Source organism: Streptomyces lancefieldiae (genome assembly GCF_031845825.1).
Taxonomy (GTDB): domain Bacteria; phylum Actinomycetota; class Actinomycetes; order Streptomycetales; family Streptomycetaceae; genus Streptomyces; species Streptomyces lancefieldiae.
The window spans coordinates 1-56497 of sequence record NZ_JAVRFH010000039.1 but is presented as its reverse complement, the minus strand read 5'-3'; the positions used below and the strand labels follow the sequence as shown (position 1 = coordinate 56497).

Annotated in this window: 51 protein-coding genes, 2 pseudogenes and 1 riboswitch (1 of these 54 cut by a window edge); of the genes and pseudogenes, 12 read left to right on the top strand and 41 right to left on the bottom strand. The window is 72.0% G+C overall.

What is annotated here, in order from left to right:
* Positions 1-624 carry the 5' portion of a response regulator transcription factor gene (locus tag RM812_RS29770; protein ID WP_311579067.1) on the bottom strand. Its footprint begins 129 nt before the window's first position, so only the first 624 of its 753 coding nucleotides appear in the window; its start codon is at positions 622-624; its stop codon lies off the left edge, out of view.
* A 112-nt stretch (positions 625-736) separates the two neighbouring features.
* On the opposite strand from RM812_RS29770, the gene RM812_RS29765 reads away from it, so the two are divergent.
* The 4 genes from RM812_RS29765 (at position 737) to RM812_RS29750 (ending at position 4617) form a co-directional block, all read left to right on the top strand.
* On the top strand, positions 737-1444 hold the full coding sequence (locus RM812_RS29765) for a hypothetical protein (RefSeq protein ID WP_311579064.1): 708 nt from the start codon (positions 737-739) through the stop codon (positions 1442-1444).
* Positions 1445-1508: 64 nt separating this feature from the next.
* Positions 1509-2603: an efflux RND transporter periplasmic adaptor subunit gene (locus RM812_RS29760; protein ID WP_311579061.1), complete on the top strand. Its 1095-nt coding sequence runs from the start codon at positions 1509-1511 to the stop codon at positions 2601-2603.
* Positions 2600-3325 carry an ABC transporter ATP-binding protein gene (locus tag RM812_RS29755; protein ID WP_311579058.1) on the top strand — a complete coding sequence of 242 codons (726 nt, stop codon included), beginning with the start codon at positions 2600-2602 and terminating at the stop codon, positions 3323-3325. Before RM812_RS29760 ends, RM812_RS29755 begins: the two co-directional genes overlap by 4 nt.
* A gap of 167 nt (positions 3326-3492) precedes the next feature.
* On the top strand, positions 3493-4617 hold the full coding sequence (locus tag RM812_RS29750; RefSeq protein WP_311579055.1) for an ABC transporter permease: 1125 nt from the start codon (positions 3493-3495) through the stop codon (positions 4615-4617).
* 16 nt (positions 4618-4633) lie between these two features.
* On the opposite strand, the gene RM812_RS29745 is transcribed toward RM812_RS29750, so the two are convergent.
* From RM812_RS29745 to RM812_RS29730, 4 genes are all read right to left on the bottom strand, one after another.
* Positions 4634-5086 carry a VOC family protein gene (locus RM812_RS29745; RefSeq protein ID WP_311579052.1) on the bottom strand — a complete coding sequence of 151 codons (453 nt, stop codon included), beginning with the start codon at positions 5084-5086 and terminating at the stop codon, positions 4634-4636.
* A 330-nt stretch (positions 5087-5416) separates the two neighbouring features.
* Complete coding sequence (locus RM812_RS29740) at positions 5417-5935, bottom strand: SRPBCC family protein (RefSeq protein WP_311579048.1); 519 nt, start codon at positions 5933-5935, stop codon at positions 5417-5419.
* A gap of 32 nt (positions 5936-5967) precedes the next feature.
* Positions 5968-6915 (bottom strand): MBL fold metallo-hydrolase, encoded by a 948-nt coding sequence (locus RM812_RS29735; RefSeq protein ID WP_311579045.1) that lies wholly within the window; start codon positions 6913-6915, stop codon positions 5968-5970.
* 240 nt (positions 6916-7155) lie between these two features.
* Positions 7156-7560, bottom strand: a complete 405-nt coding sequence (locus RM812_RS29730) for a carboxymuconolactone decarboxylase family protein (protein WP_311579043.1) — start codon at positions 7558-7560, stop codon at positions 7156-7158.
* Between the two features lie 153 nt (positions 7561-7713).
* Here RM812_RS29730 and RM812_RS29725 point away from each other — a divergent pair, with 153 nt between their 5' ends.
* On the top strand, positions 7714-8085 hold the full coding sequence (locus tag RM812_RS29725; RefSeq protein WP_311579040.1) for a MerR family transcriptional regulator: 372 nt from the start codon (positions 7714-7716) through the stop codon (positions 8083-8085).
* 126 nt (positions 8086-8211) lie between these two features.
* Here the strand turns inward: RM812_RS29725 and RM812_RS29720 are convergent, their stop codons facing one another.
* Positions 8212-8925, bottom strand: coding sequence for an SDR family NAD(P)-dependent oxidoreductase (locus tag RM812_RS29720; RefSeq protein WP_311579037.1), 714 nt, complete (start codon positions 8923-8925; stop codon positions 8212-8214).
* A 98-nt stretch (positions 8926-9023) separates the two neighbouring features.
* Positions 9024-9878, bottom strand: coding sequence for an NAD(P)H-binding protein (locus tag RM812_RS29715; protein WP_311579034.1), 855 nt, complete (start codon positions 9876-9878; stop codon positions 9024-9026).
* Between the two features lie 160 nt (positions 9879-10038).
* Between RM812_RS29715 and RM812_RS29710 the strand changes: the two genes are divergently transcribed.
* Complete coding sequence (locus tag RM812_RS29710) at positions 10039-10641, top strand: TetR/AcrR family transcriptional regulator (RefSeq protein WP_311579031.1); 603 nt, start codon at positions 10039-10041, stop codon at positions 10639-10641.
* A gap of 214 nt (positions 10642-10855) precedes the next feature.
* Here RM812_RS29710 and RM812_RS29705 read toward each other — a convergent pair whose 3' ends face one another.
* From RM812_RS29705 to RM812_RS29695, 3 genes are all read right to left on the bottom strand, one after another.
* Entirely contained in the window at positions 10856-12016 is a 1161-nt protein-coding gene (locus RM812_RS29705) for an FAD-dependent oxidoreductase (protein WP_311579029.1), read from the bottom strand.
* A 169-nt stretch (positions 12017-12185) separates the two neighbouring features.
* Complete coding sequence (locus tag RM812_RS29700; protein ID WP_311579156.1) at positions 12186-12851, bottom strand: maleylpyruvate isomerase family mycothiol-dependent enzyme; 666 nt, start codon at positions 12849-12851, stop codon at positions 12186-12188.
* 222 nt (positions 12852-13073) lie between these two features.
* Entirely contained in the window at positions 13074-13871 is a 798-nt protein-coding gene (locus RM812_RS29695) for an HD domain-containing protein (protein WP_311579026.1), read from the bottom strand.
* 383 nt (positions 13872-14254) lie between these two features.
* Between RM812_RS29695 and RM812_RS29690 the strand changes: the two genes are divergently transcribed.
* Positions 14255-14890, top strand: coding sequence for a phosphatase PAP2 family protein (locus tag RM812_RS29690; protein ID WP_311579024.1), 636 nt, complete (start codon positions 14255-14257; stop codon positions 14888-14890).
* A gap of 68 nt (positions 14891-14958) precedes the next feature.
* Here RM812_RS29690 and RM812_RS29685 read toward each other — a convergent pair whose 3' ends face one another.
* From RM812_RS29685 to RM812_RS29585, 21 genes and pseudogenes are all read right to left on the bottom strand, one after another.
* On the bottom strand, positions 14959-16302 hold the full coding sequence (locus tag RM812_RS29685) for a glutamate-1-semialdehyde 2,1-aminomutase (protein WP_311579022.1): 1344 nt from the start codon (positions 16300-16302) through the stop codon (positions 14959-14961).
* 8 nt (positions 16303-16310) lie between these two features.
* A complete protein-coding gene (gene rfbC, locus RM812_RS29680; protein ID WP_311579020.1) occupies positions 16311-16862 on the bottom strand; it encodes a dTDP-4-dehydrorhamnose 3,5-epimerase in 552 nt (183 codons plus the stop codon).
* The gene (locus tag RM812_RS29675) at positions 16859-18085 is read right to left on the bottom strand and encodes a polysaccharide pyruvyl transferase family protein (RefSeq protein ID WP_311579018.1); all 1227 of its coding nucleotides are present in this window, start codon (positions 18083-18085) and stop codon (positions 16859-16861) included. Before RM812_RS29675 ends, rfbC begins: the two co-directional genes overlap by 4 nt.
* Complete coding sequence (locus RM812_RS29670; protein ID WP_311579016.1) at positions 18082-19029, bottom strand: glycosyltransferase family 2 protein; 948 nt, start codon at positions 19027-19029, stop codon at positions 18082-18084. The genes RM812_RS29675 and RM812_RS29670 overlap by 4 nt, the downstream gene beginning before the upstream one ends.
* Positions 19026-20333 (bottom strand): MATE family efflux transporter, encoded by a 1308-nt coding sequence (locus RM812_RS29665; protein ID WP_394816535.1) that lies wholly within the window; start codon positions 20331-20333, stop codon positions 19026-19028. Before RM812_RS29665 ends, RM812_RS29670 begins: the two co-directional genes overlap by 4 nt.
* Complete coding sequence (locus RM812_RS29660; protein ID WP_311579012.1) at positions 20330-21628, bottom strand: DUF4910 domain-containing protein; 1299 nt, start codon at positions 21626-21628, stop codon at positions 20330-20332. The genes RM812_RS29665 and RM812_RS29660 overlap by 4 nt, the downstream gene beginning before the upstream one ends.
* On the bottom strand, positions 21625-22659 hold the full coding sequence (locus RM812_RS29655; RefSeq protein WP_311579010.1) for an NAD-dependent epimerase/dehydratase family protein: 1035 nt from the start codon (positions 22657-22659) through the stop codon (positions 21625-21627). The genes RM812_RS29660 and RM812_RS29655 overlap by 4 nt, the downstream gene beginning before the upstream one ends.
* 3 nt (positions 22660-22662) lie before the next feature.
* On the bottom strand, positions 22663-23310 hold the full coding sequence (locus RM812_RS29650; protein ID WP_311579008.1) for a PIG-L deacetylase family protein: 648 nt from the start codon (positions 23308-23310) through the stop codon (positions 22663-22665).
* On the bottom strand, positions 23307-24101 hold the full coding sequence (locus RM812_RS29645; RefSeq protein ID WP_311579006.1) for a glycosyltransferase family protein: 795 nt from the start codon (positions 24099-24101) through the stop codon (positions 23307-23309). The genes RM812_RS29650 and RM812_RS29645 overlap by 4 nt, the downstream gene beginning before the upstream one ends.
* The gene (locus tag RM812_RS29640; protein ID WP_311579003.1) at positions 24098-25348 is read right to left on the bottom strand and encodes a class I SAM-dependent methyltransferase; all 1251 of its coding nucleotides are present in this window, start codon (positions 25346-25348) and stop codon (positions 24098-24100) included. The genes RM812_RS29645 and RM812_RS29640 overlap by 4 nt, the downstream gene beginning before the upstream one ends.
* On the bottom strand, positions 25345-26622 hold the full coding sequence (locus RM812_RS29635; RefSeq protein ID WP_311579001.1) for a glycosyltransferase: 1278 nt from the start codon (positions 26620-26622) through the stop codon (positions 25345-25347). Before RM812_RS29635 ends, RM812_RS29640 begins: the two co-directional genes overlap by 4 nt.
* 7 nt (positions 26623-26629) lie before the next feature.
* Positions 26630-27929, bottom strand: a pseudogene (locus tag RM812_RS29630) (O-antigen ligase domain-containing protein).
* 1 nt (position 27930) lies between these two features.
* Positions 27931-29487: a right-handed parallel beta-helix repeat-containing protein gene (locus RM812_RS29625; protein ID WP_311578999.1), complete on the bottom strand. Its 1557-nt coding sequence runs from the start codon at positions 29485-29487 to the stop codon at positions 27931-27933.
* 8 nt (positions 29488-29495) lie between these two features.
* Entirely contained in the window at positions 29496-31475 is a 1980-nt protein-coding gene (locus RM812_RS29620) for a heparinase II/III family protein (protein WP_311578997.1), read from the bottom strand.
* Complete coding sequence (locus RM812_RS29615) at positions 31472-33688, bottom strand: bi-domain-containing oxidoreductase (protein WP_311578994.1); 2217 nt, start codon at positions 33686-33688, stop codon at positions 31472-31474. The genes RM812_RS29620 and RM812_RS29615 overlap by 4 nt, the downstream gene beginning before the upstream one ends.
* A gap of 14 nt (positions 33689-33702) precedes the next feature.
* Positions 33703-35637: an asparagine synthase (glutamine-hydrolyzing) gene (gene asnB, locus RM812_RS29610; protein ID WP_311578991.1), complete on the bottom strand. Its 1935-nt coding sequence runs from the start codon at positions 35635-35637 to the stop codon at positions 33703-33705.
* A 3-nt stretch (positions 35638-35640) separates the two neighbouring features.
* On the bottom strand, positions 35641-37200 hold the full coding sequence (locus RM812_RS29605) for a Wzz/FepE/Etk N-terminal domain-containing protein (protein ID WP_311578988.1): 1560 nt from the start codon (positions 37198-37200) through the stop codon (positions 35641-35643).
* Entirely contained in the window at positions 37197-38564 is a 1368-nt protein-coding gene (locus RM812_RS29600) for a Wzz/FepE/Etk N-terminal domain-containing protein (RefSeq protein WP_311578986.1), read from the bottom strand. The genes RM812_RS29605 and RM812_RS29600 overlap by 4 nt, the downstream gene beginning before the upstream one ends.
* Positions 38561-39841, bottom strand: coding sequence for a glycosyltransferase family 4 protein (locus tag RM812_RS29595; RefSeq protein ID WP_311578984.1), 1281 nt, complete (start codon positions 39839-39841; stop codon positions 38561-38563). Before RM812_RS29595 ends, RM812_RS29600 begins: the two co-directional genes overlap by 4 nt.
* Entirely contained in the window at positions 39831-41156 is a 1326-nt protein-coding gene (locus RM812_RS29590; protein ID WP_311578982.1) for a nucleotide sugar dehydrogenase, read from the bottom strand. Before RM812_RS29590 ends, RM812_RS29595 begins: the two co-directional genes overlap by 11 nt.
* A gap of 82 nt (positions 41157-41238) precedes the next feature.
* Entirely contained in the window at positions 41239-42717 is a 1479-nt protein-coding gene (locus tag RM812_RS29585) for a sugar transferase (RefSeq protein WP_311578981.1), read from the bottom strand.
* 463 nt (positions 42718-43180) lie between these two features.
* Between RM812_RS29585 and RM812_RS29580 the strand changes: the two are divergent.
* Positions 43181-43812: pseudogene (locus RM812_RS29580) on the top strand (ATP-binding protein); the annotation flags it as partial.
* 27 nt (positions 43813-43839) lie between these two features.
* Here the strand turns inward: RM812_RS29580 and RM812_RS29575 are convergent.
* Together RM812_RS29575 and RM812_RS29570 are read right to left on the bottom strand one after the other, a co-directional pair.
* Complete coding sequence (locus RM812_RS29575) at positions 43840-44037, bottom strand: DUF397 domain-containing protein (RefSeq protein WP_311579153.1); 198 nt, start codon at positions 44035-44037, stop codon at positions 43840-43842.
* Positions 44034-44900, bottom strand: coding sequence for a helix-turn-helix domain-containing protein (locus RM812_RS29570; protein ID WP_311578979.1), 867 nt, complete (start codon positions 44898-44900; stop codon positions 44034-44036). Before RM812_RS29570 ends, RM812_RS29575 begins: the two co-directional genes overlap by 4 nt.
* A 145-nt stretch (positions 44901-45045) precedes the next feature.
* Between RM812_RS29570 and RM812_RS29565 the strand changes: the two genes are divergently transcribed.
* From RM812_RS29565 to RM812_RS29550, 4 genes are all read left to right on the top strand, one after another.
* On the top strand, positions 45046-45540 hold the full coding sequence (locus tag RM812_RS29565; RefSeq protein WP_311578977.1) for an ATP-binding protein: 495 nt from the start codon (positions 45046-45048) through the stop codon (positions 45538-45540).
* Positions 45541-45909: 369 nt separating this feature from the next.
* Positions 45910-47373, top strand: coding sequence for a sugar porter family MFS transporter (locus tag RM812_RS29560; RefSeq protein ID WP_311578974.1), 1464 nt, complete (start codon positions 45910-45912; stop codon positions 47371-47373).
* Between the two features lie 22 nt (positions 47374-47395).
* Entirely contained in the window at positions 47396-48829 is a 1434-nt protein-coding gene (zwf, locus tag RM812_RS29555) for a glucose-6-phosphate dehydrogenase (protein WP_311578973.1), read from the top strand.
* Between the two features lie 18 nt (positions 48830-48847).
* On the top strand, positions 48848-49969 hold the full coding sequence (locus RM812_RS29550; protein WP_311578971.1) for an FUSC family protein: 1122 nt from the start codon (positions 48848-48850) through the stop codon (positions 49967-49969).
* Between the two features lie 33 nt (positions 49970-50002).
* On the opposite strand, the gene RM812_RS29545 is transcribed toward RM812_RS29550, so the two are convergent.
* The 8 genes from RM812_RS29545 to RM812_RS29510 form a co-directional block, all read right to left on the bottom strand.
* On the bottom strand, positions 50003-50449 hold the full coding sequence (locus RM812_RS29545) for a DoxX family protein (RefSeq protein WP_311578969.1): 447 nt from the start codon (positions 50447-50449) through the stop codon (positions 50003-50005).
* A gap of 328 nt (positions 50450-50777) precedes the next feature.
* Positions 50778-51212, bottom strand: a complete 435-nt coding sequence (locus RM812_RS29540) for a hypothetical protein (RefSeq protein ID WP_311578967.1) — start codon at positions 51210-51212, stop codon at positions 50778-50780.
* A gap of 204 nt (positions 51213-51416) precedes the next feature.
* Positions 51417-52256, bottom strand: a complete 840-nt coding sequence (locus tag RM812_RS29535; RefSeq protein ID WP_311578965.1) for an energy-coupling factor ABC transporter ATP-binding protein — start codon at positions 52254-52256, stop codon at positions 51417-51419.
* Entirely contained in the window at positions 52253-53002 is a 750-nt protein-coding gene (gene cbiQ / locus RM812_RS29530) for a cobalt ECF transporter T component CbiQ (RefSeq protein WP_311578962.1), read from the bottom strand. Before cbiQ ends, RM812_RS29535 begins: the two co-directional genes overlap by 4 nt.
* Entirely contained in the window at positions 53003-53341 is a 339-nt protein-coding gene (locus RM812_RS29525; protein WP_311578960.1) for an energy-coupling factor ABC transporter substrate-binding protein, read from the bottom strand.
* Positions 53338-54030 carry an energy-coupling factor ABC transporter permease gene (locus RM812_RS29520; RefSeq protein WP_311578958.1) on the bottom strand — a complete coding sequence of 231 codons (693 nt, stop codon included), beginning with the start codon at positions 54028-54030 and terminating at the stop codon, positions 53338-53340. The genes RM812_RS29525 and RM812_RS29520 overlap by 4 nt, the downstream gene beginning before the upstream one ends.
* 30 nt (positions 54031-54060) lie before the next feature.
* Positions 54061-54245: riboswitch (cobalamin riboswitch) on the bottom strand.
* 50 nt (positions 54246-54295) lie between these two features.
* On the bottom strand, positions 54296-54874 hold the full coding sequence (locus tag RM812_RS29515) for a potassium channel family protein (protein ID WP_394816534.1): 579 nt from the start codon (positions 54872-54874) through the stop codon (positions 54296-54298).
* A complete protein-coding gene (locus RM812_RS29510; protein ID WP_311578956.1) occupies positions 54871-56268 on the bottom strand; it encodes a chloride channel protein in 1398 nt (465 codons plus the stop codon). Before RM812_RS29510 ends, RM812_RS29515 begins: the two co-directional genes overlap by 4 nt.
* Positions 56269-56497: the final 229 nt, after the last annotated feature.

Here is a 56497-nt window from a genome sequence, read left to right as displayed (position 1 = left end):
CATGACGTGGACATCGACCGTCCTGAGGGTGATGAAGGGGTCGGAGCCGTGCAGACGCTCAAGGATCTGGGTCCGGGACAGCACCTGACCCGCGTGCTCGACGAGCATGTCGAGGAGGCGGAATTCTCCCGGCGTGCAGCGGATCACACGGCCGTACGCCCACACTTCGTGACGGACGCGGTCGACGGTCACCGGCCCGGCCCGCAGGACGGCGTTGCGTGCTTCCCGGTCGGCCGCGGCGTCCGGGCCTCTGTCGCTGCGGCGCAGCAACGACCGGACGCGCGCCATGAGTTCGCGGGGGCTGAACGGTTTCGTCATGTAGTCGTCCGCGCCCAGATCCAGGCCGAGCAGAAGATCGTCCTCGGACGATCTGGCCGTGAGCATGAGCACGGGAAGGTGCGCGAGACGGGGCTCCGCACGTATGACACGACACACGTCCAGTCCGTCAACCCGGGGCATCATTACGTCGAGGACCAGCAGATCCGGGCGTCGGCCGCGCAATAGGTCGAGGGCGGAGCGGCCGTCGTGAGCCAGGGTCACCTCGTGGCCCTCGTGCTCCAGGTAGCGACGGACCAGTTCGGCCTGGTCGGCGTCGTCTTCGGCCACCATCACATGTGCGCGCATGGCGTCAGTCTAGGAACGACAACGGCCGTGTTCTGCCCGTGCCGTGGGAAGCAGATCGCATCGCCATGAGTTCCTGACAATCACCTGACAATGCTGGTGAACGCTGATCGGCATGAACAGGCATGCACAGCACTCGCCGACACCCTGCGGTCCCGTCGACGCCCCGGAGCACCCCCGTAATCCGCCCGTGCGCCGCCCGCGGCTGCGCGCTCTCGCCGTCGGCCTGGCCGTGGTCGCCGGAATGTCGCTTGCCGCATGCGGCAGCGGTGAGGACGCCGAGGCCGGCTCCGGCAAGAGCGTGGACACCTTGGCGTCCGGCGCACCGACGGGCAAGGAGCCGGCGTCGAAGGACGAGGCCCAGGACTCGGCCGTCGACGCCAAGCGCCCTCAGCTGCGCCTGGACACCTCCGAGGAGGAGAAGCAGCGGCTCGCGGACGCCTACAACGCATGTCTGCAGGCGCACGGCGTACCGATGAACACCAAGCGGGCGGCCGCCGCGGGCGCCAAGCAGGCAGCCCCGGAGCAGGGCAGGGCGGATGCCCCCAAGTACCGTCCCGCCTACGAGGCCTGCCTGGTCAAGCTGCCGCTTCAGCCTCCCGAGACCACGCCCGAGAGCAACCCGCACTACGCGGACGACTTCCGCGCGTACGTCAAGTGTCTCCAGCACAAGGGCATGAAGATCCACCTCGTCGCCGACACGAGTGTCAGTCCTGACGGCCTGGGCTGGACCTTCGACAAGGACACCACGGGCACCCTCCCGGAATCCGGAATCGCCGAGGCTGAGCAGTCGTGTTCGCTGGAGGCGTTCGGTGACAAGTAGCGGCTCGCCCCGTAGTGACTCGATCCGAAAACGGCCGCGTGGGGCTTCCCGCACCGTGCGCAGGGTGACAGTGGTGGTGGCGGTCCTCGTGGTGGCCGCGGGCGGGGTCTACGGGGCGAGAGCGCTGTCGGACCACGGTAAGCACCAGGAGCCCGGCCCCGCCGCAGCTCCCTCCGCTCAGACCACCCGGGTGAAGCGCGCCGACCTGTCCGACTCCCGGACGCTGCCCGGAGTTCTGGGCTTCGGGGGGCAGGTCACGGTGAAGGGGTCCGGGAAGGGCGTCATCAGCCGGCTGCCCGCCCCGGGCTCGGTCGTTTCACGGGGGAAACCCCTGTACTGGGTGGACGACGAGCCGGTCACGGTGTTCTTCGGCGACACTCCCTTCTTCCGTGCGCTGGACAAGGCGGGAACGACCGGGCGGGACGTGACCGTTCTCGTCGAGAACCTGGAAGCCCTGGGCTATGACATCGGCCCTCGGCCGCAGCGGTCCGCAGCATCGCGCGAGGGCAGCGAGGCGGGCGATGCCGGCACCGAACTGACCACCGGAGTGTTGGCAGCGCTCAAGCGCTGGCAGCACGACACCAACCAGAAGACCACCGGGACTCTGGCCCCGGACCGGGCCGTGGTCCTGTCCGGCCCCTCACGCGTCGACGCCGTCAAGGCGCAGTTGGGTGACCCGGCCATCGAGGAAGTCCTCACCCTCACCTCGCAGGAGAAGACGGTCACGGTGGAGGCCGACGCGGGCAGTGCCGGGTCCATTCACCAAGGCGACGAAGTCTCCATCATCCTTCCCGACACCAGGACTGTTCCTGGCAAGGTCGGGTCCATCGGTACCACCGTGCAGGGCGGCGACGCCGTCGAAGCGGGTGCCGGCACCGACACGACCCCCACCCTGGAGGTGAAGGTCCAGCCGGCGGACGCCGACGATGTCGCCAAGCTCGACGCGGCGTCCGTACGGGTCGTCTTCACGGCCCGGACCAGGGAGAACGTCCTGGTGGTCCCCGTAGGTGCCCTCCTCGCCCTGAGCGAAGGCGGTTACGCGCTGCAGCGTCCCGGCGGGAAGCTGGTCGGGGTCAGGACCGGCCTCTTCGCCAAGGGGCTCGTGGAGGTCAGCGGAGCCGGCATCGAGGAAGGCGACGTGGTGGTGACGGCATCATGACAAGCCCGCCGGGAACCGGCTCGGCCGTGCTCACCGTGCGAAACGCCAGCAAGATGTACGCGGGAGGGGTCACCGCCCTCGATGACGTATCCCTGACCATCCGGGCGGGCGAGCTGCTGGCCGTCGTCGGCCGCTCGGGGTCCGGAAAATCCACCTTGCTGAACATCATGGGCACCCTCGACAGACCGACGGGCGGCACGGTGTGGATCGGCGACCAGGACGCCGCACAGCTGTCCGACCGGACACTGTCCGCGCTGCGCGGACGTTGGCTGGGCTTCGTATTCCAGCACTTCCATCTCACGGACGGCCTCACCGCCGAGGAAAACGTCGCCACCGGACTGCTCTACTCGGGCGTGCCCCGCCGCCGTCGGCAGCCGATGGCCGTCACCGCCCTGGACCGTGTCGGTCTCGCCCATCGCACACGCCACTTGCCGCACCAACTCTCGGGAGGCGAACGCCAGCGAGTGGCCATCGCCCGGGCGCTGGTCAACGAGCCGGCGCTGGTACTCGCCGACGAGCCGACCGGCGCTCTCGACACTGCGAACGGACAGTCCGTGCTCCATCTTCTGACCCGGCTGAACAGCGAAGGCACCACCATCGCCGTCATCACCCATGACCGGGACATCGCAGCGCGCCTGCCACGCAGGATCGAGATGTGTGACGGGCGCGTCGTCACCGACTCACACCCTGAGGCGTCTCTCACCCCCGGGGGCGACGCGTGACCCGTGGGAGAACTCGCCATCGGGACGACCCGGATCAGAGAGAAGTCCGGGGGCGCCACGTCCCGAACCCCTCCGCCGCCGACGTGCGCGGCGATCCGGCCCGACCCGTGCGACTGGCACCGTCGGACATCCTGCGTCTCGGCCTTCTCGGCATCCGCGTTCGCCCCATGAGGGCGGCGCTTTCCGCCCTCGGCATCTCGATCGGCACCCTCACCCTCGTCCTCGTCACCGGGATTCCGGCGTCGAGCCACAGTGCGCTCGACCGGCAGCTCGCGGCGCTGGGCACGAACCTGCTCCGGGCGCAGCCGCAGTCCAACCAGAAGCCCCCAGTGCTGTTGCCGCGGGAAGCGGCGACAATGGCCGCCAGGATCGGGCCGGTGAGCCGCACGAGTGCCGTGGCCAACACGCATGCGATCGTCCGGCGCTCCGACCGGACAGACCCCAACGACGGACTCGGGCTCAACGTTCTCGCCGGCCAGGACGACCTGCTTCCCGCCGTGAACGGCCGGGTGAGGTCGGGCCGTTTCCTGAACCCCTCCACCAACCGGCTACCCACCGTCGTGCTCGGCCACCAAGCCGCTGCCCGGCTGGGGATCCCCCGCATCGTCCCGGGGCAGGAGGCCCCGCAAGTCGTCATCGATCAGACGTGGTTCACGGTCATCGGCGTCCTCGATCCGATCCCTCTCGCCGAGGACCTCGACCGCTCCGTACTGGTGGGCTGGCAGGCGGCGGAGCAGGAGCTCGGCTTCGACGGACACCCCACGGTCATCTATGTGCGAGCCGACGAGGACGCCATGGAAGCGGTGGCCGACGTCCTTCCCGCCACCGTGTACCCGAAGCTCCCGGGGCTGGTGCAGGTGAGCCGGCCATCGGATGCCTTGGCCGCCAAACGCGCCGTGAACAGCACGTTCTCGGTGCTCTTTCTGGGACTGGCGGGGGTAGCCCTGCTGGTCGGCGGTATCGGAGTCGCCAACACCATGTACATCTCCGTGCTCGAACGGCGCAGCGAGATCGGCCTCCGGCGTGCGCTGGGAGCCAACCGGGGACAGATCCGAGGCCAGTTCATGACCGAGTCCCTGGTGCTCTCCCTGCTCGGTGGAGTGTCGGGAACGGTGATCGGCGTTCTCGCCACCGTCGCCTACGTAACGTACCAGGGCTGGCCACCGGTGATCCCGCTGTCCGCCATCGCCATGGGCACGGGCGGAGCGATGGTCATCGGCGTCCTGGCAGGGATGTACCCGTCCGTGCGCGCCGCCCGCCTGGCACCGACCGAGGCGCTGAGCACCGGTTGATCCCGCTGCCCGGCGGTCAGCCGGCCTGGCCGGACCGCTCGATCAGCTCGACGACCGGCCCGTGCGCCAGGCCGTCCAGGTACACGAAGCGGGCCCGGCCCCCGATGGCCCCGTCGAAGACGACAGCCGGGTCCTCGCCCGCCTCGCCCAGCGCCGCGAGGTGCTGGTCGATGCTTTCGACGGCGTAGGCGAGGTGATGGACGCCCTCGCCGTTGGCCTCCAGGAACTCCGTGTACGGCGAGCGGCCGGTGAGCGGCTGGATCAGTTCGATCTCCGACGCTCCGGTGCTGATGAAGCCGTAGCGGGCCGAGCAGGCGACCTCCTGCCCGTGGAAGCGGGCGCCGGCGAAGTGGAGATCCATGATCCGCTCGGTCTTGACGGCCCACCGACGCTCGTAGTCCGCGACGGCACGGTCGAGGTCCGCCACGACGATGCCGACGTGGAACAGCGGAGGAAGGGTGGGGGGCATGGCGATCTCCTGTTACTCGGATCGGAGGTGTCTTACGGGGGTTTCCCGACCATGGTCGCAAGTGACGGCCCAAGGCTCGCAGGCGGTGCCGGGGGCGGTGTCGTCCGCTTGACGGACTTTCCTTGTCGGTCGGTGAGTCGGTGAGTCGGTGAGTCGGTGAGTCGGCGAGTCGGCGAGTTCGGTGAGTCCGGTGCGGCGGTCCGGGGAGGTGAGGAGTTCTTCCGGCGGGGCCCGGCCCGCCGGGTCGGCCGGCGGGCCCGTCCGGGGGAACGGTGCCCGTCGGTCGACTGCCTCGTACCGACCGGCTGCCGGGTGCGCGGCGGTGCGGTTTCAGACCGCCGGGTTCTCGGAGATCCAGCGGGCCAGTGCCACGAGGGTGTCCTCCATGCTCCCGGCGGTGACCTCCCGCAGGGTGTCGAGGTCCGCGTAGGTGGAGCCGAGGACGGGGTCCGCCTCGAGCAGTTGCCACGTCTGGGTGAGGAGGGTCCCCGACCCGTCGGGGGTGAAGGTCCAGCGCCAGCGGACGACGGGCACGGGCGCCGAACCGAGGACGGTGTACGTGAACTCGACCCCGCGCACGGCCTCCTGCACCTGCGAACGGCTGTCCCACTCCGTGCCCCCGCGCTGGTTACGGCCCCGGAACCAGGCTCCCGCCCATGCTCCGGCGCCTTCCTCGTACTGGGCACGGATCGCGTGGGGGCTCCAGCGACCGATGTTCGACACGGTGCTCAGCAGGTCGTACGCCCGCCCTGGATCGGCCGCGACCCAGGCTCGTCGGGTGACGCGGTAGCCGGACATGTCGAGGTCCGCGGTCGTGTTCTCCGGGTTCCCGGGCAACGTGGTGGTCATGGGGGTTCCTCCTTGCAGGGCGGGTGGTCGGATCAGGTGCGGGAGAACGGCGCCCAGTCGGTCAGCTCGAAGCCGGAACCCCGGCGGCGCAGTTCGAAGGCACCGTGGCCGGGCAGGTGCGCCGGGAGCACGAGGGCGTTGTTGTCCGCGGCGTGCGCGAACATGCGTGCACGGCTGGCGCGAGCGCCGTCCTCGTCCTCTTCGAAGCAGCTGTTGATGTGCGGCTCGTGCACCTGGATCGCGCCGTGCAGGAGGTCGCCGGCGAAGATCGCGCGGTCGCCCGCGGACTCCAGGTGGATGATCGAGGCCCCGGGGGTGTGGCCGGGGGCCAGTTCGAGGCGGAGGTGGGAGTCGATGGTGTACGACTCGTCCCAGGTCTTCACCAGACCGGCCTCGACGACCGGGTCGATGCTGTCCTCGTAGACGTTCTGGTTCCCTCGCCCGAACACCGTGTTGTGGAGGTTCTCGGGCCTCCAGTACTCGAAGTCACGCTGTGGCATGAGGTAGGTCGCGTTGGGGAAGGTGGGGACCCAGTCGCGGCCCTCGAGCCGGGTGTTCCAGCCGACGTGGTCGTCGTGCAGGTGGGTGTTGACGACGATGTCGACGTCTTCGGGCCGCACGCCGACAGCGGCGAGGTTCGCCAGGTAGTCGGTGTTCAGATAGGACCAGATCGGCTGCAGCGGGCGGTACTTGCCATTGCCCGCGCCGGTGTCGATCAGGATGATCCTGCCCTCGCTGCGCAGCACCCAGGACTGGGTGGCGGCACGGGTGAGATCGGTGTCCGGCTCCCAGTGGTGGGGCGCCAGCATCTGGGTGTGCCGCTGCCACTCCTCGGGCTTGCTGTTGGGGAAGAACACATCCGTCGTCATCGGAGTGGTGTCGGAGTACTCCATGACGCGGTGGATCTGCACATCACCGAGTTCGATGGTGCTCACCGTCGGCGTACCGGTCTCGGAGGACGGGGAGGCAAGGGGCGACATTGTTCTCCTTCGGAGGTTTCGGATGTCTCCCAGCCTGCGAGCAGGCGGTGCCTCGGGGGTATCGGACACGTGACTGCACTTCTCCGGGGCGGGTGGGCGAAGCCGTGCTCGACCGGTGCGCGTCCGCCGGCGAGGAGGCGGTTGGCTTCCTTCTTCGGCATGGGACGAGTACGACTCGGCGGCGGGGTCCGGAGCGTGCGGATGCGGGTACGCCCGGACCCCTGTGCCGCCGGGCACGTACTACTGCTTGCCGGTTCGGTCCTGGAGGACCTCGCCGAGGACGAAGAAGGCGTTGAGCGCGGCGGGGAATCCGGCGAAGACGGCCATCTGCGTGATCGTTTCGACGATCTCTTCCTTGGTGTTCCCCGCGTTGAGGGCGCTGTCGATATGCGTCTTCAGCTGAAGGGGGGCGGTGCCCATCGAGGTCAGACCGGCCACGGTCAGCAGTTCACGGGTCTTGACGCTCAGACCGGGCCGGGTGAACACGTCACCGAGGGTGAACTCGATGAGCAGGTCTGCGAAGCCCGGGGCGATGGCTTCGAGAGCGTCGAACGACGCCTCGCCGGCCGAGTCCTGGTGCAGGTTGTCGTAGTAGGCGATGCCCCGCTGGTAGCGCTCGCTCTTGCCCTGGGTCTGGTCCGTCATGTCGATTCCTTCGGTCTTGCCTGGCCGTGCCGCGGAGAGGGCACGGCTGTTGTCCGGGGGGTACGCGTTCGCTTTCGCTCCCGCACACCGTTACGGTAAAACCTGACGTTGACGTCAGCTGCAAGTCGAAGAGGGGGAGGAGCGGAGCCACCCATGCGTATCGGAGAGCTGGCCAGGCGCTCGGGAGTGAGCGTCCGCGCCCTGCGCTACTACGAGGAGCAGAAGCTCCTGGAGTCGGCCAGGACGTCCGGAAACCAGCGTGACTACCTCGAAGGCGCAGTGAGCCGCGTGCAGCTCATCCAGCAGCTCTACGCCGCCGGCCTGTCGAGCGGCACGATCGTCGATCTCCTGCCCTGCGTGACCACAGGGCTGGCAACCCAGGAGATGCTCGACCAGCTCGTCACCGAACGTGATCGCATCGCCACACGTATCGACGAACTGGGGCAGGCCAAGCAGAAGCTCGACCGAGTGATCGAACAGGTCGTCGCGGCAGGCGTCGTCACCGGGGACTCGCCTACGCCCTGACGCCGTGCCGCCGGCCTCGGCGCCCTCGCGGACCTCCTCCCTGACGTCAAGCGCCGCCGGCAATCGGTCCTCCCGGACGTCGGTGGCGAGGCCGGCGATCGGACCGGTGGGTGTGGCGACGACTGCTCAGGCTTCGGGAAAGTCGGTGGTGGGGGCGGAGGCGGCGGTGGCGTCCAGGTTGGCTCGCAGGGCGTCGACCTTCGCGGTGGCGAAGGCGTGCGCGTCGGAGCCCAGCAGCTGGCGCAGGGGGCCGTCTTCGAGGCCGGCGCGCTCGATGATGGCGGCGGCCCCCTTGACCGGGTCGCCGAGCTGGTGGCCCTGAAGCTCGAGGTGGTCCTCGACCATGGCCCGCACAGCCGGGTAGTGCTCCGTGGTCTCGCTGGGCAGGGCCAGCGAGTCCGAGGTGAGGAAGGAGGTGCGGAAGTAGCCGGGCTCGACGACGGTGACCTTGATGCCGAAGTCCGCGACCTCGGCGGCGAGTGCCTCGCTCAGCCCCTCGAGCGCGAACTTGCCCGCGCAGTACAGGGCCCAGCCGGGCATCGTGGTCAGACCCAGGATCGAGGAGACGTTGATGACGCGGCCCGCGCGCTGTTCACGCATGACCGGCAGCGCCGCGCGCAGCACGTTCCACACCCCGCCGACCTGGACGTCGAGCATGTCTCGCACGGCCTTGCCGCTGGTCTCCTCGACGGCCGCGAGGTAGCCGTAGCCCGCGTTGTTGACGACGACGTCCAGACGGCCGAACCGCTCGGTGGTCCGGTCCACGGCGCGCTGCCCGCCGCGGTCCTCGGATCGAGCACCACGACGGCGCTCGCCTGTGGTCTCTCCACCGGCAGCCACGCTTTGGTGCTCGACTCGGGAGCAGGGGTCGATCCGCGCCCACTGCGCATCACTCAAGGGCATGCCCCGATCGACGATCAGGCGATCGGAGAGAAGCTTCAGGCGGCGATGTGGGCTGCGAGCCGGTCAGCGGTGGTGCGGGGCTCGCGGCCGAGGAGTTCGGCCAGCAGAGGGTCGGCTTCGGCGAAGTAGCCCGCGCGGGCTGCCTGGTACCAGGTGAGCAGGAGTCGGGCCATCTGCTCCGGCACACCGGTCGTGGTCTGGTCGGCGACCCACTGTTCGTCGTCCAGGAGGACGCGCCTGACAGTGCGACCGGTGAGGGCGGAGGCGGTCTTGGCCAGATCGTCGAAGGTGACGGCGTTCGGCGCGGTGAGGGTGACAGGACCGTCGAAGGAGCGGTCACCGGCGAGGATGACCGCGGTGGCCTCTGCTATGTCGGCACGGTCGGTGTACGGGACGAGGCCGTCTTCCGGCTGAGCGATCACGCCGGTCCGCTGCCACGGGCCGAGGACCTGGTCGAGCGGACCGTAGGCGCCGTTGCGCAGTGCGGTCCAGTCGGCTCCGGAGTCGCCGAGGATCGCCTCGGTGGCGATGTGGACGTCCGACGGCCGGTACGGGTTACCGGGGACGGCGCCCTGCTGGCTCGTGTAGAGGACCCGCCGGACGCCGGCCGCGACCGCGGCTTCGATGGCGTTGCGATGCAGGCTGACCATGTCGGCGGCCGGGTCGTTGCCGGACACCAGAAGGACCTGCTCGGCACCTGCGAAGGAGTCACGCAGCGCGGCCGGGTCCTCGTAGGAGCCCTGCCGCACGCGCACGCCGCGGTCGGCGAAGTGCTGCGCCTTGGCGGCGTCGCGGACACTGACACCGATCCGGTCGGCGGGTATGCGCTTGAGGAGGTGCTCGACGGTGGCGCCGCCCAGCCCACCGGTAGCGCCGGTGACAACGATCATGTTCGTGACCTTCCTGGGCGCCCACGGTGCCCGTCTTGGCAGTGGGCGGTAATCATAAGTTGACCATGTGAGTCAGGTTCTCTTCTGTCCGCGACCGTAGGTAAGCTGACCCGGCGAGTCAAATTGCGGCGACGGGCCACGGGAAGGGACGGTGACGGCCATGGCCGGTGCGGTGCCTTCGGGATCCCGGCTGCGCGCCGACGCCCGGCGTAATTCCGCGCAGATCCGCTCTGCCGCGATCGGCGCCTTCCGGGGGCAGGGCCTGACGGTGCCGCTGGAGGAGGTGGCCAAGGCGGCAGGGGTGAGCAAGGCCACGATCTTCAACCGCTTCGGCGGGCGGATCGGCCTCATCGAAGCCGTCATCGAAGAGGTCGTCGCGAGTGAGCTGTTCGCCGTCATCGACCACACGCGGACCATCGCCGACGCCGGCGAGCGGATCACGTACTACCTCACCGCGATCCGCGACCTCCAGTACCGCCAGCCCGCATTCAACGACGTGCTGTTGCAGACATATCCGCACTCGCGGCAGCTCATGGAGATCTGCCGGGTCGGAAGCGAGGCCAACGAGGAGTTCATCGCAGCGGCGCGGGCCTCCGGCGCGCTGCGGCCGGAGTTCACGGCGGGCGACCTCCACGCACTCGTCGTCGACAACGCCCTCGCCCTCAAGCACGGCGAGCGGCCTCCCCGGGACGTCTACGACCGCCGCACCATGTACCTCCTGGACGGAATCCGAGGGCGCTCCTCGGCTCCTGGCGGACGATGACAGCTCCAAGCCGTCGGTCGGGTTCTCGTCGGCGGTGTACGACGCGACGGGGACATCTGCTCGGACCTCGTCATGCGCGTGCCGTACGAGGACGTGGGCGGCGACGGCGTGAACCAGCTCGACGCCGGTGCCGTGTGCGTCTACCACTGCTCCGCAGCCGGGCTGGGCACAGTGCCCGTTGCGACGGACTGGGCCATGCTCTCGCGCTCGGCGGTCAGGAAGGCTGGACCTCGTCGAAGAGGGCGAGGGCTTCGGAGGGGTCCGGGCTCACGAGGCGTTCCAGACCGGCCGTCGTGATGCTCGCCCACCTGCCGGCCCGTGCCCACATCTGTGTCTCGAAGGCGCGGACGGCCTCGTCCAGGTCTCCGGGGCCGGGGGCGGCGGCGATGGACTCCGCGAGTTCGGCGCCTTCCAGCATCGCGAGGTTCGCGCCCACCCCCAACGGGGGCATCAGGTGGGCGGCGTCGCCCAGCAGCGTCACCCCGGGGACGTGGGTCCAGGTGTGGGGCACGGGAAGGGCGTAGAGGGGGCGGTGAACGAAAGCCGTGCCGTGGCGGAGGAGGTCGAGGACGGGCGCGGCCCAGCCGTCGAACAGGGCCAGCAGGCGTGACCGCACGGCCTCGACGTCGGGCAGGTCCAGGCCCGTGCGCTGGTCGGGGCCCATGTGCCGGTCCGGGTCCGTGTGCCGGTCCAGATCCACGCGGAACTGGGCGTACACCTTGACGTGGCCGCCGCTGTTGCGCTGGGCGACGAGCGCGCGGTTCACGCCGTACACGGCCACGGAACCGTCACCGACCAGCCGGGCGAGGTCGGGGTGGCGGGTGTCGACGTCGTCCAGGGAGGTCTCGACCAAGGTGACGCCGGTGTACTGCGGTGTCGCGGACGAGACCGCCGGGCGGACCCGGGACCAGGCACCGTCCGCGCCGATCACGAGGTCGAACGTCTCCTGCCGCCCGTCCGCGAAACGGACCAGCACACCTTCCCGGCTCTCCGGTACCACCTCCGTCACGCCGCGCCCCCACTGAACGTGCAGAGGCCCGAGCAACAGGTCACGGAGTTGCCCGCGGTCGATCTCGGGATTGGCCCGGTCATCCGGACGGGGCTGCCAGTCGCGCAGCACGGTCCCGTCCGTGTCCAGGATGCGCATGGCCTGCCCCTCGGGACGGGACAGCGCCTGGAACTCCGCCAGCACCCCCGCCTTCTCCAGCGCCAGTTGGCCCATCCCCTCGTGCAGGTCCAGCGTGCCGCCCGCGGGACGGGCGTCGCGGGCGGGGTCGCGTTCGAGGACGGTGACAGGGTGACCGTGACGGTGCAGGACGCGGGCGCAGGCAAGGCCGGCGGGGCCGCTGCCGATCACGGCGATACGGGGTCTCATGTCGGCCAACGTACGACCCCTCAGCAAGCCGGTCCCGCCCCGTCACCGAACTGGAACGACAGCGTGAGGTGTGGTCGCGACACCCCAAGGGCCCGGGTTCCTCGACACCGGGACGATCACCCTGCGTCGGTCACTGGTCCGGAGCCGGGCTGGATGCCACGGCGTCGTCTCAGGCTGTCCCGCAGCGGCTGCGGAGGAGTTCCACGCCGTCGCCTTCGAGGTCGTCGCAGTAGGTCGCGCGCCCAGTCATGGCCATCACCAGGGCCAGGGTGCGGCCGGTCACGAGAGGGCCGGAGCCGGTGGCGAACGGGCCGTCGTCCGCCGCGAGTCTCAGGCCGCCGATGCGTCCCTTGGCAAGGACCACCAGGTCCGAGCCCTGGTAGTACTCGGCTATCGCCGTGACGGCCCCGATCGGACAGTCGCGGCGGATGCCCAGCGGGCGCCGGATGTCCTCTCCGTGCACGATCGTCTCGCCCAGCATGGCGATGGCGGGCAAGGGAGGCTTGGTCGTGCTCGGGACGATGCGCCGGAAGCGTTCAAGGGTCTCGCCCGGGCTCGCTCCGAGCTGCTCGGCCAGGCGCACTGCCACCTGCTTGTCGAAGTCGAACCGGCAGCGGATCACGCCCGCCAGCCAGCTCACGGCGTTGAGGCTCGCGCCCGCGGTCAGGTGCGCCAGCACCTCACGCACCGTCAGGCCGGTGCACAGCGATGGCGTTGCCCACTGTTCATCTGTCAGGTCCGCGAGGTCGGCCGCCAGCGCCGCTCGCTCGGCGTGGATCAAGGGCCAGACACCGGTTTCGCGGTTTCGGCCTGCTGTCGGTGTCGGATCAGTCATGTGGGCTGGGCTCCCGTCGAGGATGGTGATCTGCGCTGCGCCCAGCTCGAACAGTGGACGTCCGGCGGGGGCACTGAAGAGACTCTTGCCGGGGAGCGAAGTCATCGCCAGTGAGCGATCTTTTTCCCGGGCGCCCGACCCCGTGTGACAGGAACACCGGCAGCAGCTACCGCGGTTGGCACGTCAAGCTCGTCGGCGGCTGCCCAGCGTGACGCCCGTCCGTCATTCTTCGAAGGGGGCGGCGAGCAGGAGATCCTCCACGGTGGGCACCGGGAAGTCCGGGAGGTGACGGCGGCCGACCTCGGCGAAGGGGTGCATGAGTACCGACATCGGCTTGGTGCGGCACAGCGAGAGTATGGTGTCGAGTGCCTCTCGCTTGAACCCGGCCCTGGGGAATACGGTGAGGATTTCGGCGAGGGCGTCGGACGGGATCTGCTGGAGGTCGTTACCGGTGAAATCGAGACCGGATCCGACGGAGACGATTCCGATCTCCGGCCTTTTCCGGGTGGCGATGCCGACGTTGGTGTGCAAGGCGATCGCGTCCCAGACGACGGCCACACGTTCGGCCGGCATGCGCCGTTCCCGCAGGAAGTTCCGGGCGGCGTCGGCGCCGTCGACTTCGAAGCGCTCGTCCGGGGACTGGTAGGCCTTCACCAGTCCGAGGTCGTGCAGGACCGCTGCTGTGAAGGCGAGTTCACGGTCGTAGCGGACGCCGCGTCGGTCGAACAGCAGCGAGCCGTACACATACGTCCGCATGACATGGTTGAAGAGCGGCTCGGAGGAGACCTTCCTCGCGAAGGCCGTGGCGGACCGGGCCAGTTCGCTGTCGGGGATGCGTACGCCGGCCACGACCGTCGGCAGGGTGGTGCCCTGCGCCTTCGAGGAAACCGTGGCATGGGCGGGCGGGCTTGACCATGCGGCGGCGACTGCGGAGGCGGCGCCGATGGCGGCAACGCCGGCGCCACGCTCCAGCGCCGTTCGCCGGGAGATGCTTTTCGCCTCATTGGCCCTTTCGGACATGAAGGTCCGCCTTTCCGTCGGGAGGTGGGTGCCTGAAGCATAGGAATGGCGTCGCCCTTTCCGGCAGTAGCGAAAGTGCCGAGAACTCGCGGATTATCGCCAGGAGAGGGGTCGTCCCGGCAGGATGCGTGGTCGAGGAGGATCCTGGCTCCCGGAGCGTCGGCACGTGGACTTTCCGACGGCGGCGTGCCGCGACTGCCTTGTTGGTTAGGGTGGCGAGCGGAGACTGATCCCAGCGCCCTGGGGAGTTGGCGCCGGCGGGAACCGAAGCAGGACTGCCGACCGGTCGGACGAAGGGCCGCGCCCTCACGCAGCCTCTGGAGGCCAAGATCCGGAACACCAGGTACCGAACACGGCGAAGTGCCGCAGGTCGACCGGGCGCGGTGCTGCCCGCGTCGCTGCGCGTCTGGCTCGGGGTGAGTGCGGCCCTCGCCGCGTCGGTGCTCGTCGTGCTCGGGGTCCTGTACGCCGGTGACAGCGAGCCCGGCACGATGGACGCGCGGATCTCGGCGGCGGTGGACGGTGCGGGGCCGCCGTGGCGGCACGTCGCCGAGGCCACGGACTTCTTGGGGGAGCCCGTGGGAGCGGCGACGCTGGTCGGGGCCACCGTGACGGGCTGCCTGCTGCTGCGGCGTCCTCGCGCGGCGGTGCTCGTCGTCGCCGGCGTCGGCCTGGCCGTGGGGACGGCGAGGCTGCTCAAGCCGTTGGTGGGCCGCACCATCCACGGCGACGGCAACCTCTCCTACCCGAGCGGGCACACCGCCTTCCTCACTGCGTTCGCCCTCGTGGTGGCGCTGCTCGCGGCCGGCCGGCTCGGCTTCGGCAGGACGGCCGGCACGTCACTCGTGCTCGCCGCGGGGCTGGTCGCCGGTGCCGCCATGGGCTGGGCGCAGGTCGCCCTGGGGGCGCACTACCCGACCGACGCCGTCGGCGGCTGGTGCACCGCGCTGGCGGTGACACCGGCGACGGCGTGGCTGGTCGACCGGGCGGCCGACGCCGGTCGGTACCAGCCTCGCTGACGCAACGACAGGTGACGTGTCGCCATGTGACGTAAACGCCACATGGCGCGACGTCGTATGACGGTACGTCACACCAAGCGCCGGAACACCGGCTTCACCGGTCGTCCCGCCATCCAGGGGGTGGGGTCACCGGCGTCCAGTGCCTTCCGGTACACCGCGCACGCCTGGGCCACCACGTCGACGGTGTGCTCGATGTCGGTGTCGTCGAGCGCGCTGCTCACCACGAACGACGGGGCGAGCACCCCGCCCGCGAGGAGCCGGCGCAGGAACAGGGTGCGGTACCGCTGCGACGGCCGCCCCTTCTCGTCGAGGGTGGCGAAGACCAGGTTGCTGGCCCGGCCCCGGACGACGACGTGGTCGCCGACGCCCATGCTCGCCGCGGCGTCGCGGACACCGGCGGCCAGCTTCTCGCCGAGGGCGTGCAGCCGCGCGGTGACGCCTTCTTCGACGTAGGTGGTCTGCACGGCCATCGCGGCGGCCAGGGAGTGCGTCTCCGCACCGTGCGTGGTGGACAGCAGGAACACCCGGTCGCCGGAGTGACGCAGCCCGCCCCGCTCCATCAGATCGCGGCGCCCGGCCAGCGCGGAGACGGCGCATCCGTTGCCCAGCGCCTTGCCGAACGTGGAGAGGTCGGGGACGACGCCGTACAGGCCCTGGGCGCCCGCCTCGGACCAGCGGAAGCCGGTGATCATCTCGTCGAAGACCAGGACGCAGCCGTGCCGGTCGGCCAGTTCGCGCAGGCCGGCGAGGTACCCGGGGGGCGGCTCGGTGTGGGTGGCGGGTTCGAGGATCAGGCAGGCGACCTCGTCCTGGTACCGGGTGAGCAGCTCCTCCGTGGCGGCCAGGTCCCCGTAGGGGAAGGAAACGGTGAGGTCGGTGGTCGACGCCGGAATGCCCGCGGACATCGGTGTGGTGCCGATGAACCAGTCGTCGACGGAGAAGAAGGGGTGGTCGGCGCAGAGGGCCACCCGTGCGCGCCCGGTGGCGGCGCGGGCGAGGCGTACCGCGGCGGTGGTGGCGTCGGAGCCGTTCTTCGCGAACTTCACCATCTCCGCGGTCGGCACCGTGGCCAGGAAGCGTTCCGCGGCCTCGACCTCCACGACGGACGGCCGGACGAAGTTGCCGCCGCGGTCGAGTTCCCGCCGTACCGCCTCGACCACGCGCGGGTGGGCGTGGCCGAGGCTGACCGACCGCAGGCCGGAGCCGTACTCGACGTAGCGGTTGCCGTCGACGTCCCACACGTGGGCACCGCGGCCGTGGCTGATGACCGGGGCCAGGTGCTCGGGGTACTGGTCGTCGCCCTTGGCGTAGGTGTGCGCGCCCCCGGGGATCATGGCGTGCAGCCGCTCGTTCGCCGCCCGCGACCGGGGCAGGAGGAACTCCTCGGGCCCTTCGGTTTCTTCGGTGTCCACGCCGACCCTCACTTCTCTTGGTGCTTCAGGACCTCGGCGAGGCTCGGCGCCTCCCGGTCCCGCTGGGACATCGATGTGACCGGCAGCGGCCAGTCGATGGCGAGCTCCGGATCGTCGAAGGCGATCGTCACGTCCTCGGCCGGATCGTGCGGGCGGTCGATCCGGTACGAGACGTCGGCGGTCGTGGTCAGCGCCTGGAAGCCGTGCGCGCACCCCGCCGGGATGTACAGGGTCACCTGCGTCTCGTCGGACAGCTCGAAGAAGGCCCGGTGGCGGTAGGTCGGCGAGTCCGCCCGCAGGTCCACGACGACGTCGAAGATCCTCCCGTACGAGCACCGCACCAGCTTCGCCTCGCCGGCGCCGGAGCGCAGGTGCAGGCCGCGCAGCACGCCCCGCACCGAGCGGGACAGGCTGTCCTGGACGAAGGCGTTCGGGTCGAGGCCCACCGAGCGGACCACGTCGGCGTCGAAGGTGCGGCAGAAGGAGCCGCGCTCGTCGGTGTGGGGCGTCGGTTCGAAGAGGTACGCGCCGGCGATCTCCGGGACTTCGGTCGCTTTCATGGAGCCTCCCGCAGGGCGTGGGTGTGGGCGTGGTCGGTCGCCGGGAACAGGGCCGCCGTCAAGGCGGTGAACTGGTCCTCCAGGCGCCGGGCGGCGTCCTGGTTCCGCTCGGTGAGGGTCTGCCGCAGTTCCGCCGACCGCTTCTCCAGCGCCCGGAACTGCTCGAGCAGCCGGTCGGCGTCGACCTCGCGGGCCGGGTGGCAGTACGCGTCCAGCCCCATCCGGTCCATGAGCGCTTCGCTCTTCGCCGCATAGCTGAGCGCCAGCGTCGGCGTGCCGGCCTTCAGCGCGCAGACCAGGTTGTGGTACCGGGTCGCCACCACGGTGTCGGCAGCCGCCGCCTCCTTCATCAGGTCGGCCAGCGAGGCCGCCTCGGCAGCGGTGACCAGCGGGGAGTCCACGGCGTCGAGGATCGCGTCGACCACGGTCCGGTCGACCTCGTCGCCGGTGAGCAGCCGGACCGGCCTGCCGTCCTCGACCAGCGCGCGGACGAAGCGCGTCGTCCCGTCGAGGTAGCGCCGGTGGATCTCCTCGGCCCGGGCGCGGTCGTCGTTGCCGCCGTGGAAGGCCATGACGCCGACGCAGACCCGGCCCGGCTCGCCCGCGGGTCCGCTCGCCGCCCCCGGCGTCGGCAGGGCGAACGCGAGGTCCGGGTAGACCTCGTCGCGCACGGTGTCCACACCCATCGCCCGCATCGCGTCGCGGGACAGGGCGTCCCGGTACGACCGGTACGCGGCCAGTCGCGCCGACCAGCGCACCAGGGCCCGGGTCGGCCGGTCACTGATCGCGTCCGCGCCGACGCCGACCAGCGCGACCCGGGTGCCGAACAGCCGGCCGGTCGCGCAGAGCAGGAACAGCGAGTACGGGAAGCCCCACGGCCGCAGCGGCAGCGTGGCCTCCAGGACGCCCATGCCCGGCACGATCACCACGTCGTGCCGGCGCACCCAGGCGGCGGTGCGGACGGCGTCGACGAGTTTGCCCAGGCCCTTCGCGGCGACCGCGCCCGCACGCGAGGCGGTCCGGTACTCCCCGCGGTACCAGTGCAGCCGCGTCGCGGGGATCCCGTACCGGGTCTCGACGACCTCGGGTCCGCCGCACAGCGCGTCCACGGCCGCTTCGGGGTGCGCGGCGCGGAGGTACCCGAGCACGGCCTCGAGCGACCCGTCGTTGCCGAGGTTGCCGGAGCCGAGCAGGCCGAACACCCCGACGCGCGCCGGAGTCACGACTGCCTCCCCTCACGCCCGGCGACGAGGGCGTCGACGGAGACGGTGAGCCCGGCCGGGTCGACCGGGGCGCGGTCCTCGACCCGCTCGCCGGCGCCCGGCCGGGCCCGGCTGGTCATCCACGCGGCCAGGTGGCGGTAGCACGCGCGCCGGTCGGCCGAGGACAGCGGCGCCCGCCGGATCGCCGAGACGAAGCCCCGGACGTACTCGGCGAGCAGCCGGGGCGTCGGGTGCAGCGGCCCGGCCCGGCGCGGGTCAAGGTTGACGCACCGGGAGCGCTTGGAGGGGTTCGCCCGCTCGGCGCGGGTGGGGTGGTCACGGCGGAAGTACAGCAGCTCCGGCACCTGGTGGAAGGGCCCGTGCAGGCCGATCTCGGCGACGAAGGTGCGGTCCGCGTGGTGGTAGCTGTCGTGCGGCTTGACCCGGCGCAGCACGTCGGCCCGCATCACGCCGTAGAAGTCGTCGCCACCGGGCTCGAACAGCATGCTGCGGAAGCGCTCCGGCGCGTGCGGCGAGGCGGTGGCGAGCGTGTACTCGTACGGGACCTTCACCCGGCCGTCCTCGTCGATGACCGCCTGGTCGGCGTGGGCGAGGATCACGTCCGGCCGCTCGTCCAGCGCGTCCACGCAGCGCCGCAGCAGGTCCCGGGCGTACAGGTCGTCGTGCGAGGCCCACTTGAACAGCTCGCCGCGGCACTCGGTGAACACGTAGTTGTGGTTCGGCGCGGCGCCGATGTTCCGGGTCAGCCGGATGTACCGGATGCGGGAGTCCCGCGCCGCGTACGTGCGGCAGATGTCCTGGGTCCCGTCCGTCGATGCGTTGTCGGAGACGACCAGTTCGAAGTCCTCGTAGGTCTGGCCGAGCAGGGCGTCGAGGGCCTCGGCGAGGTACTCCTCGCCGTTGTACACGGGCAGGCCGATGCTCAGCCGGGGATGGGCGGTCATGACGTCCTCACTTCGCGGATGGTGTTCTGGTGGTGCTCGCGCAGGGCGGGACGCAGCTGCAGCCACCACACGGCCGAGCTGCAGACGGTCGCGGCGGCGACGCCCCAGGCCGAGCCGGCCGTGCCGGCCGCGGCGGCCCCGCCGAGCCCGCCGACGAGGTAACAGGCGGAGGCGATCAGCTGGCTGCGCAGGCTGCGCCGGGCCGCGCCGAGCGCGCGCAGCCCGGCCGCCGCGCCGGTGCCGAGGCCGGCGCCCGCGACGCCGAGGGTGACCGGCACGACGAGCTCCGCGGCGGAGCCCCAGACGCCGCCGAGCACGAGTTCGCCGAGCCGGTCCGGGACCAGCAGCAGGGCCCCGCCCCACAGGAGTGCGGCGACGGCCTGCCCGCCGCCCAGCAGGAGGCAGAACGTGGCGAGGCGGTGCGGGGCCCGCCGCAGCACCCGCACCGCCTCCGCGACGGTGACCAGCGAGAGGCCCATCAGCAGCGCGAGGAACGGGCCGAGCAGCAGTTCGGCGCCCCGGATCACGCCCACCGCGCCGACCCCGACGATCGCGCCGAGCCCGTACGCCCGCAGTTGGCTCGCGCCGCTGTTGCTGACGTTCTCGACCAGGTACCGGTAGCCGAGGTCGCGGTGCGTGCGGAGCCACTCGCGCGCACCGGACAACCGGGGACGGATCCCGGACTGGAGCCAGCCGTACAGGGCGGCCACCGCGGCGGACCCGCCCCAGGCGAGCACGAAGGCGGGCACGCTGCCCACCCGGGCCGCCACCACCATGGCCGGGACGAGCGCGACGCCCCACACGAGGTCGTTGACGAACGCCTTCCGGCCGTTGCCGGCGGCGAAGAACGCGAACCGCCACGCGTCCTGCAGCAGCAGCCCCGGCAGTACGACGCCGAGGCAGGCGAACGCGGACCCCACGCGGCCGCCCAGTGCGAGGCCGGCCACGACGGACGCCACGCCGAGGGCGGCGCCGACGCCGAGCGCGGAACCCGACGCCCGGGCCACCGCCCCGCGCCAGGACGCGTCCGGCACTCCGCTGAAGCGCACCACGAGCGGGTCGGTGGCGAGGCCGCGGGAGACGTTGAGCACCACGCCGTAGGTCACCCAGGCGAGGCTGAACACGCCGAACGCGGTCACCCCCAGCGAGCGGGCCACGTAGATGCCCACCACGAAGTTGGACATGCTGGAGGCCGCCTGGTCGGCCAGTCCCCAGGACAGCCGGCCGACGACGGCCCGTCGCGCGGATCCGGCCGGCGGCGCCGTCGTCCTCGGATTCCCCCCCTCGGCGGTCATCGGCGTCATGCCTTGAGCAGCCCGGCGCCGTGCAGGGCACCGGCCGCGGCGGCGACGGTGTCGAACGGCAGCCCGGACCGCTCGGCCACGTCCAGCAGACTGTGCTCGCTGTCGGAGAGGTTGAGCACCCAGAGCATGGCCATCTGGGCCTGCTTGGTGTCGCTGCGGCCGCCCAGCGCGTCGTACAACCCCCGTCGGCCCAACTGCGGCTCGCCGTAGGGGCTGAGGTTGCGGTACCGCCGGTTCCGGTCGAGGACCGCGAAGGCCTCGCAGCAGACGGCGAGCGTGTCCGCCATCGCCTCGGGGGAGACGAGGTCCAGGTTGTCCGCCGAGGTGTGGTACTCGGGGTAGCCGGCGTACGGGGTGCGGGTGAGCGAGCCCACGCCGAGATCGAATCCGGGCGAGCAGAACTGCCGCTCGTCGTAGCCGTACGGAGTGAACTCGTCGACGCGGTGCGGGCGTTCGGAGGCGGCCAGCACGTGCCGCATCACCCGGTCGATCTCCGCGTCGCCGCGCCTGCTCTGCTTGTACGTGAGCTGTCCCGGGTCGCCGGCGCAGGCCAGCACCAGCCCGTGCTCGACCCGTTCCACCCGCTCCGCGTTGCGGGCCAGCCAGGTGATCGCCCCGATGGTGCCGGGCGCGAACAGGAACCGGTAGGTGTAGTACGGCGTCCGCTGTGCCAGCGCCCGGGCCAGGAACGTCGCCACCGCGATGCCGGCCAGGTTGTCGTTGGCCAGCGACGGGTGGCAGACGTGGCAGGAGACGATCACCTCGTCGGCGACCTGCCCGGGGACCACGTGCTCGGCGTAGGTGAGGTGGCCGTCGGTGAGCGTGGAGTCGACGCGTACCTCGTACTCGCCGTCCGGCATCGCGTCCAGGGTCTCCTGGGCCAGGCAGAACCCCCACTCAGGCTTGTAGTAGCTGGTGCGGTACGGCACCCAGGACGGGTGGTCCGGCAGGGTGTGCAGGTGTTCCCGCAGCTCGGCCAGCGGCATGGTCGCCGACACCGGCACGCTGTAGCCGAGCACGTGCAGGCTGGACGCGGCGAAGTCGACGACCCGGTGGCCGGAGCTGTCGGCGATGTACGCGTCCCGGATGTTCCACTCCTGCGGCACCGTCCAGTCGAGCACCTGGGTCCCGGTCGGCACCTCGTGCACCTGGAGCGGGACGTACTCGCCGACGATGTCCAGGGTGGCGCGCACCCCGTCGCCGGTGATGCTGCGGCACAGCGGGTACAGCCGCTCCACCAGCGCGTGCATCTCCTCGCCCACCGCGCTCGTCGGCCGGCCGTCGGCCGCGGTCATCCGCGCCACCGCAGGGTGTCGTCGACCGCGCCGGAGACGGACGCCGCGCGCAGCACGGCGAGGCGGGTGAACCGGCGCTCGAAGTCCTCCTGGGTCAGCCCGTGTTCGCGGTAGGCGTCGGCGAGTTCGAGCGCGCCCCGCCGCACCGTCCACGCGCAGTCGAAGCCGGGCACCGCCGCGCGGAACCGGGAGAAGTCCACCCGGTACGACCGCGGATCGGCACCGGTCTCCCCGGTGATCACCACCTTCGAGCCGGACACCGCCTCGGCGACCTGCTCGGCGATCTCGGCGACCGTGACGTTGTTGATCTCGCTGCCGATGTTGAACGCCCGGTCGTGCACCGCCTCTCGCGGCGCGGTCAGCGCGGCCGTGAAGGCCCGCGCGATGTCGGCGGCGTGCACCAGCGGGCGCCAGGGGGTGCCGTCGGAGAGCACCAGCACCTCGCCGGACAGGAGCGCGTGACCCACCAGGTTGTTCAGCACGATGTCGGCGCGCAGCCGGGGCGAGTAGCCGAAGGCGGTGGCGTTGCGCATGAACACCGGGCTGAAGTCGCCGTCGGCCAGGGCGTGCAGGTCGTCCTCCACCCGCACCTTGGACTCCGCGTACGGCGTCACCGGGCGCAGCGGGGCTTCCTCGGTCACCAGGTTCGACAAGTCGGGGTCGCCGGCGGCGCCGTAGACGGAGCAGGTCGACGCGTACAGGAAGCGTTGCACTCCGGCGTCGCGGGCCAGCCGGGCCAGCCGTACGGACGCGTGGTGGTTGATGTCGTAGGTGAGCTCCGGCGCCAGCGATCCCAGCGGGTCGTTGGAGAGCGCGGCCAGGTGGATCACGGCGTCGACCCCGGCCACGTGGTCCGCGGTGATGTCACGCAGGTCCACCCGGTGCCCCGGCGGGTCCACGGGCGCCGGGCCGAGGAGGCAGTCGGCGAACAGGCCGGAGTCGAGGCCGACGACTTCGTGTCCGGCCGCCGTGAGGACCGGGGCCATCACGGTGCCCAGGTAGCCCTGGTGTCCGGTCAGCAGTACGCGCAAGGTTCATTCCCCCAGGTCGAGAGTGAGTTTGGTGACGGCGAACGCCTCGGCGTAGCGCTCGTGGCATTCGATGCCGCGGATCCGGGCCAGCCCGAGGAAGGCCTCCCGGTCGTACCAGGGCCGGTGCCGCTGCGAGGGGTAGTGCTCCTGCAGCAGCCGCACCTTCTGTTCGGCGACCTGGGGCGACAGCGGCTGGTACGCGGCCGGACGGCCGAGGTCGCCGTCCCACTTGACGATCTCGTAGCCGAGCACGAGGTGGTCGCGGAACGCGGTGGGGATCAGCTGCGCGAGGCCGCGGTGGTCCTGGTGCGCGTCGTCGGTGCGCGGGGCCAGGATCAGATCCGGGTCGGTCCGCCCGCGCAGTTCCTCGACCGCGGCCTTGGCCTCGTCCCAGTGCACGGGCAGCCGGCCGTCCGGCAGCTTGTGCACGGTCAGGCGCAGGTCGGCGCCCGGGCAGAAGGCGGTGAGCGCGGCCTGCTCCTCCTGCTCCCGCTCGCCGCCGCCGCCGGAGAGCACCAGCGCGTCGACGCGGATGCCCGGCCGCGCGAGGCACAGCGTCAGCAGCGTGCCGCCGGCCCCGATGGCGATGTCGTCGCAGTGCGCGCCCACCGCGACGATCCGGTCCGGGCGCCCGGCCCCGAGCCGGATCACGCGCCCACCCCCGCGCCGTCCCGTTCCCACACGGCCCACGGGCGGTCCCCCCGGGCGTAGGAGGCGTCGAGCGCGGCCCGCTCCTTCACGGTGTCGGTCGGCTTCCAGAAGCCGCGGTGCTGGTGCGCCACCAACCGGCCGCTCTTGGCCAGCTGGGCGCATCCGTCGGCGACCAGGTCCCCGTTCTCCGGGATGTGGTCGAAGACCTCCTGGCGGAGCACGAAGTAGCCGCCGTTCTCCCACAGCGGCAGTTCGCTCACCGCGGTGATGCCCCCCACCAGGCCGTCCTCGCCCAGGTCCACGCAGTGGAACGAGGACTGCGGCGGCACCACCATCATCGACGCACCGGCGTCGCGCCGGGCGAAGTTCTCGATCATCTTCGGCAGCGGGGCGTCGGTGAGCACGTCGGCGTAGTTGGCGAGGAACATCTCGTCGCCGTCCAGGTGGTGCCGCACCCGGCGCAGCCGCTCCCCGATCGGTGACTCGATGCCGGTCTGCGCGAACGTGATCGTCCAGTCGGAGATGTCGGTGGACAGCAGCTCGGTCCGTCCGCCCCGCAGCACGAAGTCGTTGGACGTCGTCTCCTCGTAGGTGAGGAAGAAGTTCTTGATGTGGTGGGCCCCGTAGCCGAGGCACAGGATGAACTCCGTGTGCCCGAAGTGGGCGTAGTAGCGCATGACGTGCCAGATCAGCGGTCGCGGGCCGACCATCGCCATCGGCTTGGGCACGTCGTCGGAGGCACCGCTGCGCATCCGCATCCCGTAACCGCCGCAGAACAGAACGACCTTCATGCTGTGACCTTTCGAGACGCGCCCTCGACAACGCTCAGTTCCGGGATGGGAAAGACCAGCCGACCGCCCCAGTCGTGCACGAAGGACAGCTGCTCGACCAACTCGTCCCGCAGGTTCCAGGGGAGGACGAGGACGTAGTCCGGCCGGTCGGCGGCTATCTGCTCGGGCGCCAGGACCGGGATGCGGGTGCCCGGGGTGAACCTGCCGTGTTTGTAGGGGTTGCGGTCGACCGTGTACGGGAGCAGGTCGGGCCGGATGCCGCAGTGGTTGAGCAGGGTGTTGCCCTTGCCCGGGGCGCCGTAGCCGACGACCGTGTCACCGCGTTCGGCCGCCTCGATGAGGAACCGCAGCAGGTCCCGACGCACCTTGGCCACCCGGGCGGAGAACTCGGTGTACCCGGAGAGTTCTCGGAGCCCGGCGGCCTTCTCCCGGGCCAGTACGTCGGCCACCCGCGGGGTCGGCTCGCCGGCCACCTCGGCCGGCCGGGCCCACAGCCGGATGGAACCACCGTGCGTGGGCAGCAACTCGACGTCCACGAGCGTGAGTCCGCCGCTCGCGAGGGCCCGGCTCGCGGACGCGACCGTGTAGTACTGGAAGTGCTCGTGGTAGATCGTGTCGTACTGGTTCTCCTCGATCAGGGTCAGCAGGTGCTGCACCTCGACGGAGACCCAGCCGTCGTCGGAGACCAGGGCGCGCAGCCCCCGGGTGAACCCGACGACGTCGGGGATGTGCGCGTACACGTTGTTGGCCACGACCAGGTCCGCCGGGCCGTGCTCCTCGCGGACGGCCGCGCCGGTGTCCGGGCTCAGGAACTCCGTGAGCGTGGGCACACCCGCGTCCCGCGCCGCGGCGCCGACGTTCACCGAGGGCTCGATGCCGAGGCAGCGGATCCCCCGGTCCACCATGTGCCTCAGCAGGTACCCGTCGTTGCTCGCGACCTCGACCACGAAGGCGTCGGTGCCGAGCCCCAGCCGCCGTACGGCGTCGGCGACGAACGTGCGCGCGTGCTCCACCCAGGAGGTCGAGAACGAGGAGAAGTACGCGTACTCCTTGAACGTCTCCTCCGGCGTGATCAGCGGAGGTATCTGCGCGAGCCAGCAGTCGGTGCAGACCCGCAGGTGCAGCGGGTACGCCGGCTCCGGCCGGTCCAGTTGGTCCGCGGCGAGAAAGCTCTCGCACGGCGGGGTCGCCCCCAGGTCGACGACGCTCTCCAGCGCCGTCGAGTCGCAGAGTCGGCATCGTGTCATCTACTGCCCCCATCCCGCTCGCGCGGGTGTCCCCACCGCGAGCCAGTGCTGTTGTCCCCTGCCGGCGGCGGGCCGTCCCCGCCGCCGGACCGACCCGCGATCGCGGTGCGGTACCCGTCCACCAGGCGCTCCAGCCCGACGGCCGGGCTGAAGTCCCGCTCGTAACGGCGCCGGGCCGCCCGGCCCATCTCCCGGCCCAGGGCCGGCTCGGCCGTGATCCGGCGCAGGCAGGACGCGAGCGAGGCGTGCTCGCCCGGCCGGTGCAGCAGCCCGGTCACCCCGTCCTCGACGAGTTCGACGAAGGCGCCGTGACCGGCGGCGACGGCCGGGACCCCCGCCGCCATCGCCTCCGCGACCACCAGGCCGAACGTCTCCCGGGCCATCGAGGGAGCCACCACGGCGACCGACCGCGCGACGGCCTGCCGGCACTGTGCCGGGTCGTACAGGCCGACGTACCGCACGTCGTCCCGGCCCGCCGCCCACGCGGTCACCTCTCGCTCCAGCGGCCCCGCGCCGGCGATCACGAGCGGCACGCCCGCACCGCCGTCCGCGGCGATCTCGTCCCACGCGGCCATGAGCAGCCGCATGCCCTTGGCCTCCGCGAGCCGGCCGAGGAAGAGCAGGTGCTCGCCGGCGCCCGCTCGGCAGGCGCCCGGGTCGGGCACGAAGTTGTGCTTCACCGCCAGCCGCTCGGCCGGCATGCCGGACCGCACCAGGACGTCGCGCTGCGCCGCGGAGATGCAGAAGAACCGGTCCACGCCGGACCACCACCGCCGCCGGTTGACCGACAGGCTGACCGCGAGCGGAACCGTCGCCAGCCGGGAGTTCCGGTAGCAGCCGTGCCGGACGGCGGGCAGCGACGCCGCCGACCCGACGCACTCGGTGCACGGCCGGCCGTCCCGGTGCAGCGTGCCGGGCGGGCAGACCTGGGTGTAGTTGTGCAGCGTGGCGACGACGGGCACCCCGGCGTCGGCGCAGGAGGCCAGCACCGCGGGCGACAGGAGCGGGAAGACGTTGTGGACGTGCACCACGTCCGGCCGCTCGGCGCGCAGCCGGGTGGTGAGCTCCTTGCGGACCGCCGGGTTCCACGGCACGAGGAACGGCACCGCGGCCTTGCCCGGCAGGGACCGGGCGGCGATGTCGTCGCTGCGCCGCTCGAACACGTCGACCCGGTGGCCGGCCGTGCGCAGCAGCCCCACCTCCTCGTCGACGACCCTGTTCTCCCCGCTCGGCTGCGCCGAGGAGTAGCGGTTGTGCACCACCAGGACGTGCATGCTCAGGTCACCTCCGGTCCCGGGCCCAGCGCGGGACGCGTCGTCGAGGGGGCTGCGGCCGCCGAGAGGGGCGTGGTCGCGGCGGGTGCCGCGAGCAGCGAGGCCGCCAGGGCCAGATGCAGCAGATAGGGCGAGGCGTCGCCCAGCCCGGCCTCGGTGTACGACGAGATCGCGCAGTAGCTGATCAGGAAGATCGCGCAGGCCCTCGGCAGTGACGGTGGCCGCAGCAACGCGACGCCGCCCAGCACGACGAAGACCGCCGCCACGATGGTGACGCCGATCAGACCCTGCTCGTGGTAGACGGCCAGCCAGCTGTTGTCGATCGGCAGCCCGCCGAACGACTTGTCGCTCAGACCCACGCCGAACACCTTCTCCCCGGTCGTCCGGGGCGCTGCCAGCAGGGCGTCCCAGACCTTGGCGCGACCGGTGAGGTTGGAGAAGTTCTCCTGGCTCTGTCCGCGCAGGAACCACGCCCGCAGCGCGGAGCTGAACGCCACCGCGGCCACCGTGGCGCACAGCACCGCCCAGGCGAAGAACCGGCGGGCGGCGGCGCTGGTCATGACGAGCGAGCCGATCGCCAACGCCAACCCGATGAGCAGGCCGAGCGTGGCCGTCCGGGTATGGGTCAACGCGAGCAGGACGAGTGCCGGCACGACGACCACCGCCGCACCGGCCCCGGTGGTCCGGCGGCCGAGCAGGAGCAGCACGGTGAGCCCGGTGATCACCGCGGCGTACTGTCCGATCTGCGGCGGGGTGAGCGGCCACAACGCGCCGACCAGCCGCCCGCCGTAGTACTCGGGCAGGGCCGTGCCCGGTGAGACGACCAGGCCGGCGGCCACCGACCCGAGCACCGCGAAGTACATCCGGACGTGGTGGCGGACGAACGTCAGGCCGCCGTCCCACCAGCGGCTGAGCAGCCACAGCGTGCCGACGAAGAGGGCCAGCCGGGCGCAGCGGAACAGCGCGCCGAACCCGACCTCCAGCTGCGCGCTGGAGATCACGCTCGGCACCAGCAGCAGGGTGAGCAGGAACACGAAGGCGCCGGCGCGCAGGCGCAGCCGGAGATTGAGCGCGAGCGCCAGCGCGAAGGCGGCGACCAGCGCGCCCATCGTGGCCATCTGGATGAGGGAGCGGGGCAGCGTGACGATGGTCTTCGCCCCGGCGGAGCCGAGCGTGTTGAGACCCAGCAACGCCCAGACGATCCCGACTGCCTTCGGCGTGCCCGCCGGGCGCGGTTCGGCGGCGGGCCGGGCGCCGGCCGTGTCCGGTCCGCCCGGCACCCCACCGCGTATCAGGTCCCCGCCCATCTCAACCACCGGCCCGTGGGGCGAAGGTGCTGCCCGCGTCCTGCCGGTACGGCGCGCCCTGCCACTGCACGGCGTCGAGCTGGTGGCTCGGGTCGCCCGCGACGAAGCTCCACGGTCCGCGGTAGACGTTGTCGTGCCAGCGGTTGTGCTGCTCGTGGGTGATCGCCTCGGCCACCAGCTCGCCCTTGTACGGCGACCAGTCCGGATAGGTGCCGTAGTTGGCGAGCACCGCCATGCGGCCGCACTCCACCGTGCACGTGACGACGGACGTGTCCAGCACGAAGCGGTTGTCGTGGATGTCCACCCGCTGGGTCTTCCACCGGCAGTCGGAGTAGAGCGGCGCGGTGGTGATGCCCGGCCGTGCGCAGCGGTCGGTGTCCTTCACCAGCAAGGTGCAGTAACCGGTCGAGGTGTTGGCCGGGCTGTTGCAGAACCGGTCGGCGTTCTCCCACAGGGTGATCCCGGACCAGTTGTCCTCCAGCACGTTCCGGTAGATCTCGATCTTGTCCGTGCGGGCCCGGACCCGTGGCTCGCCGCCGGCCTCGGACACGTAGATGGTCGCGTACGGGAAGTCGTCGCCGCGCTCGGCGTACTTGCGGCCCTCGACCCAGTTGTTCCGCCGGATCGTGTTGTTCCGGATGACCGCGTTGTAGCTGGTCTCGTACATCAGCGCGGCACCGTCGTTGGCCTCGAGCACGTTGTCCTCGATGCGGAAGTCGTTGTTGTTGTTGTCCGCCCACAACCCGGCTCCGCGGTTGTCGTGCACCCAGTTGCCGCGGATGTCGGCGCCGTTGACGGCCCAGAACTTGATGCCTCCGGTGCAGCCGCAGCCCGGCTGCCGCCGCTCCCAGTCGTCGGTGTTGTTGCCCACGATCTCGTTGCCCTCGACCACCAGGCCCGTGATGGAGTCGCCGGTCTTGTACGCGTTCATCCCGTACTGGCCGTTGCCGCGCAGGCAGCTGGCGCGGACCTGCTGGCGGGCACCGGCCATCAGCCCGGCGCCGGAGTTGTACTGGATCGTCGCGTGCTCGATCACCCATCCGTCGGCCATGTCGTGGTTGACCACGCCCTCGTTGTTCGGCGCGACGAAATGCTGCACGGTCAGGTGGCGGATGGTGACGTCGCGGGCGGTGCCGCTGAACGCGTACTGGTTGGTCTTGCGGCCGTCGAGCACCGCGCCCGGCGCACCGAGGTAGCTGTTGCCCTCCTTGGCGATGACCTGGGCGTAGCGTTCCGGCTCGAGCCTGTGCTTGCCCGGGCGAAGCCAGAACGTGGTGTTCGGGGGGTTGTTCCTGGTCTTCTCGGCCAGGTCACCGACCACCGCGGGGTCGACCGTCACCGCGCCCGCCGGCGCCTTCGCCGGCCCGGCCGCGGGCTCGGCGCACACCCGGGCCACGGACGGGGAGGGCGCACCGGACGCGGAGGGCGCACCGGATCCGGAGGGCGCACCGGTCGGTTCCGCCGGGGCGTCCGACGAGCCCGTACAGCCGGTCGCCGCCAGCAGGGCCAGCGCCAGCGGTGCCGCCGGCCACGCCCAGTGCCGCCACTTGATCCCCACGCGTCCCCCTAGCCGCGGAACCTGAGTACGGTGGTGAACCCCTCCGCGCCGTCGGCGTAGCCGGTGCCGACCAGCGTCGTGGTGGGTTCCTTGCGCCCGAAGCCGGCGGAGTACCAGCCCAGCGGCGGGTCGCTCTCGCCGCGATGCGCCCGCCAGCGCAGCTGCCCGGGCAGGTCGAGTGCCGCGGAGCGGTCCTCGCCGTCCCGGGTCCAGGTGAGCCGTGCCCGGTTCCCCTCCAGGTCCGCGGTGATCGCCGGGCCGAGGTGGAACGCCAGGCGCACGGCCCGGCGCGGGCCGCCGCGCACCTCGTCGACCACTCTCAGCTCCTGGCTCGCGGCCGTCAGCTCCACCCGGCGGCGGTGCACGGAGTGCTGGTAGCCGTCGTGTTCGGCGCACCAGCGCGCCGTCCCCCCGGCGGAGGTGCCGGACGGGTCCGCGACCAGGACGCGGCTCCTGGCATGCCGGGCCCACAGGAACGGGCCGCCGGAGACGGACTGGTCCTCGCCGTCCAGTTGCAGGGTGTTGTGGCCGAGGGTCGACCGGAAGTACCGCCGCCACTCGGGCTGGCCGTGGTAGCAGAACGTCCCCGGGTCGGCGAGCACGTCGACCCCGTCGTGCCGGACCTCCACGGACAGCGCGTCCGCGTGGGCGTGCGCGGCGATGGACAGGAAGCCGTGCGGACCGCCGTCGCAGCGGCACCAGATCCCCGCCGGACCCCGCAGGACGGTCATGCCCGCGTCGGCGAAATGGGCCGGTCGGCTCGCCGGGCGGGACGCGGCCGGCGCGGTTCCCCGCTTCGGGTACGGCCGGATGAGCGCGGCCAGCAGCGGGGTGCGCACATCGGTGCCGGTCACCGCCGGCCACCAGTCGAGCCGGCCGAACACGGCGTCCCCGGTGGCCAGCAGAGAGGCCCAGCGGTCGGTGCCCGAGCCGTCCACGACCAGACCGTGCCCGTCGTCCGCGTCCCCCTGGCGCGGAGGCCGCAGCCGGCTGTCCACGACGGCCGCGAGCGCGTCGGTCATCCGCAGCAGCACCAGCCGGATCGACGCGGGGACCGGGCGGCCCGCGGCATCCGCCTCGGCCACCGCGGCCAGGCCGAGCTCCAGCACCAGTCCGTGATACTCGGTGGCCAGCTCGCGGTTGAGGCCGGAGCCGAAGGTGTTGCTCCGCAGGTGCCGCTCCAGCGACCGCAGCGCGTCGGTCCGCCAACGCGCCGAGGAGGGGAACCACCCGAACGCGCAGGCCGCCGCGAACTGCCCGGCGGTCTCGGCGATGACGTGGTTGTTCGCCGAGGACCCCCGGCTGGGGAAGGCGGCCAGCCAGCGCTGGTGGTGCCATATCTGCTGGACGGCCACCGGGTTGCCCTCGAACAGAGCGGCCGCGCCCGGCCATCCGTCGAGCAGCCGGCGGATCCACACCCAGGACAGCAGCCGGATCCCGAGCTCGATGCCGCTGGTCCAGTGCACGCCGCGCAGCGGCGCGTTGGCCGCCCACCACGACCGCAGGTGCTCGGCCACCCGCTCGGCGTACCGCTCGTTCCCGGTGATCGCGTAGGCGGCGGCGAGCACGGTGAGGTACTGGTGCCGGGACAGCTCCCAGATCTGCTTGATGTCCCCGACCACGTCCTCGTTGCGGTACGGCACGTCGAAGGCGTAGCCCCACGGAGCCCGGCGCCCGGTCTTCGGGTCGTACCACCAGTCCGGGTCGGTCAGGTCGTCGCGGACCACCCCGAAGTACTCGACGTGCCCGGCCATCAGCCGGTCCGCCTCGGCGAGGAGACGTTTCGCGGCGTCCGGGGGCACCACGGCGATCGCCCCCGCGGGCAGTACGGCGGTGAACCGGGCGCCGGTCACGCGCGGGCACTCCGGCCGCGCCGACCGCCACCGCCGCCTGCGCACCGCGTCGGCGATCCGGCCGCCGACCTCCCGCGGTCCCATCCGGGACAGCCGCCGCAGGTACCAGCCCGGACTCCCGGAGCTCACCGTCATCGCGCCCTCGCCAGCGTCACCGGCGCACCACCCGCCAGGCCCGCCTGCACGGCGAGGGTGGCCGCCGTGGTGGCGACCAGCGACTCCAGCGGCACCGGCATCGGCCCGCCGGTCCGCACGGCCCTGATGAACGCTGCCAGCTCGGCCAACTGGCCCTTGTCCCGGGCCTTGGGCAGCCCGGAACCGACCCACCGCTTGCGGCGGCCGTCGTAGACAGCGGCACGGACGAAGTCGTCGAGCCGCAGCGCACGGCCGTCCGCGACCAGGTCCAGCGTCTCCTTGGGGAAACCGGCCGGGCCGGTGGTGACGTAGCTGATGGTGGCGGTGGAGCCGTCCGGGTAACGCAGCACGACCTGGAGGTCCTCGTTGCCGGGCGTGGTGACCGCGTACACCGAGACCGGGTCGGCCTCGAGCAGCCAGCTCGCCGTGTCGATGAAGTGCCCGCCCTCACCGGCGAACCGCGAGCCCTCGGTGCCCTGTCGGAGGTACCAGCTGCCGTGGTCGAGCCGGCCCGCGTTGACGAGGTAGCGGACGCCGGCCGGCCCGGTGCGGGCGCCGAACCGCTGCCTGGCCTCCCGCAGCAGCGGTGAGAACCGGCGATTGAAGCCCACCTGCAGCCGGTCGTTGCCGGACTTCTCCACCGCCGCGAGGACGCCGGCCAGCTCGTCCTCGGTGAGCGCCAACGGCTTCTCCACGAACACCGCCTTGCCGGCCAGCAGCGCCCTTTGGGTCAGTTCGGCGTGCGAGCTGTGGCGGGTGACCACGAACACCGCGTCGATGGACGGGTCGCCGAGTACGGCGTCGAGATCGGTGGTGGCCTCGGCGAAGCCGAACTTGCGCTGCGCGTTGGCCGCGGACAGCGCCGTCGTGGTGACGACCGTGGACAGCTCGACGCCGTCGCGCTGCGCCAGGTGCGGCAGCAGCATCGACGTCGCGTAGTTCCCCGCGCCGACGAACGCGAGGCGCACCGGCGCCTTCGCGGCCCGGGCCGGGGCGGGCACCCGGTCGTCGCGACGCTTCACCGCGGGAACGGCCACCGCCGGGGCCCCCGCCTCCTCCGCTTCCCCCGCTGCCCCCGTTTCTCCCGCCTGTTCGGCGTACCGGAACAGCACGGCCACGGCCTTCAGGTCGCCGTCCTTCAGACGCTGGTAGGTCTCGACGGCGTCGTCGAAGCCGGCGGTGTGGGAGACCAAGGGCTCCACGTCGACGCGGTCGCGGGCGAGGAGGTCGAGGAAGCACGCCAGGTTGCGGCGCTCGGTCCAGCGCACGTAGCCGATCGGGTAGTCCCGCCCCTCGAGCTCGTACTCCGGGTCGTAGCGTCCGGGGCCGTAACTGCGGGAGAACCGGACGTCGAGCTCCTTCTCGTAGTACGCGTTCCACGGCAGGTCCAGACGGCACTTGCCGATGTCGACGACCCGGCCCCGGTCCCGGCACAGCCGCGCGGCCAGCTCGACGGGCTGGTTGCTGCCGCCGCCGGCGGCCAGGTACACCTGGTCCACACCGTGACCGCCGGTGAGTTCGGCGACGGCCCTCTCCACGCCCGCGGACGCGGGATCACCGCAGGCCGCGGCGCCCAGGCGCTCGGCGAGCTCGCAGCGCGCCGGGTCGGGGTCGACGCCGACGACGCGGACTCCCGAGGCGGCGAGGAGCTGGACCACCAGCTGCCCGATCAGTCCGAGGCCGATGACCAGCGCGACTTCGCCGAGCTGCGGCTCGCCCTGGCGGACGCCCTGCAGCGCGATCGACCCGACGGTGCCGAAGGCCGCGTGCCGCGGCGCGAGACCGTCCGGCACCGGGGCGTAGAGGTTCTTCGGCACCCAGTTCAGCTCCGCGTGCAACGCGTGCTCGTTTCCGGCGCAGGCCACGAGGTCGCCGACCTTCACGTCGTCGATCCCGGCGCCGACCTGCTCGACCACCCCGCACAGCGAGTAGCCCAGCGGCGTGTAGGAGTCGAGCTTGCCCATCACCTTGCGGTAGGTGGCGGGCACCCCGTTGGTGGCCACGCTCCGCGCGACCTTGGCCACCTGGTCCGGCCGGGAGCGGGCCTTGCCCAGCATCGACATGCCGGCCTCGGACACCTTCATGAGCTCGGTCCCGGTGGAGATCAGCGAGTAGGCGCTGCGGACCAGCACACCGCCCGGCTTGCACCCCGGCACCGGCACGTCGAGCACCGCCAGCTCGCCGCTCTTGTAGTTCTGCACAACCTGTTTCACCCGAACTCCTCTTCCTAAGCCTTTGACCGAGTGCTCCGGCCGGACCCGGAGGTCGCGTCGCGATACCAGTACTCGAGGGTCAGCACGTGCCACAGATGCTTGGAGAAGTCCCGCTGCCCTGCGGCGTCCTCGGCGACCATCCGGGCCAGCGCGTCACGGCGCAGGAACCCGGAACGGACGAGCTCGCCGTCGTTGACCACCTCACGCACCAGCGGTGCCAGATCCCGGCTCATCCAGGCCCGCAGCGGGGCGCTGAACAGGCCCTTGGGCCGGTACACGATCTCCCGGGGCAGGACCGTGCCGGCCGCCTCCTTGAGGACGGCCTTGCCCTGCCGTCCGACGATCTTGCGGTCACCGGGTACGGCGAACGCCGCCCTGACCACCTCGACGTCCACGTACGGCACCCGCACCTCGGTCGACGCGGCCATGCTGGAGCGGTCCGTGTACGTGAGGTTCAGGCCCGGCAGGAACATCCGGGCGTCGCCCAGGCACATGCGGTTGACGAAGTCGTCGAGGTCGTTGTCCTGGTAGACGTCCGCGTGCTCGGTCAGCACGTCGTCGACCGCCGGGGCCAGGTCCGGATCGATCAGGGCGAGCAGCTCCTCCTGGTCGTACATGGTGTAGCTGCGCCGGAACGCGGTCTCCTCCGGCAGTTCGGCGAAGGAGAGGAACCGCTTGGCGAAGCGCACCGACCGGTACCCCCGGCGGGCCGTGGCGACCGGCAGCCGGTCCACGGCCCTGGACACCCCGCGCCGCAGGGGCCGCGGGACGCGCTGGTAGCGCAGCGCGATCAGGTTGGCCAGGTGCTTGCGGTACCCGGCGAACAGCTCGTCGGCGCCCATGCCCGACAGCATCACCTTGACCCCGGCCTCCCGGGCGGCCGAGCAGATCAGGAACGTGTTGATCGCGGCGGGGTCGCCGATCGGCTCGTCCAGGTGGTACGTCATGCGCGGCAGCAGGTCGAGCACGTTCGGGGCGATCTCGATCTCGTGCAGGTCGACACCGAACCGCTCGGCCACCTGCCGGGCGTAGCGCAGGTCGTCCGGCATCGCCTCGAACCTGGCGTCCTCGGCGCGGAACCCGATCGTGTAGGCGGAGATCCCGGGCCGGTGGCGGGCCGCCAGCGCGGTCAGGTAGCTGGAGTCGAGGCCGCCGGAGAGGAAGGTCGCCACGGGTACGTCGGAGAGCAGGTGGCGCCGCGTCGACTCCTCGACGACGGCGGCCAGCTCCGGCAGCTCGCCGCTCAGGGCCCGTTCCCGGCCCTCGGCGGCGACGTCCTTCAGGTTCCAGAACCGGCCGCGCTCCACCCGGCCGTCCGGCCGGCACCTGAGCCAGCTCCCCGGCGGCAGCTTCTCCGCCTCGCGGAACGCGCACCGCGAGTCCGGCACCCAGTAGTACAGCAACGAGGCCACCAGCGCCGCGTGGTCCACCTCCAGTGACCCGCCGGTCGCGGCGGCGAGCGCCTTGAGCTCGGAGGCGAACACCAGGCCCTCGCCGCGCCGGAGCAGGAACAGCGGCTTGACGCCGAGCTGGTCGCGGGCGAGCACCAGGTCCCCGGTCCGCTCGTCGAAGATCCCGAACGCGAACATGCCGCGCAGCCGGGGCAGGCAGTCCGTGCCCCAGCGCCGCCAGGCCTCCAGCAGCACCTCGGTGTCGGAGGTACCGCGGAAGCGCGCCCCGGCGGCCGACAGCTCGGCACGCAGCTCGGGCGCGTTGTACAGCTCGCCGTTGTACGTCAGGACGAGGCCGTCCGAGACCATCGGCTGGGCGCCGGTCTCGGACAGGTCGATGATGGCCAGCCGACGGTGCCCGAGGTGTACTTCGCCGTCACCGACGGGGTGGCCGTAGCGGCCCGACCCGTCCGGACCGCGGTGGGCGAGGGTGTCGGTGAGCCGGTCGGTCACGACCTTCCCGTCCGGCCATCGGTAAGTGCCTGCGATGCCACACATGTCCTACCGCGCCTCCTGGTCGTGGTCGCTGTCCGGGACCCGTGCCGCCCACATCGGCAGCCGCTCCGTGTGGGGCGGGTCCTCCTCCACTGCCCGGACGGCGTGGGAGGTTTCCCCACCGTTGTGCCGGGCCGGCCGCTCGCCCGGGCCGCGCCGCGCGGTGTGCGGCCCGTCCCACAGCGTGCCGTCGGTGCGGTCACGCGGATCGGGGTCGATCAGCACCACGCCGACCACCGCGACGCGCTGGTCCGCGAGCTGCCGCGCCACGGTGTGCAGCCATGCGGCGCTGCCGTGCCCGGCACGCACGACGAGCACGGTCCGGGTGCCGAGGTACCGCAGGTCGGTCCACGCCGTACCGGGCGCCACCGAGCCGACGCCGAGCCGGCGCTCCTGGGGCGACACGGCCACGGCACGTTCGCCGCTGACCACGGTCGGGTCTCCCGACTTCGGGCGGCGATCCGCGAGCTGCGGGCCGGGCAGACCATCGACGACGACCACCGGCCCCTCCGCCTCCAGCGCCCCGGCGAGGTCCAGGGCGATCACGCTCGCGCTGCGCGCACAGCCCAGCTCCAGCAGCGACACCGGTTCCGTGGAGCCGCGCACGGTGCGGGCCAGTGACGCGGTGAGCCGGTCGCGTGCCGCCCGGATCCGTCGGCGCCGCCACAGCCCGGCCGACCGGCGGGGCAGCTCCGCGATGACCGAGGCGCCGAGGTTGGCCGCGATCTCCCGGCGCAGCACGGGGCGGTCCGCCACCACCGCTCCGACCGCGGCCAGCGCGAGTCCGAGGACGAGCCCGAGGACGAGCCCGATCGCGGAGTCGGTGGCAGCGGTCCTCGGCAGGGAGTGCCGCACCGCGCGCGGTGCGTCCACGATCTGGGTGCCGGCGATGAGGTGCGGTGTGCCGATGCGGGCCTCCGCGGCCCGCTGGTCGAAGTCGGCGATCCGCGAGGTGAGTTCGGCCCGGCGGGCGAAGAGCGACTCGAGGTCCGCCGATGCCTTCGGGTCGGCCTGAGGCGGTCCGTCCCCGATCGCCTCGTTGACCTGGGCGAGTTCCTTCCGCATGCGGTCACGCTGGTCGAGCAGGGCCTTGGCGTCGGCCGCCGCGGTCTCCCGCATCCGCCTCACGTGGTCCGCGACGAACGCGTCGGCCAGCGCCTCGGCCCGGGCCACCGCTTCCGCGTCGCTGTCACCCGAGACCTCGATCTGCAGCAGGTTGTTGGTCAAGCCGGTGCCCCGGTAGTCCCGCATGAAGTCTTCCGGGTTCTCCGGGGACTTGAGGGCCTGCAGCGCCCTGTCGGCGATCCGCGTGGTCTGCAGCAGCGCGACGTCGGTGCGGATCAGCGTTCCGGTGTCGTTCGGCTGGTCCTCCTTGTGCGCGACCAGCACCTTGGTGACCGCGGTCGGCGGCGGCGGCATCAGGACCGCCACCGCCGCGCCGACGAGCAGCCCCAGCAGCGCCAGGGAGCACCAGAGGCGGCGGCGCCTGCGCACCGCCACGACCAGCGCCTGCAGATCCACCAGGGGAGCGGCGGCGGACGACTCCGAAGTCCTGCTCGTCGTCACACCGAACCTCCGGTGGCGTGGTCGCGAACCGCGAGTGCCGGAGTGGCCTCATCGGGTGGAGGGGCGGCGGACCGTGCCGGACGGGCCCGGACCGTGCCGGCGACGACGATGCCGACGACCTCGTGCCCGGCGTCCGCACACGCCTCCGCGACGCCGTTGAGCTCATCCGCGGTCCAGTTGCCCGCGCTGAGCACCACCAGGGCACCCGACTCGGTGTCGTGGTCCGGCACCATCGGCCGGGCCACCGAGACCTCCACCACCCGCAGCAGCGGATCGCTCTCGGCCTCGGCGGCGAGCTGCCCGGCGGCCCGGCGGGCGATCTCGTCGCCGTCCGGGACGACGACCAGCAGCCGCCGGGGGGCCGGCAGCCGGTCCCGGAGGCGGGCGCACACCCGCCGGTGGCGGATCCGCCGGTCGGCCTCGTCGCCGGACGCCCGCGGGGTCGGTACGTCCCACCGGGTGTCGACTCCGAGCAGCCGGCGGATCCGGGCCCGCCGGCCATGGTCCTGCGGCCGGTGCGCGGGCCGTTCGGCAGGTACGTCGACGGTGCCCAGCAGCACCGAGCCCAGCGCCGCCGCGATCTCCGGTTCGGTCCGCAGCCGGCGGCTCATCCGTGCGGCGGCGAGATGACCGACGACCGCGAGCAGGAAGAACAGCAGCGCCCCGGCGACGACGAGCTGCACCCTCGTCGGCGGTGCCTCGCCGTCCGGCCGGGCCGCCGGCCCCATGACGACCATGTGGGCCTTGTTGGCGGCCGGGTCGACCTCGTCCAGCTTGGTGATGGCCTCCTGCAGCGCGGTGCGCAGCTTCGCGAGCTCGGTGCGGGTCTGCACGCTCTCCACGGTCTGCCCCGGGTCGGCCGCGTCGGCCAGCTCGGTGATGCGGCGGCTGGTCTGCACCACCATCTGCCGCAGCGCCTCGGGCTGCGTCGCCGCCTCGGAGTCGGTGTCGTCGCCCGCGAGCCGCGCGGCGAAGGTGACGAACTGCTGGGCGAGCTGGTCGGAGAGTTGCTGCGCCCGCTCCGGGGTGTCGGCCGTGCCCGAGATCCTGATGATGTTCCCGTCCGCGGTCTTGGCGCTCACCCGGTCCCGCAGCTCGCCGCCGCCGACCCCGCTCCAGTCGAGCGTGGCGGCCGCGCGGTCGATCACCACCGAACTGGTCGCGATCTCCGCCTGCGTCACCAACTCGCGCTCCTCCCACGCCCCCGGCAGCAGTACCGAGGCCGACGTCGTGTAACGCGGCGGGAAGAGCACGGAGGTGCCGTAGCCGACGAGCGCACCCACCAGGGCGAGGAGGGTGAGGAGCCGTCGGCGCCGACGGATAATCCGCCCGATCGTGACCAGGCGTATCGTGTCGTCGCTCAACGGCGCGGCCTCTTCCTCGCCCGGGCCGGGCGGCCCGTCGGCGCCGGAGCGCGGTCACGGCAGGCAGCGGCGTAGGCGGCGAGCAGCGACGCCTGCGAGTTCCGCCAGGAGAGCGGTCCGCTGATCCGCTCCTGGCCGATCTTGCCCATCCGGGTCCGTTCCTCCGGATCGTCCATCAGCAGCGCGACGAGCCCGGCGAACGCCGCCTCGTCGTCGGCGGGCGCGTAGACGGCGGCGTCACCGGCGGAGACCCGCGCCTCCTTCAGGTCGAACGAGACGATCGGCCGGCCCATCACCATGTACTCCAGGACCTTGTTCATGGTCGACACGTCGTTGAGCGGATTGCGCGGGTCGGGGGAGAGGCACACGTCCGCGGTGGACAGGTAGCGCACCAGGTCGGCGTCCGGAACGCGCCCGGTGAACTGGACCTGGTCCGTGAGCCCGAGCCGCCGGGACAGCTCCACCATCGCGTCGAAGGAGTCGCCGGCGCCGACGAACACCGCGTGCCAGTCGGTCCGTCCGAGCTCGTCGCGCAGCTTCGCGAGGGCCCGCAGGGCGTAGTCGACGCCGTCCTGCGGGCCCATGACGCCGAGGTAGCACAGCAGATGAGGCTTGCCGCGCTTCAGCTCCGGCTCGGGCGGTACGGGGTGGAACCGGTCGATGTCGGGTGCGCTGCGCACCACGAAGACGTCCGCCGGCCGTCGACCGCCACGGCGCACCGCGACGTCCCGGTAGCTCTCGTTCGTGGCGAGCACGACGTCCGCGGCCCGGTAGGTCAGCCGTTCCAGCGCGCACACGCCGCGGTAGAGCAGGTCTTCACCGCGGTCGAACCGGGAGAGGTACAGCTCGGGTACCAGGTCGTGCTGGTCGAAGACGAACCGCGCGCCGTGCCGCTTCATCCACAGGGCCGGCAGGAACAGCAGGTCGGGCGGGTTGCAGGCGTGGACCACGTCGACCGGGCCGACCTTCCGGGCCAGCCGGACCGTGTGCCACAACGCCGTTCCGTACTCCCGCAGATAGCCGGCCGGGCCTCCGGTGGCCGCGCGCAACGGGTAGCGGTGGATCCGCACCCCGTCGATCACCGCCTCCGGCTCCGTGTCCCGCTTGCTCCCCCGGGGACAGATGACGTGCACCTCCCAGCCCGCGTCGCGCAGCGTCGTGCACTCCTGCCACACCCGCCGGTCGAACGGCACCGACAGGTTCTCCACCAGGATCAGCGCACGCCGGCCCGGCCGGTCGCCGCCGGCCGTCTCCTCGAACGATGTGTCACCAAGCAAGGCCCACGTACCCCGGTTCGGCCCGGCGCGCCTCGGCGTCGGGAAGGCGGACGAGATCGACGATCACCGGGCCGTCGCCATGGGGCAGCGCCGACAGCACGGCCGGGTCCCTGGTCCCGACCAGGCACACCTCGGCGTGCTCGAGCACCGCGTCGACGGAATCCGCGAGCAGCTGCGCGAGGTGCGGCAGCCGGGTCTCGATGTACTCGCGGTTCGCGCCGAGCAGCCGGGACAGGCTCACGTTGGCGTCGTGGATCCGCAGGTCGTACCCCTTGCCGAAGAGCCGCTCCGCCAGCTCGACGAGCGGACTCTCGCGGAGGTCGTCGGTGCCGGGTTTGAAGGACAGCCCGAACAGGCCCACCCGGCGCTTGCCGGTGCGCTCGACCAGCTCCACCGCGCGCTGCAGATGGTCGGAGTTGGAGGGCAGCACATGGGCGAGGATGGGCACGGAGACGTCGGCCCGCTGCGCCGCGTGGACCAGGCTGCGCAGGTCCTTGGGCAGGCAGGAGCCACCGAAGGCGAAGCCGGGCCGCAGGTAGGCGGGGCTGATGTTCAGCTTGCGGTCGGCCAGGAACACGTCCATCACCTGGTGCGAGTCCACCCCGAGCGCCTGGCACACCGCGCCCAGTTCGTTCGCGAAGCCGATCTTGAGGCCGTGGAAGGCGTTGTCCGCGTACTTGATCGCCTCGGCCGTCGGGATCGGCACCCGGAACACCTCGCCGGGCAAGCCGTCGTACAGCGCCGTCACCGCGTCGCCGCTGGCCGGATCGAGCTCGCCGATGACGGTCTTGGGCGGGTCGAAGAAGTCCCGCACGCTCGTGCCCTCGCGCAGGAACTCGGGGTTGACCGCTACCCCGATGTCCACCCCGGCCGTGCCGCCGACGTGTTTCTCCAGGATCGGTACCAGCAGGTTCAGGCAGGTGCCCGGGAGCATGGTGCTGCGGAACACGACGGTGTGCCGGTCCCCCTGCTCGGCCCCCTCGGCCAGTGCGGCGCCGATCTGCTCGGTGACCCGCTCCAAGTACGTGGTGCACAGGCTGCCGTTGGGCTCCGACGGCGTGCCCACGCAGACCAGCGACACCTCGCTGCCCGCGATCGCCTCACGGACGTCGTCGGTGGCGCGTAACGCTCCGCTCCGGACGACGTCGGCGATGAGCTCGCCGATCCGCTCCTCGACCACCGGGGCCTTGCCGTCGTTGACCAGGTCGACCTTCACCTGGTTGACGTCCACCCCGATGACCTCGTGACCCATGCCGGCCAGGCACGCGGCCGACACGCAGCCGACGTAGCCGAGCCCGAAAACGCTGACTCTCATGACCCGTCCCTCCCCCCAGGCAGGCCCTTGCGGCCTGCGGTTCGCGCGTCGGTGGGACCGCCGAGTCGCAGCCCCCCGCGCATCAGTAGGCCCCCTGCCCGTGGAGCACCGCACGCAGCGTCTTCCACAGGATCACTGTGTCCAGGGCGAGCGACCAGTCCTCCACGTACCGCAGGTCGAGGCGGACCGCCTCCTCCCACGGCAGGTCGCTGCGTCCGCTGATCTGCCACAGACCGGTGAGTCCGGGCTTGACCAGCAGCCGCCGCCGGATGTCCGGGCCGTACGCAGCGGTCTCCTCCGGTAACGGAGGCCGCGGACCGACAAGCGACATCGATCCGGTGAGTACGTTGAACAACTGCGGGAGCTCGTCGATCGAGTACCGGCGCAGCACCGCCCCCACCCGGGTCACCCGCGGATCCCGGCGGAGCTTGAACAGCAGGCCGGCGCCCTCGTTGCGGTCGGTCAGCCCGGCACGTGCCCGGTCGGCCCCGGCGACCATGGTGCGGAACTTGAGAATGGTGAACTCGCGGCCGTCCTTGCCGACCCTGCGCTGGCGGTAGAACGCGCCGCCCGGACTGTCCGCCAGCACGAGCAGCCCGACGAACACCATCAGCGGCGCGAACAGCATCAGCAGGATCGCCGCGCCCAACCGGTCGACGACCCCTTTGACCGCCCGGCGCCCCCCGGTGAAGGTCGGCATGCTGACCCGCAGCAGCGGGATCCCCAGCACCGCGTCGACGTGCAGCCGCGGGCCGGCCACCTCCATCAGCACGGGGGCCACGACCATCTCGGCGTCGCTGCCCTCGAGGTTCCAGGCCAGCCGCTGCAGCCGGTCCGGTGACCAGTGCGGGTCCGGTGTGACCGCGACGACACGGTAGCCGTCGCGGCGGACGTGGCCCGAGACGTCCGCCAGTCGGCCGACGACCGGGACCCCGTCCAGTCGGTCACCGTCGAGCCCGAGACCGTCCGCCGTGCACACCGCCTCCACCCGCCAGCCGAGGTGCGGGAACTTACGGGTCCGGGCGATCAGGTCGCGCACGGTGGCCGGGCTCCCGGCGGCGAGCACCGGTCGCAGACACCGTCCTTCTTTCCGCTGTTTGTGCAGCCACAGGCGCAGCAAATACCGCGCGATCATGGTGAGAAACGCGATCGCGGGGATCGCGACGAAGATCCAGAGTTTGATGTTGCGCGAGGTGAGAGCGATTCCGCCGAGTGCCAGTACGACGGTCGCCATGAACAGTGAGCGTCCGAGCCGGCGGAATTCCTCGGCGCCCTGGCCGAGAACGGCCGGAGCCCAGGACCGGCTCACCGCAAGCGCGCCCAGCACCAGGAGTTCGGTGCCGAATGCGAGAATTCCCCACTTCTCGTGCCAGTTGGCCGCGTCCCGGGCTCCGAAGAAGTTGCCGATCGACGCCACCACGAAGGCGGTGGTCACCGTATCGCTGGTGATCACGGTACGGCGGTACTGCTGTTCCCAGTCGGTCGCGGGCTGGCTGATCGCCCCGTTCGCCAGACGCCCGCGCGCCGGCGAAAACGGGCTGAATAATCCCCCTTGCCGCACAGAACCCCCCAGGTCCCCAGTGGCTCGACGTGTTCGCCCAACACTGTTCCTCCCCCCGGGAGGCCCCCGCCCCCCCGTGCCGCGCTGTTCCTCCCCGCGGGAGGCCCCCGCCTCCCCCACGCATGACGTCCCGGCTGTTGCAGAGCTACGTGAACGGCTCACCCCGACGGCAGCGGACTCGCATTCCTGCCGGACTGTCGAGGTGCGCGAAATCCCGTCGAAACCTCGGGTGCTCCCCGCATCCAAGGCCCCCCTCGGGCTCCAGGAATTGATCATCCCCACTTACGGTGCCGGGGACGCACTGCTGGCTTTCCGTAGCGCCGGACCTAAAAGATCATTAATGGTCGCCTCGACTTCGATCAGCTGAAGCACGGTCAATCTAGACCATCGGGGCCGGTATGAAGAGAGGATGTGTGGAATTTGTGCTGAAGCTTTCAGACTTGATCCATCCACCGCCGGCCGCCGGCCGCGCAACGTGGTCACCCACCCGCTCGATGTCCCGGAGTCCACCGGCTACATCCAGCGCGAGCAGGACATCCTGCGTCCCCGCCACCCGGTCATCACCCTGGCCGATCCCGGCATCCGCTTCAACCAGCTGATCACCCTGCCGCAGGCGGCCACCGTCGAGCAGGGCTTCGCCGAAGAGGCGTGGCAGGCCGCGGCGCCGACCTTCAACTCCAAGATCCTCGGCCCCCACTTCGAGGAGCCGGCCCGCGCCTTCACCCGCCGGTAGGCCCGCACCCTGCTTCCCGGGGGCCCGCCCGGCCCGGTCGGTACCACCGAGGTGGCGGACGCCGCGGCCCGCACCAAGCACGAGAGGTCGACGTCATCGCCCTGGCCCTGGGCGAGCGCCCGCAGGCCCCCCGCGCCCGGATCGCCCTGCTCGGTGAGGCCAAGGCCACCGCCGCCCGCCGCGGCACCGGCGACCTGCAACGCCTGGAACGTACCCGCACCCTGCTCGCCGACCAGGGCCACGACACCACGGGCACCGCCCTGGCCCTGTTCTCCCTGCACGGGTTCCACCCGGACCTGATCGAGTCCGCGGCCCGCCGCGACGACCTGCTCCTGGTCGACCTGGCGACGCTCTGCGGGGCCGGGTGGCTTCGGCTTCGGGTACGGCCGTCAGGCTTCCCCGACGAACCCCGCCCACGCCTGACGCGACACACGGATGACGGGCCCGGTCACGGCCTTGGAGTCCCGGATGTGCACCACTCCCGTGTCGGCCGCGACCTCGACGCAGTCGCCGCCCTCCGCTCCGCTGTAGCTGCTCTTGAACCAGGGGAGGCCGGACGCGACGGCCGAGGACTCAGCGGTGTTCATAGCTCTCCCAGCAACCTCTCGGTGAATTCCAGGGACTCTCGCGGAGTGAGAGCCTGCGATCGGATGATCCCATAACGGGCGGCGGCGAGCGCTGCCTGCTGCGGGTCGGTCTGCAGGGTGCTGGTTCCCTGTGCCTCGGTGTATGCGAACTTCTTGCCGTCGTCACGCGTGACGACCGTGAACGGCCCGTCCACGCCCGCGCTTTCCTCGCAAGCGAGCGGACTGATCTGAATCTCGACATTCCGCTTCTGGCCGACGAGCAGCAGATGCTCCAACTGCCCTCGAAGTACGTCCTTACCGCCAAGCCGGCGACGCAATACCGACTCGTCCATCACGAAGCTCAGCAGGGGTGCGGGCCGCCGGTCGAGAATGTCCTGACGAGCGAGTCGCGCCGCCACCCGCTGTTCGATCGTCTCCTGGTCCAGAGGTGGCCGCCGCATGGCCAGCACCGCCCTCATGTATTCCTCGGTCTGGAGCAGGCCCTTCACCACCAGTGTGTCGTACGAGAGCAACTCGATGGCCGTCTTCTCCAAGGCCGCCATCCCCTGGAAGAACACCGGATACTGAGCCCGCTCCACCTGCTCCTTCCACACCGTCAGCAGCCCACCCGCGTCGAGAACCTCGTCCGCCCGCTCGATGGTCCTGGGCGACGGAATCCGCCGCCCCTGCTCGTACGACGCGACCGTGGACGCCGAGTACCCGATCCGCCGTCCGAACTCCTCGCGCTCCAGGCCCGCCCGCACCCGCAACGTCTTCAGCGTCTGTCCGAACGCGGTGACCACGCCCTGGCCGGACGTGTCCGCCGCCTGTCCCGCGTCGCCTGCCACCACGGCCCCGGCCCCCGCGTCCGTCACCTCGGTCATCACTACCGCCTCCCTGCCCCAACGCCCGTCCCGGCAGCGTCGACACGCCCTGCGCCTCGTACCCGTGCAGCCACCGCGCGTACAACGGGCCGCGTCGGTGCGTCACCGCTGGTCACGCTACGCGACCGAGGACACCGTTGTCGGCATGACGAGTCAACTCCCCAGCCCCATCGGCTCCTCCCGACCCACGGCCCCCACCGATGACGTGATCCGCACCTTCGAGATGCGTTTCACCTCCACCCCGCGCGGCGCCCGCCTCGCCCGCAGACTGGCCGCGCACCGGCTGGACGCCTGGGGCATCCCGTACGGCACCGGCCCGCACGAGGAGATCGTGCTGGTCGTCGGGGAGCTGACCGCCAACGCCGTACGGCACGGACATGTCACCGGCCGGGACTTCCACCTGCTCCAGCGCCTGAGCGCACCCGCCCGTACGGTCCGGATCGAGGTCACCGACACCCGTACCGAACGGACGCCGCCCGGCCCGGAGACGGTGCCCGTCCCCGGCGCCGAGGACACCGGCGGCCGAGGGCTGCTCCTCGTCGCGGGGCTCGCCACCCGCTGGGGCTGGCACCTGCGGTCCGGAGGACCGGGCAAGACGGTGTGGGCGGAGTGCGTGTCCGAAGCCCTCCCGACGCGATAGCCGGGCCGTCGGCGTGCTCGTCAGAAGCTCGAACCGGGCCCGGAAGGCTTCGGTCCGGGACACACACCGAGCGGGCACTCGGCATCTGCCGGCCGAATGCGGGCCCGCCGTCCGACGGAGGGGCCGCCGGAGCCCCCGCACTCACACCGGCCGGCCGCGGCGCGAGCCTGCTGCGGACGACGCGGAAAGCGTTGTACTCCCCGGCTGCGGCCACTACCCCGCCGAGGGAGCCCCGGAGGCGGCGCTGCCCGCTCACCGCGTGAACCACCCGATTGCTCCGCTCTTGTGTGCACGCGTCCCGAAGGGTGGTGACGTTGATCGGACGGACCTGTCGAGACATGGGCGAGACGCGAGACACGAGGAAGTGACATGGTTCAGGGCTTCTCCGAGGAACCAGGCACCCGCGGACCACTCACCGAGGTCTCCCCTCAGGGGCAGCGGAAGATCACCCGCTGGGCCGCCGCGATCGCTCTGGGCGGTTTCCTCTTCGGCTTCGACACCGGGGTCGTGTCGGGCGCCCTGCTCTACATCAAGCACGACTTCCACCTGAACTCCTTCGAGCAGGGCAGCGTGGTCAGCGTGCTGCTCATCGGCGCGGTGATCGGCGCCACCTCGGCCGGCCGGCTGTCCGAGAGATTCGGCCGGCGCAAGGCCCTGGGCGCGATCGGCGTGGTGTTCGTCATCGGTACGGCGATCGCGAGCGCGGCGAACGGATACCCGGTGCTCATGGCGGGCCGTGTCGTCCTCGGCCTCGCGGTCGGCGCGGCGTCGGCGACGGTGCCGGTCTATCTGTCCGAGATCTCCCCGACGAAGATCCGCGGTCGGCTGCTCACGATGAACCAGCTGATGATCACGCTCGGCATCCTCATCGCCTACCTGGTCAATCTCGCCTTCTCGAGCAGCGGGATGTGGCGGGCCATGTTCGCCGTCGGCGCGGTTCCGGCCGCTCTCATGGTCGCGGCCACCCTGTGGGTCCTCCCCGAATCGCCGCAGTGGCTCATCGCCCACGACCGGGTCGACACGGCGCGCAGGGCGATCGCCTCGGTCACCGACGAGGCCACGGCGGACGCACTGATCGCGCGCGCCCGGCACCGGATCGCCGAGGAACGCGAGAAGCGGTCACGGACTTCCGGGGCGAGTGACCAGGGGGCCAGGAGACTCCTCGCCCCCGACGTGCGTCCGGCACTCGTCGTCGGACTCACGCTCGCCGCCGTACAGCAGTTCGGCGGCATCAACACGATCATCTACTACGCGCCGACCATCATCCAGCAGACCGGCCTGAACGCGTCGAACTCCATCTTCTACTCCGTGTTCATCGGCGTGATCAACCTGGTCATGACGCTGGTGGCGATCCGCCTGGTCGACCGGGCGGGCCGCCGCGTCATGGTTCTCGTCTCGCTGGCCCTCATGGCCGTCACGATCTTCATGCTCGGCCTCGCGTTCGTGGTCGGCATGAACTCGGTGCTGACGCTCCTGTTCATGGTCGTCTACATCGCCGCCTACGCGGGCGGCCTCGGGCCGGTGTTCTGGACGCTGCTCGGCGAGATCTTCCCGCCGTCCGTGCGGGCCGAGGGGTCGAGCGTGGCCACCGCGGTCAACTGGGTGTCCAACTTCCTCGTCAGCCTCGCCTTCCTGCCCCTGGCGTCCGCCATCGGCCAGGGTGAGACTTTCTGGATCTTCGCCGGAATCTGTGTCCTCGCGTTCTTCTTCGTCGGCCGCTACCTGCCCGAGACCCGCAACCGCGATCCCGAACAGATCCAGGCGGCCCTGCGGTCCCGCTTCGGACACGAGCCCGACGCGTCGGCCTCGGCCGCGGACGCCCACGTGCGGTGACTCCCGAGAAAGGACGCTCACGATGAGCGACACCCTCCTCAGCCCTTCCGACCTCGAACGCGCCGACGCCCTGGTGCTCTTCGGCATCACCGGCGACCTCGCCAGGAAGATGCTGCTGCCCGCGCTGTACCGGCTCACCGAGTCCGGCAAGCTGACCGTGCCCGTCATCGGGGTGGCGGCCGGCGACTGGGACGACGACGCGCTGCGCGGGCACGCGCGGGAGGCGGTCGTCGCCGCGGGCACGGACCTCGACGAGGCGGTCTTCGCCCGGTTCGCGGCGGGCCTGTCCATCATCACCGGAGACTTCGCCGACGACGCCACCTTCGCCCGGCTGCGCGACGCCGTGGCGGGGTTCGGGTTCGTGACGCACTACCTGGCGATCCCGCCGTCGCTGTTCACCGTGGTCGCCGCCGCGCTGGCCGCGGCGGGCCTGAACCGCGACGCCCGCCTGGTGGTGGAGAAGCCGTTCGGACACGACCTCGACTCCGCGCGGAAACTGCAGGACGAGCTGAGCACCCACTTCGACGACGACCACCTGCTGCGCGTCGACCACTTCCTGGGCAACCGCGCGGTCGAGAGCCTGATGGTCTCCCGGTTCGCCAACACGCTGCTGGCGCCGATCTGGCACCGCGCCTACGTGGACAACGTCCAGATCACCCTCGCCGAGGACTTCGACGTCGCCGACCGGGGCTCCTTCTACGACGCGGTGGGCTGCCTGCGCGACGTGGTCCAGAACCACATGCTGCAGGTCCTGGCCTTCCTGGCGATGGACCCGCCGAGCGCCGGCAACGCCCGCGCCCAGGGGCTGGAGAAGTGGCGGGTGCTGCACGCCACCCGCTCGATGGACCCCGCCGCCACCGTGCGCGGCCAGTACGACGGCTACCGGGACGTCGAGGGTGTCGAGCCGGACTCCACCACCGAGACGTACTTCGCGACCCGCCTGTTCATCGACAACTGGCGCTGGGCGGGCGTGCCCTTCCACCTGCGCAGCGGGAAGGCGCTGGCCGTCACCGCCACCGAGGTCGTGGTCGAGCTGCGCGAACCGCCCCTGGAACTCTTCGGCGGCGAGAACGCGCGGACGCCGCCGAACCTGATCCGCTTCCGCATCGACGGCGACACCGGGATCAGGGCGGACCTGGTGCTGAGCAAGCCCGAGGGGAACACCGGGCCGATGACCGTCCCCGTCGGCGTCGACTACGCGCAGGTCCTGGGACGGCAGGAGCTCCCGTACGAGAACATCCTGTACGGGGCCGTCGCAGGCGATCCCGAGTCCTTCGCCTTCTTCCCCGCCGTCCTGGAGTGCTGGCGCATCGTGGAGCCGGTGCTCGACCCGGCCGATCCGCCCCTGCCGTACGCACGGGGAAGCTGGGGCCCGCAGGCGGCCGACCGGCTCCCCGGCCTGCGGAGCTGGCACGAGCCGGGCCACCGCCTCTTCGACGACGACCGGGTGTACTGATCACGAGCGTGGAGAACGATGCGCGAAGCGTGGCTGCGCCTCAGGAACAACCTGTGGCCTGTGCTCCAGCAGGCCACGGCCGCCGCGCTCTCCTGGTGGACCGCCAGGAACGTCTTCGACCACCACGTCCCGCTCTTCGCCCCGATCGCCACCCTCGTCGCGCTCAACACGCCCGTCGGAGGGCGGGGCACCAACGCCGTACGGGTTCTGTCCGGGGTCATCGCGGGCGTCGTCGTCGGGCAACTGGCCTTCCGCTTCCTGGGCCACGGCGCAGCGTCCGTCGGCGTGGCCGTCCTGTGCGCACTGCTCGTCGCGCTCGTCGTCGACGGGGAGCGCATCACGATGGCCCAGGCCGCCGTGGGCGCGGTGATCTCCGTCGCGGCCGGACAGCGGGCAGGCATCACCCGGGTGCAGGACGCCCTGCTCGGAGCCGGCGTGGCGCTCGTGTTCAGCCAGCTCCTCTTCCCGCCGCACCCGCTCGCCCTGCTCAGACGCGCCGAGGCCGCCACGCTGGAGGGGCTGGGCCGCGCACTGGACCTGACGGCGCGGGCACTGGAGGAGCCGGAGAAGGAGCGCGACGCACCGCCGGGGGAGGAACTGCGTTCCGTCTACACCCTGCTGCACGATCTCGGCGGAACACGGAGCGACACCATCGCCGTCGCCCGGCGCACCCTCCTCTGGCGGGGCCGGCGGGAACCCGTCGACCAGGAGATCGCGACCACGGGACACCTGGACCTGCTCGGCAACAGCTGCCTCACCCTCATCCGGGGTGCCTCGGCCCTCGACACGGGGCAGCGACAGGAATTCGCCCCCACGGTACGGGGGCTGGCCGGGGTCCTGGGCGCACTGGCGGCCGCCCCCGCGAACCACGCCGTACGCCTGCGCGCGACCAGGTGGACCCTCGACATCGTCCGGGGCGCCCCGGACGAGGACGCGGCGCTCCCGGTCGCCGTGGGGGAGAGCGTACGGATGGTCGCCGGGGACATCCTGGTCTTCGCGGGTGCCGACGTAGACGACGCCGAACGCGCCCTGCACGACGGAGCCACCGACGTCCCCGTCAGTGCGCCGCCGCGGCTGCGGTGGTCGCCCCGGCCGCGACGCCGGGGCCGGGGCGGGGGCCGCCGCGGGCCTTCGGCCTGAGGCGCGCCGGCGGATCCTCACAGGGGCGGATTTTCACAGGGAGGATGTCGACGACGTCCTCGTGATCGGTCGGGTGCCGGGCCGGCGTCGGAGGCGGGCCAGTGAGGGCAGCGTCCACCGGCCCGGTCCGAGGGCGGCGATGAGAAGGAAGGACCAGCAGAACATGGCCGCCGCCTCACCGCCGTTCTGGAGGGGGAACAGCGCCTCCGGCTGGTGCTCGACGAAGTAGGCGTACGCCATGGACCCGGAGCACAGCAGGGCCGCGGCCCGGGTCGCCAGCCCGCACAGCACCAGCGCGCCGCCGAGGAGTTGAACGACGGCCGCCCACCAGCCGGGCCAGGCGGCGACGTCGGGCTTGGCTCCCTGCGGACCGCCCAGGACACCGAACAGGGTGGCGGCTCCGTGGCAGGCGAACAGCAGCCCGACGACGACTCGGAAGAGTCCGATCACGTGCTCCCTGCTCTTTTCCAGCGCTTCCATCGGTGGGGCTCCTCTCTCGCGCAGCGACCTCCGGGGAGGGGCTGCACCACGGTGGGGGCGAGGTGGGGCTGGTCTCCGACTGCGGGCGGGTCCGCCCGCACGGCGTTGGCGCGTGGTGCTCCGGGTGCCACGGCGAGGGTGCGTTCCGGTGCCGCCGTGTTCGTGGGGGTGGTGTGCGTGAGACAGCGGGGGGCGACGTGCCCCGGGTGGCAGGCGCTGTACTCGCTGTATTCAAACTCTTGACCACCGCGGCACGCTTGTCTAGACCAATAGTGCAACAAGTCGGGTACGCGTCGTCGCGGCGCCGCAGTCCCGGCCGACCGCTCCCTCAGCCGGCCAGGACCACGCAGCCCAGCGCGAGCAGGGCGAGGACCTTCACGACCTCCAGCGCGACGTAGTACAGGTGGGCGCGGGAGCGGTGCAGCGCCGGGTCCTCGCCCGCGAGCACGGCGTCGGAACGCCGGTTCAGCCGGGGGCGGACGACACCGAGCTGCCCGGCCAGTACGGCCACGGCGATCGCGGTGAGCGTGACGACGGCCGCGGAGGGACCGCCCGTGGCGACCGCCGCGACCACGGCGACGGCGAGGACGGCCTCGGCGAGGTTCAGCGCGCGGAAGACCATCCGGCCGATGCCGAGCCCGATGGGGATCGTCACCCCGGGAGCCCGGAACTTCAACGGTGCTTCCAGGAAGGAGATCGCCAGCACCATGCCGAGCCAGAGGAAGGTGACGGCGCCGGCCACGGCTGCCGAGGTCGAGTGCATCGCGGGATCCTCGTCTCCGGTGGGACTGCGGGACTGCGTGCCGTCATTCTGGCGCGGGCCAGAGGTCCCCCGTGACCGGCCCCGTCGCCTCCGGACCCCGATCGCCCCCGTCCCGCCCGGCAGCGGCCCGAGGAGGAGTCGGCCGACGTCCGGGACGCGGAGTACAGCGACTCGGCACGCCGAGTTGCCCCGGCCGCCGGGCCGTCAGTCGGTCAGCGCGGCCAGCTCCTCCGGCGTACGCGGGCCCGTCGCCGAGTCCGTCAACAGGCCCCGGGCGCGCAGCAGTCCGGCTGCCGCCACCCCCCACGGCAGGCGCAGCCCCGCCTGCCGCAGGAGGTCCGTGCGGGCCAGCGTCGGGGCCGTGGGGCCGGTGTGCACCCCGGCCGGGGTGAGCAGGGCCGCGTCGTCGGACCAGCGCAGGGCGAGGTCGACGTCGTGGGTGGCCATCACCACGGTGGTGCCCCCCGCGGGGAGCCGGTCCAGGGTGGCGAGCAGCCTTTCCTGGCCGTCCGGGTCGAGCCCGGCGGTCGGCTCGTCGAGGATCAGCACCCGGGGCCGCATCGCGACGGCACCGGCGATCGCGGTCCGCTTGCGCTGCCCGTACGACAGCAGGTGCGTGGGCCGGTCGGCCAGCGCGGTGATGTCCAGCGCGGCGAGCGCCTCCGCGACCCGGGACCGGACCTCCGCGTCGGGCAGGCCGAGGTTCAGCGGCCCGAAGGACACGTCCTGGCCGACGGACGCGGCGAACAACTGGTCGTCCGGGTCCTGCACCACCAGCTGCACCGTGGTCCGCAACCGGGTCAGCCCCTTGCGGTCGTACGCCACCGGCGTCCCCTCGACCGTCAGCGTCCCGGAGCCCGGCCTGAGTCCGCCGCTGAGCAGCCGCATCAGCGTGGTCTTGCCGCTGCCGTTGCGGCCCAGCAGCGCGAGCGCCCTCCCCTCGCGCACCGCGAAGTCCAGCCCGACGAGGACGGCCGGGCCCTCCTCGTACGCGAAGGACACGCCCCGCAGGGCGACCAGCGCCGGCTCGGTCGACTCGCTCACGACAGGGGGCCTTCCAGTACGAGGGTGAGGGCGGCCAGCGCCGCCAGCAGCGCGACGCTCACCGCCGTGAAGGGCACGGAGACGCGGGCCTCGGGCACCAGCACGCGCAGGGTGCCGTCGTACCCGCGGCCGGCGAGCCCCGACTGGAGCCGCGCCGCCCGGTCGAAGGCCCGTACGAACGCCATGGCGCCCAGTCCGCCGAGCGAACGCCAGGCGGCGGCCCGGGTGGTGTGCCCCAGCCGTGCGGCCTGCGCCTCGCGGATCCTGCGCACGGAGTCCAGCAGCAGGAAGCTCATCCGGTACGTCACCAGCGCCACGTCGACCACCGGGGCCGGCACCCCGGCCCGCACCAGGCGGGGCAGGAGGTCGGACATCGGCGTGGTGAACGCGAACAGCAGCACCCCGAGGGAGGCCGCCGAGGAGCGCAGCAGCAGCTCACCGGCGCGCACCGCACCGCCGTCCGCCACGCCCACGATGCCGTCCGGGCCCCCGACCCGCACCAGCAGCGGCAGCGCCCCGGTCACACAGAAGCCCAGCGGCATCCGGTACGCCCGCCACAGCCGGCGCCGGGGCACGCCCGCCGGGCCGAGCAGCACGGCGAGCGCCGTCACCAGCACCAGCGCCCCGCCCGGCCAGGCCGGCAGTGAGACCGCCAGCGCGGTCAGGCCCAGCCCGAGCACGGCCTTGTCCACGGGATGGCGGCGGCGCCACCGACTGCTGTGCGCCGCCGCGTCGATCGGCAGCACTCAGTCCCCTTCGGAGGCGTCCCGCAGCGCCGCCGCGGCCCGTTCCTCGCCCTGCCGCCGTCCCCGGCGCAGTCCGAAGTAGTAGGCCAGCACGCCCGCGCCGAGCGCGGCCTGCACGGCGAACAGCGCCGACTCGATCTCCCCGGACGGCGGCTCGTACAGCGGCGAGAACCACGGCTCGTAGTCCGGCTCGATCTCGGTGATCACCGTCTCCGCCTCGGCGTCGGCGCCGGCGAACGGCTCCTCCTTGTGGTCGCCGAGGCCCAGCACCAGCGGCAGCACCGCGAGCGCCGCCACGGCGAGCAGCAGCAGGGTGTTGATCTTCGCGTTGCGGCTCACCGGGCCACCGCCCCCTGCTTGCCGGGCTTCGTCAACAGGACGCCCAGTCGGGCCAGTTCGCCCTTGCTGGACTGCACCAGCAGCCGCATCACGACCACCGTGAGCAGGCCCTCGCTCACCGCGAGCGGGATCTGTGTGACGGCGAAGACGGAGCCGAACTTGCCGAGGGCGCCCAGGAAGCCGCCGCTCGGGTCGGGGAAGGCGAGCGCGAGCTGCACGCTGGTGACGCAGTAGGTCGACAGGTCGGCGGCGAACGCCCCGCAGAACACCGTGACCATCAGCGGCGCGTCGAACCGGCGCAGCAGCCGGTAGACCGCGTATCCGGCCCAGGGGCCGACGACCGCCATCGAGAAGACGTTGGCGCCGAGCGTGGTCAGTCCGCCGTGCGCGAGCAGCAGCGCCTGGAAGAGCAGCGTGATGGTGCCCAGCACCGCCATGACCGGCGGCCGGAACAGGATGGCGCCCAGCCCGGTACCGGTCGGGTGCGAACAACTCCCGGTGACGGACGGCAGTTTCAGGGCCGACAGCACGAACGTGAAGGCTCCGGAGGCGCCGAGGAGCAAGGTGCTCTCCGGGTGCTCCCTGACCTCACGGGTGAGTGACCGTACTCCGTGGACGACGAACGGCGCGGACGCGACACCCCAGGCGATCGCGTGCGCCGGTGGCAGAAAGCCCTCGGCTATGTGCATGACTCGGCAGACCCTCTCCAGCACCTCGTGGATGGACGACGCGCCTTGGCCGGTCTCCTGGCTGACGGGTACCACCGCCCGTGCTCCGCCTTCCCGGGTAGTGGGACCCAGTGGCTGCCCGTTGAGGGCTGGAGCCGGACTTCCCGATTCACAGTGGCGAGGGCCGCACCGGCATCACACCGGATTTCCCGTTCACCAAGGCGTGGCGACAGTAGTGCTCCCACGGGGGCGGTGACAAGCGGGCATCGGGCTGCGGAAACACCGGTCAGTCCCGTCCCTCGCGGCGGTCGTCCTGCTCCGTGCGCCGGACCACCATGTCGCGCACCCGCCGGGTCAGCGTGGTCGCGGCGGCGGTGAGGAACACGAAGGTGTACAGGATCTGCAGGACGGCCAGGGTCCGTGCCGCCTGCCCCCGCGGGGTGATGTCGCCGTAGCCGACGGTGGCGAGCGTGACCACCGTGAAGTACAGGGCGTCGACGCGGGTGTGCAGGCCCGCGAACTCGCCCGGCTGCTTGGCGAGCGCGTAGTAGGCGGCTGCGAAGACGTGCACGGTCAGGACGATCAGCAGCGCGATGACCAGGCCGGGCCGGGCGCCCGGACGTTCGACCAGGGCGTCGCGGACCTGCCGGAGCAGCAGCGCGGCCACGGCGATCAGGACCAGGGTGAGCAGCAGCCAGCTCAGTACGGGGCGTCCGGGGCCCAGATGGTCGAGGGGGAGCAGGAAGTAGGCCACGCCCACGGCCACCGCGACGCCGGCCCGCCCGAGCCAGGGCCGGGCCGCCTGCCAGGCGGTACGGGGGCCGGTGGTGCCGGTCCGACCGGTGGCGGCCCGGCGCCCGGTCACCGTGCGGTCCCCGCCGCCGGTCCTCCGGCCGCATCCGGTGGCGGTTCCGGTCGGGGTGGCGGATCCGGTTCCGGTTCCGGTTCTGTCCGGCGGACCAGCTGGGTGACGACGAAGGCGACGACCGACGCGGTGACGATCAGCGGCATCTGGTCGTACGCGTCCGCGCGCATCAGCAGGACCGCCAGCACCGCGCTGGCCAGCGGCAGCCCCGTCACCGCGGCCGCCGCGGCGGAGATGCCGAGGGCGAGGGCCGGGGTCGCGCCGAAGCCGGGCAGACCGGAGCAGGCCATGGCCGTCGCCGTGCCCAGCAGTACGGCCGGGAAGATCGGGCCGCCGCGCAGACTGCCCAGCGCGATGCCCCAGGCCAGTCCCTTGCACGCGACCAGCGCGACCAGCGCGCCCACGGACCAGGCATGCGGGTGCGCCGCGAGCTCGGCGAGGGTGGCCTGGCCGGACAGCGCCGCCTCGGCCGGCGAGCGACCGGTGATCAGCGCGTACGCGGCGAGGCAGACGCCGACCGCCGTGGCGCAGGCGACGGTGCGGACGGCCGTGTGGTGCCGCGTCCAGGAAACGGTGCGGCGGCCCAGCCCGCGGGCGAGTGTGACCAGCACCGCGATCAGTGCCGCCGTGGGGATGCCCCACAGGAAGTCGCCCGCGTCCGGGTTGGCGTGCGGCGGCACGTCGTGCAGGCCGAGCGCGCCGATCTTCAGGCCGGTCCACTGTCCGAAGCCGGTGAAGACCAGGGCGCCCGCCGCGCTGGCCAGCAGGCAGGGCAGCAGCAGCGCGACCAGCCGCGCCCCGCCGATCCCGGCCCCCTCGATGAGCAGCACCGCCGCCACCACCGGGCCGCCGAGGATGGTGGAGATCGCGGCGGTGGAACCGGCCGTGGCGAGGATCGCGCTCGCCCGCGGGTCCGCGCCCGCGCCCGCCTGCCGCACCGCCAGCAGGGCGAGTCCGCTGCCGACGGCCATCAGGGGAGCTTCCGGGCCCAGCACCACGCCGAGCGGCAGCGTGGCCAGCGCGGCCAGTACGGCGCCGGGCAGCGCTCCGGGGCCGACGGGCGCGCCGCCCAGCCCGTTCACCGGCAGATGGCCCCCGGCGCCCGGCAGCCGGGTGACGATCGGTGCCAGGACCAGCCCGGCCAGTACCAGGGCGGGCAGCGGCCACCACCAGGGCGGGGTGTCGTGTCCGACCGCCTCGGGCAGCGACGTCCACACCCAGTGCTCGAGCTCGTGCTGGAGGCCGACGAAGAAGAAGCAGGCCAGCGCGATGGGAACACCGAGCAGCACGCACAGCAGCAACAGCCGCCGGTAGCCGGGGCTGAGCAGGGTGCGCCGCAGGGACTGCTCGGCCCGGTCCGTCCCCGCGTTTGCCGGCGCGGGCTGCGTCGTCACGGGCCCTCCTTCGTCCGCCCCACCCCTCGGCGTTCGCGTATGCGCTTCAGTAAACGCGAGGCGGGGAAGGGACGCATGCGCACGCCGCCGTCCCGGGCAGGGCGGAAGCAAGCTCCGGCCCGCCCTCGGCCCGGCCCGGGTGCGCTTCGTGGCTCGGTGGCGCCGCATGGAGCGGGTGGGTGCCGTGGCCGCGCCGAGGCGGCGTTCCCTGTGCCGGTGAGGGCGAGGG

Excerpts from the sequence above, each read along its gene's own strand:
- RM812_RS29700 (WP_311579156.1), bottom strand. The coding sequence starts at position 12,851 with ATGACTGATCCGACACCGACAGCAGGCCGAAACCGCGAAACCGGTGTC.
- RM812_RS29540 (WP_311578967.1), bottom strand. The coding sequence starts at position 51,212 with ATGCACTCGACCTCGGCAGCCGTGGCCGGCGCCGTCACCTTCCTCTGG.
- RM812_RS29670 (WP_311579016.1), bottom strand. The coding sequence starts at position 19,029 with ATGACCGCCCATCCCCGGCTGAGCATCGGCCTGCCCGTGTACAACGGC.
- RM812_RS29740 (WP_311579048.1), bottom strand. The coding sequence starts at position 5,935 with ATGACCACCACGTTGCCCGGGAACCCGGAGAACACGACCGCGGACCTC.
- rfbC (WP_311579020.1), bottom strand. The coding sequence starts at position 16,862 with ATGAAAGCGACCGAAGTCCCGGAGATCGCCGGCGCGTACCTCTTCGAA.
- RM812_RS29730 (WP_311579043.1), bottom strand. The coding sequence starts at position 7,560 with ATGACGGACCAGACCCAGGGCAAGAGCGAGCGCTACCAGCGGGGCATC.
- RM812_RS29715 (WP_311579034.1), bottom strand. The coding sequence starts at position 9,878 with ATGATCGTTGTCACCGGCGCTACCGGTGGGCTGGGCGGCGCCACCGTC.
- RM812_RS29570 (WP_311578979.1), bottom strand. The coding sequence starts at position 44,900 with ATGACCGAGGTGACGGACGCGGGGGCCGGGGCCGTGGTGGCAGGCGAC.
- RM812_RS29560 (WP_311578974.1), top strand. The coding sequence starts at position 45,910 with ATGGTTCAGGGCTTCTCCGAGGAACCAGGCACCCGCGGACCACTCACC.
- RM812_RS29725 (WP_311579040.1), top strand. The coding sequence starts at position 7,714 with ATGCGTATCGGAGAGCTGGCCAGGCGCTCGGGAGTGAGCGTCCGCGCC.
- RM812_RS29705 (WP_311579029.1), bottom strand. The coding sequence starts at position 12,016 with ATGAGACCCCGTATCGCCGTGATCGGCAGCGGCCCCGCCGGCCTTGCC.
- RM812_RS29710 (WP_311579031.1), top strand. The coding sequence starts at position 10,039 with ATGGCCGGTGCGGTGCCTTCGGGATCCCGGCTGCGCGCCGACGCCCGG.
- RM812_RS29620 (WP_311578997.1), bottom strand. The coding sequence starts at position 31,475 with ATGACGGTGAGCTCCGGGAGTCCGGGCTGGTACCTGCGGCGGCTGTCC.
- asnB (WP_311578991.1), bottom strand. The coding sequence starts at position 35,637 with ATGTGTGGCATCGCAGGCACTTACCGATGGCCGGACGGGAAGGTCGTG.
- RM812_RS29645 (WP_311579006.1), bottom strand. The coding sequence starts at position 24,101 with ATGAAGGTCGTTCTGTTCTGCGGCGGTTACGGGATGCGGATGCGCAGC.
- RM812_RS29550 (WP_311578971.1), top strand. The coding sequence starts at position 48,848 with ATGCGCGAAGCGTGGCTGCGCCTCAGGAACAACCTGTGGCCTGTGCTC.
- RM812_RS29735 (WP_311579045.1), bottom strand. The coding sequence starts at position 6,915 with ATGTCGCCCCTTGCCTCCCCGTCCTCCGAGACCGGTACGCCGACGGTG.
- RM812_RS29565 (WP_311578977.1), top strand. The coding sequence starts at position 45,046 with ATGACGAGTCAACTCCCCAGCCCCATCGGCTCCTCCCGACCCACGGCC.
- RM812_RS29520 (WP_311578958.1), bottom strand. The coding sequence starts at position 54,030 with ATGCACATAGCCGAGGGCTTTCTGCCACCGGCGCACGCGATCGCCTGG.
- RM812_RS29755 (WP_311579058.1), top strand. The coding sequence starts at position 2,600 with ATGACAAGCCCGCCGGGAACCGGCTCGGCCGTGCTCACCGTGCGAAAC.
- zwf (WP_311578973.1), top strand. The coding sequence starts at position 47,396 with ATGAGCGACACCCTCCTCAGCCCTTCCGACCTCGAACGCGCCGACGCC.
- RM812_RS29640 (WP_311579003.1), bottom strand. The coding sequence starts at position 25,348 with ATGACACGATGCCGACTCTGCGACTCGACGGCGCTGGAGAGCGTCGTC.
- RM812_RS29660 (WP_311579012.1), bottom strand. The coding sequence starts at position 21,628 with ATGACCGCGGCCGACGGCCGGCCGACGAGCGCGGTGGGCGAGGAGATG.
- RM812_RS29590 (WP_311578982.1), bottom strand. The coding sequence starts at position 41,156 with ATGAGAGTCAGCGTTTTCGGGCTCGGCTACGTCGGCTGCGTGTCGGCC.
- RM812_RS29765 (WP_311579064.1), top strand. The coding sequence starts at position 737 with ATGAACAGGCATGCACAGCACTCGCCGACACCCTGCGGTCCCGTCGAC.
- RM812_RS29635 (WP_311579001.1), bottom strand. The coding sequence starts at position 26,622 with ATGCACGTCCTGGTGGTGCACAACCGCTACTCCTCGGCGCAGCCGAGC.
- RM812_RS29695 (WP_311579026.1), bottom strand. The coding sequence starts at position 13,871 with ATGTCCGAAAGGGCCAATGAGGCGAAAAGCATCTCCCGGCGAACGGCG.
- RM812_RS29750 (WP_311579055.1), top strand. The coding sequence starts at position 3,493 with ATGAGGGCGGCGCTTTCCGCCCTCGGCATCTCGATCGGCACCCTCACC.
- RM812_RS29745 (WP_311579052.1), bottom strand. The coding sequence starts at position 5,086 with ATGCCCCCCACCCTTCCTCCGCTGTTCCACGTCGGCATCGTCGTGGCG.
- RM812_RS29545 (WP_311578969.1), bottom strand. The coding sequence starts at position 50,449 with ATGGAAGCGCTGGAAAAGAGCAGGGAGCACGTGATCGGACTCTTCCGA.
- RM812_RS29665 (WP_394816535.1), bottom strand. The coding sequence starts at position 20,333 with ATGACGCCGATGACCGCCGAGGGGGGGAATCCGAGGACGACGGCGCCG.
- RM812_RS29575 (WP_311579153.1), bottom strand. The coding sequence starts at position 44,037 with ATGAACACCGCTGAGTCCTCGGCCGTCGCGTCCGGCCTCCCCTGGTTC.